This window comes from Collinsella sp. TF12-2AT, from assembly GCF_003436735.1.
GTDB lineage: Bacteria > Actinomycetota > Coriobacteriia > Coriobacteriales > Coriobacteriaceae > Collinsella.
In genome coordinates, this window is sequence record NZ_QSQK01000014.1 from 1,568 (window position 1) to 59,238 (window position 57,671).

46 protein-coding genes and 2 tRNA genes (1 of these 48 cut by a window edge) are annotated in these 57,671 nt (G+C 61.7%); 5 read left to right on the top strand and 43 right to left on the bottom strand.

Annotated elements, in window-relative coordinates; genetic code table 11:
- Positions 1 to 50: 50 nt before the first annotated feature.
- The 14 genes from DXD24_RS08715 to DXD24_RS08780 form a co-directional block, all read right to left on the bottom strand.
- The gene (locus tag DXD24_RS08715) at positions 51 to 422 is read right to left on the bottom strand and encodes a serine O-acetyltransferase (protein ID WP_117564570.1); all 372 of its coding nucleotides are present in this window, start codon (positions 420 to 422) and stop codon (positions 51 to 53) included.
- A gap of 152 nt (positions 423 to 574) precedes the next feature.
- Positions 575 to 1,615, bottom strand: coding sequence for an NAD-dependent epimerase/dehydratase family protein (locus DXD24_RS08720; protein ID WP_117564571.1), 1,041 nt, complete (start codon positions 1,613 to 1,615; stop codon positions 575 to 577).
- A 66-nt stretch (positions 1,616 to 1,681) separates the two neighbouring features.
- A complete protein-coding gene (locus tag DXD24_RS08725; RefSeq protein WP_117646549.1) occupies positions 1,682 to 3,148 on the bottom strand; it encodes a lipopolysaccharide biosynthesis protein in 1,467 nt (488 codons plus the stop codon).
- A gap of 84 nt (positions 3,149 to 3,232) precedes the next feature.
- Positions 3,233 to 4,180 carry an ATP-grasp fold amidoligase family protein gene (locus tag DXD24_RS08730; RefSeq protein ID WP_117564573.1) on the bottom strand — a complete coding sequence of 316 codons (948 nt, stop codon included), beginning with the start codon at positions 4,178 to 4,180 and terminating at the stop codon, positions 3,233 to 3,235.
- A gap of 143 nt (positions 4,181 to 4,323) precedes the next feature.
- Positions 4,324 to 5,412: an EpsG family protein gene (locus DXD24_RS08735; protein ID WP_117564574.1), complete on the bottom strand. Its 1,089-nt coding sequence runs from the start codon at positions 5,410 to 5,412 to the stop codon at positions 4,324 to 4,326.
- The gene (locus tag DXD24_RS08740) at positions 5,409 to 6,512 is read right to left on the bottom strand and encodes a glycosyltransferase family 1 protein (protein WP_117564575.1); all 1,104 of its coding nucleotides are present in this window, start codon (positions 6,510 to 6,512) and stop codon (positions 5,409 to 5,411) included. Before DXD24_RS08740 ends, DXD24_RS08735 begins: the two co-directional genes overlap by 4 nt.
- A complete protein-coding gene (locus DXD24_RS08745; RefSeq protein ID WP_117646550.1) occupies positions 6,509 to 7,459 on the bottom strand; it encodes a D-glucuronyl C5-epimerase family protein in 951 nt (316 codons plus the stop codon). The genes DXD24_RS08740 and DXD24_RS08745 overlap by 4 nt, the downstream gene beginning before the upstream one ends.
- Positions 7,456 to 8,748: a glycosyltransferase gene (locus tag DXD24_RS08750; protein WP_117638202.1), complete on the bottom strand. Its 1,293-nt coding sequence runs from the start codon at positions 8,746 to 8,748 to the stop codon at positions 7,456 to 7,458. The genes DXD24_RS08745 and DXD24_RS08750 overlap by 4 nt, the downstream gene beginning before the upstream one ends.
- 5 nt (positions 8,749 to 8,753) lie before the next feature.
- Complete coding sequence (locus DXD24_RS08755) at positions 8,754 to 10,025, bottom strand: nucleotide sugar dehydrogenase (RefSeq protein ID WP_267489784.1); 1,272 nt, start codon at positions 10,023 to 10,025, stop codon at positions 8,754 to 8,756.
- 43 nt (positions 10,026 to 10,068) lie between these two features.
- Positions 10,069 to 10,986, bottom strand: a complete 918-nt coding sequence (locus DXD24_RS08760; RefSeq protein ID WP_117564578.1) for a glycosyltransferase family 2 protein — start codon at positions 10,984 to 10,986, stop codon at positions 10,069 to 10,071.
- Positions 10,987 to 10,989: 3 nt separating this feature from the next.
- Entirely contained in the window at positions 10,990 to 11,790 is an 801-nt protein-coding gene (locus DXD24_RS08765) for a sugar transferase (protein ID WP_199407920.1), read from the bottom strand.
- An 87-nt stretch (positions 11,791 to 11,877) separates the two neighbouring features.
- Positions 11,878 to 12,468, bottom strand: coding sequence for a hypothetical protein (locus tag DXD24_RS08770; RefSeq protein ID WP_117564579.1), 591 nt, complete (start codon positions 12,466 to 12,468; stop codon positions 11,878 to 11,880).
- A 325-nt stretch (positions 12,469 to 12,793) separates the two neighbouring features.
- The gene (gene thrS / locus DXD24_RS08775) at positions 12,794 to 14,557 is read right to left on the bottom strand and encodes a threonine--tRNA ligase (protein ID WP_117564580.1); all 1,764 of its coding nucleotides are present in this window, start codon (positions 14,555 to 14,557) and stop codon (positions 12,794 to 12,796) included.
- A gap of 239 nt (positions 14,558 to 14,796) precedes the next feature.
- On the bottom strand, positions 14,797 to 15,228 hold the full coding sequence (locus DXD24_RS08780) for a zinc ribbon domain-containing protein (RefSeq protein WP_117646551.1): 432 nt from the start codon (positions 15,226 to 15,228) through the stop codon (positions 14,797 to 14,799).
- A 485-nt stretch (positions 15,229 to 15,713) separates the two neighbouring features.
- On the opposite strand from DXD24_RS08780, the gene DXD24_RS08785 reads away from it, so the two are divergent.
- The 4 genes from DXD24_RS08785 (at position 15,714) to DXD24_RS08800 (ending at position 20,150) form a co-directional block, all read left to right on the top strand.
- Positions 15,714 to 17,168, top strand: coding sequence for an NAD(P)/FAD-dependent oxidoreductase (locus tag DXD24_RS08785; RefSeq protein WP_117564581.1), 1,455 nt, complete (start codon positions 15,714 to 15,716; stop codon positions 17,166 to 17,168).
- A 1-nt stretch (position 17,169) separates the two neighbouring features.
- Positions 17,170 to 18,528, top strand: coding sequence for an NAD(P)/FAD-dependent oxidoreductase (locus DXD24_RS08790; protein ID WP_117564582.1), 1,359 nt, complete (start codon positions 17,170 to 17,172; stop codon positions 18,526 to 18,528).
- A 5-nt stretch (positions 18,529 to 18,533) separates the two neighbouring features.
- Positions 18,534 to 18,932, top strand: a complete 399-nt coding sequence (locus DXD24_RS08795; RefSeq protein ID WP_117564583.1) for a DUF1667 domain-containing protein — start codon at positions 18,534 to 18,536, stop codon at positions 18,930 to 18,932.
- A 129-nt stretch (positions 18,933 to 19,061) separates the two neighbouring features.
- Positions 19,062 to 20,150, top strand: coding sequence for a Xaa-Pro peptidase family protein (locus tag DXD24_RS08800; protein WP_199407921.1), 1,089 nt, complete (start codon positions 19,062 to 19,064; stop codon positions 20,148 to 20,150).
- A 350-nt stretch (positions 20,151 to 20,500) separates the two neighbouring features.
- Here the strand turns inward: DXD24_RS08800 and DXD24_RS08805 are convergent, their stop codons facing one another.
- From DXD24_RS08805 to DXD24_RS08940, 29 genes are all read right to left on the bottom strand, one after another.
- Positions 20,501 to 21,844 (bottom strand): folylpolyglutamate synthase/dihydrofolate synthase family protein, encoded by a 1,344-nt coding sequence (locus DXD24_RS08805; protein WP_117646552.1) that lies wholly within the window; start codon positions 21,842 to 21,844, stop codon positions 20,501 to 20,503.
- 246 nt (positions 21,845 to 22,090) lie between these two features.
- A complete protein-coding gene (locus DXD24_RS08810) occupies positions 22,091 to 24,787 on the bottom strand; it encodes a valine--tRNA ligase (RefSeq protein WP_117646553.1) in 2,697 nt (898 codons plus the stop codon).
- A gap of 284 nt (positions 24,788 to 25,071) precedes the next feature.
- Entirely contained in the window at positions 25,072 to 26,478 is a 1,407-nt protein-coding gene (gene clpX, locus DXD24_RS08815; RefSeq protein ID WP_117646554.1) for an ATP-dependent Clp protease ATP-binding subunit ClpX, read from the bottom strand.
- 1 nt (position 26,479) lies between these two features.
- On the bottom strand, positions 26,480 to 27,100 hold the full coding sequence (locus DXD24_RS08820) for an ATP-dependent Clp protease proteolytic subunit (protein ID WP_022095182.1): 621 nt from the start codon (positions 27,098 to 27,100) through the stop codon (positions 26,480 to 26,482).
- Between the two features lie 163 nt (positions 27,101 to 27,263).
- Positions 27,264 to 28,565 (bottom strand): trigger factor, encoded by a 1,302-nt coding sequence (tig, locus tag DXD24_RS08825; protein ID WP_231501567.1) that lies wholly within the window; start codon positions 28,563 to 28,565, stop codon positions 27,264 to 27,266.
- Positions 28,566 to 28,653: 88 nt separating this feature from the next.
- Positions 28,654 to 28,737: transfer RNA gene (locus tag DXD24_RS08830), tRNA-Leu, on the bottom strand.
- A gap of 140 nt (positions 28,738 to 28,877) precedes the next feature.
- Complete coding sequence (locus DXD24_RS08835; RefSeq protein ID WP_117646555.1) at positions 28,878 to 31,709, bottom strand: molybdopterin cofactor-binding domain-containing protein; 2,832 nt, start codon at positions 31,707 to 31,709, stop codon at positions 28,878 to 28,880.
- Complete coding sequence (locus DXD24_RS08840; protein WP_199407996.1) at positions 31,709 to 32,611, bottom strand: xanthine dehydrogenase family protein subunit M; 903 nt, start codon at positions 32,609 to 32,611, stop codon at positions 31,709 to 31,711. Before DXD24_RS08840 ends, DXD24_RS08835 begins: the two co-directional genes overlap by 1 nt.
- A gap of 132 nt (positions 32,612 to 32,743) precedes the next feature.
- Positions 32,744 to 34,099, bottom strand: coding sequence for an NADP-specific glutamate dehydrogenase (gdhA, locus tag DXD24_RS08845; RefSeq protein ID WP_117646557.1), 1,356 nt, complete (start codon positions 34,097 to 34,099; stop codon positions 32,744 to 32,746).
- Positions 34,100 to 34,354: 255 nt separating this feature from the next.
- A complete protein-coding gene (locus DXD24_RS08850; RefSeq protein ID WP_117564591.1) occupies positions 34,355 to 34,750 on the bottom strand; it encodes a DUF3343 domain-containing protein in 396 nt (131 codons plus the stop codon).
- A gap of 15 nt (positions 34,751 to 34,765) precedes the next feature.
- Complete coding sequence (locus DXD24_RS08855) at positions 34,766 to 35,398, bottom strand: molybdenum cofactor guanylyltransferase (RefSeq protein ID WP_158548955.1); 633 nt, start codon at positions 35,396 to 35,398, stop codon at positions 34,766 to 34,768.
- Between the two features lie 154 nt (positions 35,399 to 35,552).
- Positions 35,553 to 35,649, bottom strand: a tRNA-Sec gene (locus tag DXD24_RS10140).
- Positions 35,650 to 35,798: 149 nt separating this feature from the next.
- On the bottom strand, positions 35,799 to 37,766 hold the full coding sequence (gene selB / locus DXD24_RS08860; RefSeq protein ID WP_117564594.1) for a selenocysteine-specific translation elongation factor: 1,968 nt from the start codon (positions 37,764 to 37,766) through the stop codon (positions 35,799 to 35,801).
- Positions 37,763 to 39,220 carry an L-seryl-tRNA(Sec) selenium transferase gene (selA, locus tag DXD24_RS08865; protein ID WP_199407923.1) on the bottom strand — a complete coding sequence of 486 codons (1,458 nt, stop codon included), beginning with the start codon at positions 39,218 to 39,220 and terminating at the stop codon, positions 37,763 to 37,765. The genes selB and selA overlap by 4 nt, the downstream gene beginning before the upstream one ends.
- A 52-nt stretch (positions 39,221 to 39,272) precedes the next feature.
- Positions 39,273 to 41,390: a molybdopterin-dependent oxidoreductase gene (locus DXD24_RS08870; RefSeq protein ID WP_117564595.1), complete on the bottom strand. Its 2,118-nt coding sequence runs from the start codon at positions 41,388 to 41,390 to the stop codon at positions 39,273 to 39,275.
- A 121-nt stretch (positions 41,391 to 41,511) separates the two neighbouring features.
- Positions 41,512 to 42,351, bottom strand: coding sequence for a formate/nitrite transporter family protein (locus DXD24_RS08875; RefSeq protein ID WP_117564597.1), 840 nt, complete (start codon positions 42,349 to 42,351; stop codon positions 41,512 to 41,514).
- A gap of 39 nt (positions 42,352 to 42,390) precedes the next feature.
- A complete protein-coding gene (gene hycI / locus DXD24_RS08880; protein ID WP_055286177.1) occupies positions 42,391 to 42,894 on the bottom strand; it encodes a hydrogenase maturation peptidase HycI in 504 nt (167 codons plus the stop codon).
- Positions 42,894 to 43,475: a formate hydrogenlyase maturation HycH family protein gene (locus DXD24_RS08885; protein WP_117564599.1), complete on the bottom strand. Its 582-nt coding sequence runs from the start codon at positions 43,473 to 43,475 to the stop codon at positions 42,894 to 42,896. The genes hycI and DXD24_RS08885 overlap by 1 nt, the downstream gene beginning before the upstream one ends.
- Positions 43,476 to 44,258, bottom strand: coding sequence for an NADH-quinone oxidoreductase subunit B family protein (locus DXD24_RS08890; protein WP_022095195.1), 783 nt, complete (start codon positions 44,256 to 44,258; stop codon positions 43,476 to 43,478). It lies immediately after the preceding gene.
- Between the two features lie 2 nt (positions 44,259 to 44,260).
- Positions 44,261 to 44,977: a formate hydrogenlyase complex iron-sulfur subunit gene (locus tag DXD24_RS08895; RefSeq protein WP_117564601.1), complete on the bottom strand. Its 717-nt coding sequence runs from the start codon at positions 44,975 to 44,977 to the stop codon at positions 44,261 to 44,263.
- Position 44,978: 1 nt separating this feature from the next.
- Complete coding sequence (locus tag DXD24_RS08900; protein ID WP_117646558.1) at positions 44,979 to 46,751, bottom strand: NADH-quinone oxidoreductase subunit C; 1,773 nt, start codon at positions 46,749 to 46,751, stop codon at positions 44,979 to 44,981.
- A 4-nt stretch (positions 46,752 to 46,755) separates the two neighbouring features.
- On the bottom strand, positions 46,756 to 48,321 hold the full coding sequence (locus tag DXD24_RS08905) for a hydrogenase 4 subunit F (protein ID WP_099431575.1): 1,566 nt from the start codon (positions 48,319 to 48,321) through the stop codon (positions 46,756 to 46,758).
- A gap of 3 nt (positions 48,322 to 48,324) precedes the next feature.
- A complete protein-coding gene (gene hyfE, locus DXD24_RS08910; RefSeq protein WP_099431574.1) occupies positions 48,325 to 48,978 on the bottom strand; it encodes a hydrogenase 4 membrane subunit in 654 nt (217 codons plus the stop codon).
- A gap of 10 nt (positions 48,979 to 48,988) precedes the next feature.
- Complete coding sequence (locus DXD24_RS08915; RefSeq protein WP_006234112.1) at positions 48,989 to 50,446, bottom strand: hydrogenase 4 subunit D; 1,458 nt, start codon at positions 50,444 to 50,446, stop codon at positions 48,989 to 48,991.
- 16 nt (positions 50,447 to 50,462) lie between these two features.
- Positions 50,463 to 51,386 carry a respiratory chain complex I subunit 1 family protein gene (locus DXD24_RS08920; RefSeq protein ID WP_006234113.1) on the bottom strand — a complete coding sequence of 308 codons (924 nt, stop codon included), beginning with the start codon at positions 51,384 to 51,386 and terminating at the stop codon, positions 50,463 to 50,465.
- A 17-nt stretch (positions 51,387 to 51,403) separates the two neighbouring features.
- Complete coding sequence (gene hyfB / locus DXD24_RS08925) at positions 51,404 to 53,422, bottom strand: hydrogenase 4 subunit B (protein ID WP_117646559.1); 2,019 nt, start codon at positions 53,420 to 53,422, stop codon at positions 51,404 to 51,406.
- A complete protein-coding gene (locus DXD24_RS08930; protein ID WP_117564604.1) occupies positions 53,415 to 54,032 on the bottom strand; it encodes a 4Fe-4S dicluster domain-containing protein in 618 nt (205 codons plus the stop codon). The genes hyfB and DXD24_RS08930 overlap by 8 nt, the downstream gene beginning before the upstream one ends.
- Before the next feature lie 78 nt (positions 54,033 to 54,110).
- On the bottom strand, positions 54,111 to 56,333 hold the full coding sequence (gene fdhF / locus DXD24_RS08935; RefSeq protein WP_117564606.1) for a formate dehydrogenase subunit alpha: 2,223 nt from the start codon (positions 56,331 to 56,333) through the stop codon (positions 54,111 to 54,113).
- Positions 56,334 to 56,409: 76 nt separating this feature from the next.
- Positions 56,410 to 56,928 (bottom strand): 4Fe-4S dicluster domain-containing protein, encoded by a 519-nt coding sequence (locus tag DXD24_RS08940; RefSeq protein WP_022095206.1) that lies wholly within the window; start codon positions 56,926 to 56,928, stop codon positions 56,410 to 56,412.
- A 427-nt stretch (positions 56,929 to 57,355) separates the two neighbouring features.
- On the opposite strand from DXD24_RS08940, the gene DXD24_RS08945 reads away from it, so the two are divergent.
- On the top strand, positions 57,356 to 57,671 hold the 5' portion of the coding sequence (locus DXD24_RS08945; protein WP_117646560.1) for a type II toxin-antitoxin system RelB/DinJ family antitoxin. Its footprint extends 8 nt past the window's final position; only the first 316 of its 324 coding nucleotides appear in the window; it begins with the start codon at positions 57,356 to 57,358; the stop codon falls past the right edge of the window.

Below are 57,671 nucleotides of genomic sequence, written 5' to 3' on the forward strand. Positions count from 1 at the left end.
CCCCCCCCCCCCTCTATCCTGGATAAGACATGTAAAACCGATTTTATTATTCAGACCCTGTTGTTTATATATTCGTCTGTTGCCCCATCTCGAGAAATGATTTTGCATGGGTGCCCAATCACAATCGAATGGCTTGGTACGTCGCAGTTAACATAAGTGTTCGGTGCAACGAGAACGTCGTTGCCTAAACGAACGCCACCAACAATAGTTGAGTTGACACCAAGCCAAACGCAATCGCCAAGAACAGGCGCACCTTTTCGTTTGCCGCGGTTTTCCCGACCAATTGTCACACCTTTGTGCATATTGCAGTTGCGACCGATAACGGCATTCGGGTTTACCGTAATGCCAAAAGCGTGACCCAGATACAAGCCTTCGCCAATCGAGGTGGCAGGCGCGATCTCGAGACCATATTTGCAAGCCATCCTCTTTCGAAAAAGATGCCATAAAGGATTGTGCGAATTCTGGCACTTTCGAAGTAGCCAAACAAACCTCAAAGCATGGTTTGAGAGAATAGACCCCCCCCCCAAAGCGAATACGGTCACTGCTGTATACATTCGACATTGCTATCACCCAGCTAATTCCCGTAGAACTCGCGATACCACTTCGCGAATTCACGAAGACCGTCCTCGAGCGGCGTTGCGGGTTTGTAACCAAAATCGCGCTCCAAGGCGCCAGTATCCGCATAGGTTACAGGCACGTCACCAGGCTGCATAGGAACGAGCTGCTTATGCGCCTCGAAATCGTAATCGGCGGGGAGCACGCCCTCCTCAACCAGCACACGCTGCAGGGTGTCCACGAAGTCCAGCAGGTTCTCGGGATTCGAATTGCCGATGTTATACACGCGATGAGCGGCAATTGGCAAACCATCAGCACCGATCTTGACCTCAGGAGCGCCGTCCATGACCCTGCGCACGCCCTCCACAATATCGTCCACGTACGTAAAGTCGCGCTTACAATCGCCCATGTTGAAAATCTTAATCGTATCGCCACGACGCAACTTCTCGGTGAAGCCGAAGTACGCCATGTCGGGCCTTCCCATGGGCCCGTACACCGTAAAGAAGCGCAGACCCGTGGCCGGGATGGAGTAGAGCTTGGAGTAGGCCGCGGCCATGAGTTCATTGCTCTTCTTGGTGGCAGCATACAAACTCACGGGGGAGTCTACGCGGTCCTCCTCGCTGAAGGGAACCTTCTCGTTGCCGCCATAAACCGAACTCGAACTCGCGTACACCAGGTGCTTCACCGGGTGATGACGGCATCCTTCCAAAATGTTAAAGAATCCAATCAGGTTCGAGTCGATGTAAGCCCTCGGGTTCTCAATGGAATACCGCACACCCGCCTGGGCGGCCAAGTTCACCACAACGTCGAAGCCGTTCTCAGCGAACAGGCGCTCTATCAACGCGGCATCGCACAGGTCGCCGCGCACGAAGGCGAAACGCCCCGCCTTGTCCACCTCCGCCAGCATTCGCAGGCGAGCCTCCTTGATGCCAGGGTCGTAGTAGCTGTTCACGTTGTCCAGACCGATGATCGCGTCGTCGGTGGTTTCGAGCAGCCGCTTCACCAGAAACGCCCCGATGAAGCCGGCGGCGCCAGTGACGAGGACTTTTCTATCCTGCATATATACCCCACTCTTTCGTTTTAAGGAAGTCCCGAGATGGAACTCCCAACAAGTTAATTACAGACCTCAAAACGTTTTAAAGCCGCCGCCCTTGACCAGCTTCAGCAGCACCCTCCTACTCTTGGGCAAAGCAAAGCAAATCGCGAAATAGACAACGACGCACCCTACAATGTCCAACCCGACGCCAAGCCAGTTGCTAGATGCGAGTCCATACGTCACCCATGCAAATGCGCACATCATCGATGTGCAGAAAATGGGCTCCTTGAGCGACAACATAGTGCGCCCAAACGAAAGGCCAACCACGAAATATGTGACCACTTGGTTGATAGCAATCAAAAGGATTCTCAATCCCGCATCAGCCCACACGACGGCATCGAACCCTTGCATAGCCGCCACGGTCATAAGCGGCGTCATCAACACGAGGTACATCACCTGCACAAGCGTAGACACGCGCGGTTTACCAAGAGAGCGATACATCTCGCTGCTGTAGTATGAGAGCAGCACCATCGGCCCCTGCACCAGCCCATACAACCCGAACATGAGCGTCGCCTCGCCCCACTGATCGCCGAGCAACAGGGCCACCAAAGGCTCGCGGAATACGAAGATACCCGCAGACAACGGCAACAGGAACAATGCCACCATGAACTGGAAGCGTCGCAGATAAGCAACGTATTCTTCCCGATCAAACTGAAGGCGCGAAAGTGACGAGAACAAGATGGGCGTCGTAGCGTTCGTGATAATCCCGAAGCACCCGCTCACAAAGGTGACTGGCGTCTTGTAATATCCCAACTCAGCCGCACCCAGGAAATGCCCCACGATAAAGGTGCCCGCCCAAGAGGAAAGCCATATGGTGAACGACTCCAAAAGCGTCCATCCGCTGAATGAGAACATAGCCTTCAGCATGTTGAAGGAGTAGAAAAAACGCGGCTTCCACTCAGACAGCAGAGTCAGCCCCACTGCATTTACAATATTCGCCGCCAAAGTGCCAACGATAAGCGACCAGTAACCAAATCCCATAAACGCCAGTACAAGCGTCGAGCCGAAGTTAAGTAAGGTCGACGTCAGTCTCACCGGCATAAGCGACTTGAAATCGAGATTACGGTGGAACAACGCCATCTGAATGCTCGAAAACGACGTCAACGGGAGAGAGAGGCAGGCCACGGCCAAGGGAAAGCCCAGCGACGGATTGCCCACGAAGGTGGCCACCGGATCGTTGAATATGGCAATGAGACACCACAGGACCACCGATATGCCGAAGTTCGTCCAAAAGGCCACGCTAGCGTTGGCATGCAGGTCTTTTTTGTCTCGGAAGCTGTGTTGCACCAGGTACTTCTGGAACCCGGCGTCCGCGAACATGTCGGCAAAGCTCACTACCATGGTGACGGTCGCCACCATGCCAAACGCCTCTGGCGCCAGCAGCCTCGCTAAGACGAGCTGCGAGATAGGCGAGATGATTTTGGCGATAATCTCGGTTGCCAGAGACCACTTTGCCGCGCTTGCCGACCTCGCCCGGAGGTCTTTTGTGTCGGACATACTAAACCTCCATGAAGAAACGCCGGAGCGCGCTTACTGGCTGATTATCCATGCGCACGCACTGAATGCAGCTTTCGTTTGCCATCATTCCTCGTTTTCACGTTGGGGCAAAGAAACCATTTGCCCCAACGTCCTCTCCGCCTCAGCGGGGCTGAAAGGCGTAAACCCGCCCCACGGGTAGAAAGTCAGCTCGCCGACGAGAACGCGCCCCTTGCAGATGAAGAGGTCGACCCTCAAGAAAGGTACACCGTCACTCAGTTTCCTTGATAGCTCGAGCATCTCGCTGAGCTGCTCCGGGGCAGGGATCGTCTCTTCGGAACTCGCGTATCCCATCGCCAAAGGCAGCAGATTCCACTCAGTGTCGTAGAAATCGTTGTACCTCTTCTCAGAATCGTTCTTGTCCCCGTGACAATAAGAAATCAGCCGGGGTTCCCCGTCAAAGCAGAAGAAGTCGAACTCGTCGATGCCTTCCCAGTTATCGTCTTCATCACGGGCATTATCGCCCTCGCTCTCCAAGAACTCCTCGGCGAACACGACGGGCTTCACGTTCTTGTAAGGCCATTCCCTGCACCCGTAAAAATAATTCTGCTTCAAATGACCCCGAAAAAAGTCCTTGGCACTGTTGAGATCGAAGTGTCCCTTGTCAGTGCAGATGAGCACGCCGCCGCAGTCGTGGTTCGTTTTGAGTACGAACTTCTCCGGTAGCCCACTCACATCGATGTCATCAGCGGAATTCCAGGCGCCCAACGTCTTGACCACGTGCTCGGAGCCCACACGCGAGGCAATGAGGTCCTTAGCGCGGTACTTGTCGACCATGGTCGTGTACGCAGGGTTGTGATCGTTAAGCTTCAGCCACTGCATCTTCTCAGTGAAGGTCACCGGCGAGTCTATGCTAGGCCACATGCCCAACTTGGCGCGATGCATCAATCGAAGGTGCGTCCTGTCGGAAACCCATTTCGTTAGACCCTTCGACGTAAAGGCACAGTAGGCCATCCACGGGTCACTTAGGTATTTTTTAATTTTGCTTTCCATATATACAATTTCCTTAAGTCCGAGCTTAAACAAAGCGTTTTACTTTTTAATTCTCTGCGCTACACATGGAACAAGCCCTGGGCGTATGCAAACCACCAACGTAGACTTTGCTCGTATATGCCCGAAACGGTTTCGGGCACTATTTACCCCATCCAGACGAACGAATAAGACTCGATACCAAGCCCGGTATGAAGCAGATAGGCATAAAAGGCGTAGAAAAGGAACCAGACAACTAGAAAACAGCCAAGACAAAAACGGGCTTTTATTTTCCGAGCGTCCTTCACGAAGCCTCCGAAAATCACAGGGCCTAATACGGTGAAGTAATAGGCTATGCGGCCGGCGTTGGCAATCACATAAGAGGACGCCGAAGCCAAAATGCCTAAAGCGTAAAACACGAGCGGCATCCGGTTGGCTTTGAGCCGCGACGTTCCGTCGCTCTCAACCGGGGCAACATTCGCAGTTTCGCGGCTGACGAAATATGCGATCGCGAGGACGGTCGCCTGCGCAAAAACCATCAACCCGATGCTCGATTCGTTCACGGAGTAACGCGCATACCGGTCGACGAGCTTAGAGCCCGCATAAGCTGCCAGGAACAGCAGGGCAACCGATGCAAGCATCTTCGCGGCGAACTGCGATCGGCTCTTGCTTTTGTTGGAAAATAGGTAGTAGATGAGGAATAGGACCCCTATCAGGGCGGACGCGTGCAAAAGAGCGCCAACAGCCCACCAAGCGCAAAAAAGCAACGGCTTATTCTGTTCTAAAAACCTGGTTGCGTAGAAAACCAGCGAGACTGCAATCATCTGGCACGTCAGACACATAGACAGCGGGAACACCGTTGCCGTATAGACGAACATCGCAAACGAGAGCGATGCCGTTCGTCTAAAATCCCAAAGCCTGAAAGCAAAAAAGGCGTTGGTGATCAGCGACTCGACGACGAGCAAGAACGAGTAATTGTTACAGATATGGAGCACCGCACTTGTGAAGACACCGTACGGAACGCTGAACGTATGGTTCCACATCGTGGTCCCATACGCGTAGAAGTACTCGATTCCCTCTTTATAACCCAGGGTATCCTGCCCAACCGCATACGACCTCAAGCCCCCGATGGCGGTAAGAAGAACCACGGCAGCGACCAGCCCAGCCTTACTCTTGCCGTTTTCCGACATGCGCGCAAGCGCCGCTGAAAGCAAAACGACAAGAAAGTAGAAAAGCGATGTTTCGATAAAGTTCATCCGAATACCAGCCTCACGAAACCGGGAAGCTCCGAATTGATTTCATAGCCCGAGCCTTTCAAATCCCTCGCACTGGCGCTTGACCCTATGCGATCCGCGGAGAGCGCGGCGTCGGCCCATTCGTCCAGAGCGTCGCCCAGACTTTTGTAAACGACGTTCTCGCAAATGCCAACCTCCCGCGTGATGGAGTCGCTAATCACGCAAGGGAGTCCGTTTGCCTGCGCCTCGACGACGACGTTCGGCAGGCCTTCGTAGACAGAGGGGAAGATGAAGACGTCCATAGCCGAATAGAGACGGCGGACATCGCTCCTAACCCCGGCAAACACCACCCTATCGGTCAATCCGAGCTCGGCAACGCGCCTCTCAACGGCCGTGCGTGTCTCGCCTTTGCCGACGAGAATGAGGACGGCGTCTGGCCTTCTCCGGGCGATTTCAGCAAAAACATCGACAAGGAAGAGGTGGTTCTTCTGCTCACTGAACCTCCCGACGTGCCCGACGACATAGGACTCGGCAGGAACGCCCAGTTCGCGCTTAACATCGTCCCGTGTCGAAGCGTCATAGGCGTAGTCCTCGAGGTTGAGCGCGTTCTTCATGAGATGGAAACGCGGCCCCGATACCCCCGCCTTGCCGAACATGTAGACGCCCGCCTCGGTAGACGGGGCGGCGAAGTCGGTCGCCGCAACCCTGACAAGGGGCTTGAAAAGATTGTGCAGCAGGGTCTCCTTTTTGCTGTTCGAAACTGTACCCGTGTTGCTTGACCTGAATATGGTTCTGGACACGCCTCCGAATCTCATGGCGAGCAAATCAAGACAGGAAAGGCTGTGCTGAGACGACCTGACAGCACAGCAATAACCGCCGTCCCGGGCTATCTGCATGAGCCGCTTGAACGATGCGACCGGCCCGGCCTCGGTCTTCTTGACTGTGTGCACAATTCTGCCGCCCATCGACTCGATTTCGGCGTCGTAAAAGCCCGGCACGTCGGACGACACACAGAAGTCGAGCTGATAGCGCGACTTGTCCAAAGCCCGGTAATACTTCATGAATACCGTCTCGGCCCCGCCGGTGTCCATCGAGGTCACGATATAGAGGGCCTTCTTCATTGGACGATCACCGCATCGGATTTCTCGATCAGCTTCTGCAGCGCCTTTTTAGCAATCGCCTTCCTGCGGTTGGCCGGAGATTCCTGATAGCGCTCGTATACCTCGGCCTTCACCGCGAACCTTGCGTCGCCTGAAAGATCCGCCATTGCGCGGAGCTGCGCTATATGTAGATGATGGTAGGCGGGAGAGGCGATATGCTTTTCCATGTCGTAATAAGACCAGAAGCCGGCGTCGTAGTCATCCAAATGGCAAGCCAACGTCTCCGCAGAGTGCTTGAATGGCCCGGCGAAGCGCGCGTCGACCAACGATGCGTCATAGAGACCGAAAAGGCTAAACACCCAACCGTTCATGACACTGCGCCTGGGGCGTTGAGGGTACTCCTCCAGGAACAGTTCTCCCCCGTCATGCGACGACACGCCGCCATTGTCCATGTCGATAAGCATGAACTCGGCAGCTTTCAGCGCCGCAACTCTATAGCACTCGTCCCCGAAAGCCGCATGGGCCCTCAGCAGCATCGAGCACCCCTCGCCTTGGGCCATCGAGGAGACGGAGTACTTAGCGCTGCCTATCGGACCAAATGCGTCCCAAGAGCCGTCATCCCGCTGGGCGCCGATCGCCCAATCCGAGCATACCCTTAGTGCGTCGAGAAAGCGCTCAACTTCATCCGACCTGAGAATGCTCAAGTCGTAACAGCCCAAACCGTATTGGAAAATGGCGATGGGGAAATGCACCCGCGCCCCACCGGCGATGACGCTAACAGGGACACCGCCCTCGTCGAGCAGAGTACTGCCAGTGACCTTGCCGGTCAAATCGTTGTAGTACCCGGACAACTGTCCGACATTATAGGCCCTGCCCAAGCTCTGCTCTACGGCCACAGCCGTCTTGCCAGTGAGCATTTTGCTCCACCTTTTGAGCATGGTCATCTTCTGCGCAATCTGGCCCATCATTCACCTTCGTTTCTGTAATCGACTCCGAGCGAGCGCACAAGCCCCTCCACGTTGGCCTCCAAACGGAAGTCCCTCTCCCAAACGGCCCTTGCAGCGCGCCTCATAGAAGACCCTTCGGCCTTGCCCAAAAAGACGAATCGCTTTATGGCCGCGGCGACATCTTCCGGTCCACAGTCACTAGGTAGGAGAAAGCCGTTGACGCCATCGCTTACTATCTCGTGGGTTCCGCCAACGTCCGTGGCGATGACGGGAATGCCGAATCCGCAGGCCTCCATGATCGAAAGCGGCAGGCCCTCGCTTGACGAGACGTTCACGAAGACGTCGAAATGCTTCGCTGCGTACTCCCCCAAAAGCGCGTCGTTCGGCAAAGCCCCCGCGAACTTCGCGGTGGAGTGCGTCAGCAACGAGCAGGCGGCCCTCGCCTCCTCGAGCTGTGGGCCGTCGCCGTAATGGGTCCATTCGACGCGAAGCCCTTCGGCATCAAGAAGGGTGACAGCCTTAGCAAGAAGAGGCACGCGCTTAACGTCGACAATACGCGAGCACGAGACGACCCGCAACGGGCAGGTCAACGGCTCGCCGGACTTGTCTGGCATCTCCCGCGTTCCGAGATAGGAGGTCGTCACCTTGCCCTCATGGCCCGGCCAGTTCGCGTTTATGTATTCCTCCCCGTCTTTCGAGCAGGGAAGCACTCCGGAAAGCTTGGATAGGAGGTATCCCCGGAAGGGCAAATAATGCACATCGGTACGATCTGCATACAGATCGTACCCATGTGCACGCGCAACGGCGCGTGCACATGGGTACGTGCCGGTCAGCCAAGCAGCGACCAAAGCGGTGTCGTAAAGCCAAAAGCTGTATATGTGCGTGGGCTCAAAGCCAAAGCGGACCAGTTCCTCCGCAAGCACGTCCGCCTTTGCCTTCGCCCTCGCGGCAAAGTAGCCCCGAAACACGCGCTTTCCGATTCCATGAACGGATTCTGTGGCATAGGCCTCACGAACGTCCGCACCGCCCAAAAGGGGAAACGCGATCCCTTTGACTGCAAGCAAAGCCTTGTCCTTGGAGGTATTACCGCAACCCAAGGCCAGGGGCGTCACATTGCCCGGCAGCGCGCAGGTGGGCGCGTCACCCGGCTGCGCCTCGGTCCCCACGGCGAGCACCTCGTCGAAATAGGTCGAAAGAACGCCTATCTCGTTCTCGAGATAGGACTCAGCGGCGACCTCGCCGCGGTTAAAGGGGAACCTCCTCGTCAGAAGGAGCAGCCGTCTCTTTTTTTTATCAGCAGTAATCGCCACAAATACTAATCCCTCTTGAATAGGTCGCGGGTATACACCTTGCCGGCAACATCGGCCAGATCGTCGCTCCACCGGTTGGCAATGATCACGTCGCACTCGGCCTTGAACCTCTCAAGGTCATGCGTCACCTCGGAACCGAAGAATTCCGGCGCGTCCAGCGTTGGCTCGTAGACAACGACCGGCACTCCCTTGGCCTTCACGCGCTTCATAACGCCCTGGATGGAACTGGCGCGGAAATTGTCGGAGTTCGACTTCATGGTCAGGCGGTACACGCCCGCCACGGGCTTCTCCTTGCCTTCGTATACCTTGTCCCACAGCAGTTGCAGTACCTCGTCTGCAATGTAGTCCTTGCGAGTGCGGTTGGCATCGACGATGGCCTCGATAAGGTTCTGAGGCACGTCCTTATAGTTGGCCAGCAACTGCTTGGTGTCCTTGGGCAGGCAGTAGCCGCCGTAGCCGAAGGAGGGGTTGTTGTAGTGGGAGCCAATGCGGGGCTCTAGGCACACGCCATCGATGACGTCCTTGGTGTTGAGTCCCCTCATCTCGCAGTAAGTGTCCAGCTCATTGAAGTACGCCACGCGAAGTGCCAGGTAGGTGTTGGCGAACAGCTTCACGGCCTCCGCCTCGGTGGTACCAAGAACGAGCTGCGGGATGCCCGTCGTGCCATCAGGGTTGGTGCGCTCAAGCTCGGCGGGGCCGACGCCTTGGGCGAGCAGCCCAGCAAACGTCTTTGCGGCCTTCACAGCTTCCTCGTCGTCCTTGGGCGCGCCCACAACGATGCGGCTAGGGTGCAAATTATCGTAGAGCGCCTTGCTCTCTCGAAGGAACTCGGGACTGAAGATGATGCGGCTGTCGCCAAGCGTCTCGCGAAGCGACGAAGTGTAACCCACAGGGATGGTCGACTTGATGACAATCCAGGCCGTCGGGTTCACCGAGCGGATTGCCGAAATTGCGGCTTCAACAGACGAGGTGTCGAAAAAGTTGCGGTCCGAGTCGTAGTTCGTTGGCGTGGCCACGATGGCGAAATCCGCGCCTGTATAGGCCTCGGCGACGTCCACGGTTGCATGCAGGTCGAGCTTCCTCGTGCCCGCCTTAGCCTCGGCCAGGAAGAGCTCAATCTCGTCGTCCTGGATGGGCGACTGAAAAGCGTTAATCTTCTCTACCTTCTCAGAGACGATGTCGAGCGCGCGCACCTCGTTGTGCTGCGAGAGCAGAACGGCCAACGAGAGCCCCACATAGCCGGTGCCGGCGACTGCTATCTTCATTTTTTCGGACATATCATTCAACCTTTCGTTAAGAGCAGGCACACATATGAAATAGTTAGGATTTCGCCTTGCCGAAGAACTTCAGCGCCTCAGAGACGCAGGCGGCGGGCGATGAGGCAATGGCCTTTAAGGCGTAAATCACAGCCTGGCCTGGCTGGTTGCTGCGCTTCATAGCGAAGGCGAGCACGGCGTTGTGGCGAAATTCGATGTAGCGCACATCCTTCTTGCTGAGGCGCGGGTAGTAGCCGCGCACCACCTCGTGCCTTGCGACCTCGCCGTTTACCTTGTTCTTGCCAAGCGAGAGCCTCTCGCCGGAATGGAGGTACTGCCTCACGTGCACCTCGGGCATGTAGCCCATGTGGGCGCCAGCCTCTATGCAGCGCAGCATCAGCCACCAGTCTTGGCCGGTCGCCACCTCGCCGAAACCCTCAGTGCGGTCGAACAGGTCGCGCCTGAGCATATAGATGGCCGTTGGGCTTATCGGCGTTAGGAGGTGCGCGCGCAGCAGACCCTCGGTGGAGAAGTCCTCGCAATGGTCGAGCCTGCGGTGCTCCACAAGCCGGCCACGTTCGTCATACCACGAGACATCCTGCCAGCTCATGTCGAGGGAGTTTTCCTGCATGAAGGCGACCTGGGTGGACACCTTGTCAGGCAGGAACTCGTCGTCATCGTCGAGGAACGTGAGGTACTCGCCCGTCGCCTGGCGGCAGGCGTAGTTGCGCGCCGCCCCGCCGCCGGTCTGGCCGGAGGTGTGCAGCAGCCTAAAGTGCGGAAGGCTCGCGGCATAGGGGGCGACCGCCGCGTCAGTCTCGGCGCTTTCCGGCCACTCCGGCCGATTGTCGCTCACTACAATCAGTTCGATGTTCTCCGCGCCGTAGTCCTGCGCGGCGATTGAGTCCAGGGCCACGCGAATCCTGTCAGAGCGCTTGTAGGTCGGCACCACGATCGAGACGAGGGGTTTGTCAGCACTCATGCGCTACCTCCCCGTCTTCTTCTTGCCGAACATGACGCCAAAGGTCTTGAAGAAGACCTTCCAGTCTGCCTTGAGGCTGGCACCCTTCGCGTAGGCAAGCTCGAACTCCTGGCGCAGGCCGTTCTCGAAGGTCGCGAGGTTGCGCGGGCCCGACTGCCAGGCACCGGTAATGCCCTGCGGGACGGCAAGCACCTGCACCTGTTGCTCGTGCGTAAAGTTCCCGAGCTCCTCGTAGGTGATGGCGCGAGGGCCGATGACGGAGAGCTGGCCCGCGAGCACGTTGAAGAACTGGGGCAGCTCGTCCAGGGAAGTCTTGCGCAGGACGCGGCCTAGCTTGGTGATGCGGGGATCGTTTGTGACCTTCCGCTCGCGGTGCCACTCCTCGATCTGCTCGGGGCTGAGGTACTTCTCCACGTCGTTGGCGTCGGCGACCATGGAGCGGAACTTGAGCACGCGGATGGGGCGACCGAAGCGCCCCGCGCGCTCGTGAGCGTAGATGGGTGCGCCCTTGGTATCGGCCGCAATGAACGCACAGAGCACCGCGCCAGGGATGAGCCCCACGACGCAGACGCACGCGCTGAACGCGATGTCGAAGGTGCGCTTGACGAAGCGGTAGCCAAGCGACCTCGTGTCGAGCGCGCGGGACTCTGCGGCAAACTCGGGCGAGCCTGGGAGGCTCATCGTGCCCGTGCTTGCAGCGGATCCGGCACCGGCGCCCGCCGCGCTCTCGCGCCGGTCCATGGCCTGAGCAATGAGCGCCGCGCCCACGGGCGCATTATCCTCTGTTACTTCTTTAGTAGTCACAATAAAAATTTCGTTCCTGTCCCCAGGAACCCCCCCCCCCAATCCACAAATTCAAAAACCAAATAAATTGCCGGCGTAACGTCTTCCTTACGTTTTGCTCGGCACGTCTAACGGAAGCAGCTCCCTAAATGCGGAGTCGCCTTCGCCCACGTCCACCAGGCACCAGCGCTTGTGACGGTCGATCTTTTTTACGTGGGCCTCTTGCCCCACAAGTGGGCCCTGCTCTATGTGCAGCACACCGTCTTCAATGCGCGCAACGCTGTTGCGCACCACGCCGTCGTCGTCGAGCACGCTGCGGTACCAGTCCCGCGCATCGTCCGGCATGGGCGCATAGGCCCGCTCCCTGCTGCCGGCGATGCGGCAGCCAAAGCTCAACTGAGCCAAAGCCCTATCGAGCGCTGCGGCATCGTGCGTGGCGACGAAGAAATATTCCTTGTACATGGGTTTGGTTTGGAGCGACCATGCGCCGTCCCGCTTAAACCAGAACTCCTTTTGCATCACAAAAGCGTCCTGCATAAGGTTGTGCGGGATAATGCAGCGGACCTTTTCGCAGATCTCGCGCTCTTTTCCATTGGGGGTGTGGACCAGATACCAGCGGACGCGGCCGTGCTGGCTGTTGGTGGTGGCGCCGTTAAATGCGCCCGGCAGCTGCTCTTGGCGCCGTGCCGTCTGTTCCATGTTCTCGCCCCCTCTTTTTGGCTTTGCGATGCACGCAAATGCAGGGGCGTTTAGAACAGGCTTCTCGCTCGCAGCTAGGCGCAGTCGCAAAAGTACAGGTTTATATAGAGGGTATGGAGATGTACCTACTAGCAGTACATTTTGCGTAATCTGGGCAAACGCTGATTAATTGCTCGTATAATGTCGTCTCTCGAAAGATACAAAAACCTGTACCTTTTTGTGCAACAAAAAAAGCCGCTCAACCAGCGGCTTTTCTTATTTCGGCATGAAAAAGGCGACCGCCCTGTGTAGACGGTCGCCTTTGTTAATTGTTGTGAAGTTTGCCTTAGGCGCGAGTCTTGATCTCCTCGAGCACCTTCGCAACAAACTCGTCAACGCTCATCTGAACGGTCTCGTTGGAGCGATCGCGGACGGAGATGTTGCCGGCCTCGACCTCCTTCTCGCCCAGAATGAGCATGTAGGGCACGCGGTCGATGCTGCGGGCCTCGCGGATCTTGTAGCCGATCTTCTCGTCGCGGTCGTCGCAGACCACGCGAATGCCGGCCTCCTCCAGCTTGGCACACACCTCGTGGGCGTAGTCGCGGCTCTTCTCGGAGACAGGAAGCGCTTTGACCTGCACGGGAGCCAGCCAGGTGGGGAACTTGCCCGCAAAGTGCTCAATCAGAATACCAATGAAGCGCTCGATGGAGCCAAAGCATACGCGGTGCAGCATGATGGGGCGCTTCTTGGTGCCGTCGGCGTCCACGTACTCAAGATCAAAGTTGAGCGGCATCTGGAAGTCGAGCTGGACGGTGCCGCACTGCCAGGTACGTCCGAGCGAGTCCTCCAGGTGGAAGTCGATCTTGGGGCCGTAGAAGGCGCCATCGCCCTCGTTGACCTCGTAGTCCATGCCCAGCTTCTCCAGAGCGGTGCGCAGGCCCTCCTCAGCGCGTGCCCAGTCCTCGTCGGAACCCATGGAGTCCTCGGGGCGGGTGGAAAGCTCAACATGATACTTAAAGCCAAACTTTTGGTACACGGAGTCGATGAGGTTGACCACGCCCACGATCTCGTCGGTCAGCTGGTCGGGACGCACAAACAGGTGGGCGTCGTCCTGGTTAAAGCAGCGCACGCGGAACAGGCCATGCAGGGCGCCGCGCAGCTCGTGGCGGTGCACCAGGCCAATCTCGCCGGCGCGGATGGGCAGCTCGCGGTAGGAGTGCGGCTTGGAGGCGTACACCAGCACGCCGCCCGGGCAGTTCATGGGCTTAATGCAGTACTCTTCGTCGTCGATGACAGTGGAGTACATGTTGTCCTTGTAGTGGTCCCAGTGGCCCGAGGTCTTCCACAGCTGCTTGTTCATGATAAGCGGCGTGGAGATCTCCACGTAGCCGGCCTTGTGGTGGATCTCGCGCCAGTAGTCCAGCAGCGTGTTCTTAAGGATCATGCCGTTAGGCAGGAAGAACGGGAAGCCGGGGGCCTCGTCGCGCATCATAAAGAGGTCCATCTCGCGGCCGATCTTGCGGTGGTCGCGCTTCTTGGCCTCCTCCAGCATGTGCATGTGCTCGTCGAGCTCTTCCTTGGTGGCAAAGGCGACGCCGTTGATGCGGGTGAGCATCTTGTTGTCCTTGTCGCCCTTCCAGTAAGCGCCCGAGACGCCGGTAAGCTTAAAGGCCTTCAGCGCCTTGGTGTAGCAGATATGGGGGCCGACGCACATGTCGATGTAGTCGCCCTGCTGGTAGAAGGTGATACGGGCGTCGTCGTCCAGGTCGCCGATGTGCTCGACCTTGTACTTCTCGCCGCGCTCCTCCATAAGGGCGATGGCCTCGGCGCGGGGCTTCTCAAAGACGGTGAACTTGAGGTTCTCCTTGACGATCTTTTTCATCTCGGCCTCGATCGCGGGGAAGTCGTCCTCGCTGATCTTGACGCCCTCGGGCAGGTCGACGTCGTAGTAAAAACCGTTGTCGGTCGCGGGACCGTAGGCAAAATCGGCCTGGGGGTACAGGCGCTTGATGGCCTGCGCCATGATGTGCGCGGCGGAGTGGCGGATGACGTGCGTGACCTCGTCCTGCGGGAGCTCGGCCACCGAACCGTCATTGTAGAGTGCCTTCATGGGTATGTTTTCTCCTCTCGGATGCCTGATGCAAGTGCGTGCGATGCGCTCGGCGTTTTTGACTTGCATCATTATAGGCAGGTTGCCTTGGTATACAAGCGCCCGCCGCACCTTAATGGCACGGCGGGCGATTTTCTACGCATGCTTCATCGTGTGGGGCGGCGCGGGGCGCGTGGCGGCCGTGGGATGCGCGGGGTGCGAGGAGCCCGTGGCTTACGGCCGGCCCGGCGATGGATGCGTTACTGGATGCGAGTTCGGCAGTAGGGGCAGACCTTCCAGTGCGCATCGAGCGGGCGATGGCAGCTGGGGCAGACGTTGCGAACCTGAGTGTCGCACACCGGGCAGACGACAAAGTCCTTCTCGATGGGGGCGCCGCACTGCGGGCAGGTGCCGTACTGGGCAAGCTGGCGTTCGCGCAGGGCCATATCCAGCTCCTGCTCCTCGCGGTCGGACGCGTAGGAGTGCGGGCGCAGGACCAGGTAGGCGATGAGGCCTACAAACGGGATGAGGGCAATGATGCCCCATGCCACGAGGGCGCTGGCGCCGCGGCGGCGGGCATCGATGAACACATAGACGACCGACAGCACATACAGGGCGATGATAAAGCCAACGAAGGCATAGACGACGCCCATAAGCTGCGGCGACATGAGCTCGGAGATGTACTTGGACATTACGGGTACCTTTCGGATTATTTACAGTCCAGTCAAGTTTACCACGGGGTTTGTTTATATGGGACTACGGCTGGGTACGGGGCTGGCGCGGACACAAACATCTCAATCTGTAACAGGTGGGAGCGGAATCCGGGTCTAGACGTTACAGATCGAGACACAGGGGTCCCTCCCAGACTTCAATCTCGATCTGTAACATCTTGGGCCCCAAAACCCCTCTTACTGTTACAGATCGAGACATTCAAAATCCGCCTGAAGGTTTGTCTCGATCTGTAACATCTAGAACCCAAATCATCAGCTAACTGTTACAGATCGAGACGAAAGGTTGCCGTAGTTGTCGGCGGACGAGGTTGTCGACGTTGCCGCGTCTCCCCTCTTCTGCCGTTGGCGGGTGTTGCGGGGCTGTTCACCGCATTGCCGCCGCGCTGGGGGTGTGCAGACCGTAGGATAGTCTTATTGACAGCCTGTCAACTCGTCTGGGAGGCACCGTGGCAGAAACGTTTGATATCGCAATTGTGGGCGCGGGCATCACCGGATGCGCCATCGCGCGGCAGCTCGCGCGATTTGAACTGTCCATTTGCGTAGTCGAGGCGGCGAACGATATTGCGCTGGGTGCGTCGAAGGCCAACGGCGGCCTGGTGCACGCCGGCTACGATCCGGCGCCGGGAACCGTAAAGGCACAGGTCAATGCCCGTGGCTGTGAGCTGTATGGTACCTGGGCCCAGGAGCTGGACTTTCTGTTCTGCCGCACCGGGTCGATGGTTTTGGGCTTTAACGACGAGGACCGCACGCATCTGGAGCAGCTGCGGTGCAACGGCCATGTCAACGGTGTTCCCGAGCTGTCGATCGTCGGACCCGACCGCATCCACGAATTAGAGCCGCGTGCCAGTGCCGATGCAACGTGCGCGTTGTGGTGCCCCTCGACTGGGTTTGTCGACCCGTTTGAGGTTGCCATCGCCGCGCTGGAGAACGCCGTGGCCAACGGGGTGACGTTTATGCGGTCCGCGCCGGTGGAAGCGATTGAAGTCGCGGACTCGGGCGACGACGCGCGCTTTACGCTGGCGACCCCCGCTGGCAATGTGCGCTGCCGCTACCTGATCAACGCCGCGGGCAACGGCGCCGCCGACATCTCGCATATGGCGGGGGCCGAAGAGTTTCAGATGGTCTGGCGCCAGGGCAACATCGTGGTGCTGGACAAGGAGCCGCGCACGCTCATGCCGCTCTACCCCGTGCCGACGCCGGTGTCGAAGGGCGTTATCGTGACGGGCACCGTACATGGCAACACCGTGATTACCGCGACGGCTGCCGTGCGCGAGCCGGGCGACACTCAGACCTATGCGAGCGATGTGAACGCGCTGCTGACCGGCGCGCACAAGCTAGTGCCCGATCTGGATACGCGACGTGTGGTGCGCGCATTTGCCGGCGGGCGTCCGGTCATTCAGGGAACGAACGACTTCTTTATTGGACAGTCGGCCGTGGTGCCGGGGCTGTTCCAGGCGGCGGGCATTCAGTCGCCGGGCGTGGCAAGCGCGCCGGCCATTGCCGAGCGCATGGAGCTTGTGATGCGTGAAGCGGGCGTGGAGCTGCACGAGCGGGCGGACTGGAACCCAATTCGCCGCGCGCCGGACGACTTTGACCGCGCACCGCTGGCGCGCAAGGAGGAGCTGATCGAGTCCGATCCCGCGTGGGGACAGATTGTCTGCCGCTGCGAGACGGTGCCCGAGGCCGAAATCGTGGCGGCGATTCGACGCCATCCGGGCGCGGTTTCGGTCGAGGGCGTCAAGCGCCGCTGCCGTGCCGGCATGGGTCGGTGCCAAAGTGGCTTTTGCCAGAGCCGTGTGGTGGCGATTCTCGCCCGAGAGCTGGACTGCGACCCCAGCGAGGTATTACTGGAGGACGCCGGATCTTGGCTGGTTGAGGGACCGCTGAAGGGGGTGCGTTAGGATGGCGAAATTCAAATCGAGCGCGATTGATTGCGGCGTCGTAGAAGCCGTACAAACGCAAGCCTTCGACGTGGTCGTTATCGGCGGCGGCCCCGCCGGCATGGCGGCCGCACTGGCCGCGCATAAGGCCGGAGCGCGCGTGGCCATCGTGGAGCGCGAGCAGCACCTGGGCGGCATCCTCCGCCAATGCATCCACCCCGGCTTTGGCCTGTCGCACTTTAAACAGGAGCTCACTGGTCCCGAGTACGCGCAGCGCTTTATCGACCAGGTGCACGCAACCGACATTGCGCTGTTCCTGAACAGCATGGTAATTGGGGTAGATTCAGGCGAGCCTACAGAAGACACCGCGGTCCATACCGTCACGCTCATGAGCCCCGCCGGCATGCTGCAGCTCACCGGGCGCGCGGTCGTCCTTGCCATGGGATGCCGCGAGCGCACTCGCAGCGAGATCAAGATCCCCGGCAGCCGTCCCGCCGGCGTGTTTACGGCCGGCCTGGCGCAGCGATACATCAATATCGAAAACCTCAAGCCCGGCTCGCGTGCCGTCATTTTGGGCTCGGGTGACATCGGGCTCATCATGGCACGCCGCTGCACGCTCGAGGGGATTTCGGTCGAGGGCGTGTACGAGCTTATGCCGTACGCCAACGGACTGCGTCGCAATGTCAAGAACTGCCTGGACGACTTTGGCATTCCGCTGCACCTGTCCGCCACCGTCACGCGCGTGATCGGGCACGACCGTGTGGAAGCCGTCGAGGTAAGCCAGGTCGACGAGCACCTGGCGCCCATTCCGGGGACCGAGCGCATTGTTCCGTGCGACACGCTGCTGCTTTCGGTGGGATTGATTCCCGAGAACGAGCTTTCGGTTGCCGCGGGCGTGGAGCTTGACCCGCACACGCGCGGCGCCGTGGTGGACCAGAGTCTGCAGACGGGCGTGCCGGGCATCTTTGCCTGCGGCAACGTGCTGCACGTGCACGATCTGGCCGACAACGTGACGACCGAGTCCGAGAGGGCTGGCGCAGCTGCAGCGGCGTACGTGCTGGGTGGCGGAGCCGAGACGGACGCGGTCGCGGACACGGGCTGCGAGCTCACGGTCTTCCCTGCCGGCATTGCGGGATACGCGCTGCCGGGACGCATTACGGCCGTGGCGCTCACCAAGCTCAACTTCCGCGTGCGGCGGCCAGTCGATACCGCCCGCGTGAGAATCTTGGCCGACGGCGAGGAACTGTTCGCCGGCAAGGTCCGCGCGTTTAAGCCGAGCGTTATGGAGAGCTTCCCGCTGCCTGCGAAGGTCATCAAACAAGCGCTCGACCTGGGTGCCAGCAAGATTGTCCTATCCGTCGATCCCATCGAGGAGGCGTAACCAAGATGAGCGATAACGTGATCGAAACGCTGCAGTTCAACTGCACCACCTGCCCATCCGAGTGCCTCCTGACCGTAGAGATGGAGCGCGACGCAAATGGCGCCGTGGTGGAAGTTCGCTCCGTGACCGGCAACAACTGCCCGCGCGGCGATACGTTCGCACATCAGGAGCTCACCTGCCCCATGCGCGTGCTCACGACGACCGTGGCCGTCTCCGGCGGCGACGAAGCCCTGCTCCCCGTGCGCACGGCCGAAGCCATCCCGCTGGCACTCCACGCCCAAGCCATGGACCTCATCCGCGGCGTGGTCGTCGAGGCCCCCATCCGCATGGGCGACGTCGTGCTGGAAGATCTTCTCGGCACCAACATTGACCTAGTCGCCAGCATGAACATCGATCCAACCTAAGCAGCTAATTTGGGACGGGGCTCTTTTAGCTGCTTTTGCAAGGAGTGTCCCCAGGTGCCGGCATAAAAGGAACGTCCCTATGTGCCGGGCTTGGGATACCATGGTGGCAGCCTAGCGAAAGGATGTTTCATGGCACATGTCGATGACCAGCGCATGGCGCGCGTGCTCGATGCGCTCGAGGATCAGCACCCCGGTGCGCAGCTGCTCGTGAATGACCCGTGGTCGATCTATTACCTGACCGGCTTTTATGCCGATATGTTCGAGCGTTTTTGCGGCGTGCTGCTCGTGCGCGATGCCGAGCCGGTGATCCTGGTCAACGCACTGCATCAACTGCCCGAGTACGACAATGCCCGCGTCGCCTATCACACCGATACCGATGTCGTGGCCGACGCCATCGCTCGCGAGGTCGATCCGACCAAACCGCTCGGCATCGACACCGTCATGCGCTCCGGCTTTTTGATGCCGCTCATGGAGCGCCACGCCGCAAGCGAGTTTTTCCTGGGTGACTTTGCCGTCACCGCCGCACGCACCCACAAGGATGCCACCGAGCAGGAGCTCATGCGTGCGTCCTCGACCGCTAACGACGCTGTAATGGCCGATGCTATTAAGCTTGTCCACGAGGGCGTGACGGAACGCGAGATTGCCGACCAGATGCTCGGCCTGTATCGCAAGCACGGCTGCGAGGGCTTTAGCTTTCCGCCCATCGTGAGCTTTGGCGCCAACGCCGGCGACCCGCATCACGAACCCGACGACACTGTGCTCAAGCGCGGCGACGTGGTGCTGTTCGACATTGGCGGACGCCGCTGCAACTATTGCTCGGACATGACGCGCACGTTCTTTTGGGGCGAGCCGGACGAGGAGACGGCACGCATCTACGACATCGTGCGCCGCGCCAACGAGGCCGCCGAAGCGCTCATCGCACCGGGCGTGCGCATGTGCGACCTGGACCGCGCCGCACGCGATGTGATTGAAGACGCGGGCTACGGCGAATACTTTACGCATCGCCTGGGTCACTCGATCGGCCTGCAGGACCACGAGCCGGGCGACGTCTCGCTCGTCAACGAGCAGGTCGTAGAGCCGGGCATGACGTTCTCCATCGAACCGGGCATCTACCTCCCCGACCGCACCGGCGTCCGCATCGAGGACCTGGCCCTGGTGACCGAGAACGGCGTCGAGATTCTCAACGCCTACCCCCACGATCCGGTCCGCCTAGACTAGGCAATGTGTCAAAGGGAGAGCCCCTTTGACACATCTTACAAACGCCGCGCCACGAAAACGGCCTATCTACTACGTTTAACCCGCATGAGTCGACCATGCGGGTCTTTTTTGAAAAATGGCGAGCCATCTACCTGCGGTTTTGATTTCGCAATTCTCTGTATGGTCGAGGGTTACCGGTCAAACGTAGTAAATAGGGCCATTTCGTGGCGAGCAAGTCAACTCGAGGCGCAGGGCAGCCAAAAAGCCCCGTCCCAAATTGACTGCTTTTGAGTTGCGGTGATATACGGACTGTTTGAGGCTTCTGGCTTGTAAAACAGTCCGTATTTCACCGCAACTGATGAGGGGATGGGTTAACGGAGCAGCCCCGCTACTTCGCCGGCTAGGGTGATGGTACCGGCTGCTACGAAGGGCTCGCCCGCGGCATCGAAGGCAGCGAGGGCCTCGGACACGCTCGGATACACGCCCGCGAGCTTGTCGGCGTCCACAAGTGCGGCAAGCTCCTCTGCCGACAGGGCGCGGTCGGAATCGGTCTGGGTCACAACCACGCGCGGGAAGGCCGGGATCAGTACGTCAACGATACCCGCCACGTCCTTGTCGGCCAGCGCAGCGCACAGCAGCGTGGGGCGATTCTCTACGCACGGATCGATCTCGTCCAGCGCGCTCACAAAGTTCTCGCAGCTCTGAGGGTTATGGCAGGCGTCGATCAGCTTGAGCGGATCAGTTCCCAGCACATCAAATCGGCCCGGCGTGGGGCAGCCCACAAGCGACACATCGAGCTTGTCATGATCGAGCTCGCGAGCCAGATACCCCTCGCACAGCATAATCGCGCACGCAGCATTCTGCGGCTGATACGCCGGCTTAACCATACTCGACGTATAGATGGCACGCGGTGTAGTACAGCTAAACTCCACGGTATCGCCTACATGCGCCGGTACCTTGGTCGTGGAATGGCTCACAACCAGCGGCACCACACCGCACTCGCGGCAGCGCGTATCCATTACGCGCTGAACGCTCGGCTCATGCGTGCCCTCGCCCAAAACAACCAATCGCCCAGGCTTAATAACCGCAGCCTTCTCCCCCGCAATGGCCTCGAGCGTATCGCCCAAAATACGTGTGTGATCGAGCCCAATACCCGTAATGGCGACGGCCACGGGATCAGTCGCACTCGTAGCATCCCAGCGTCCGCCCATGCCAACCTCAAGCACGGCAACATCCACGCGAGCCTCGGCAAACACCACAAGTGCAGCAGCCGTCAAAAGGTCAAACGGCGTGATGGTATAGGCACGCTCCCCCGCCGCCACACGACGGGCATTCACTCGATGCCCCGCCTCAACAGCGGCCGAAACGCCACGGGCGAATGCCTCATCGCTCACGACGCATCCATCGACTTCCATGCGCTCGGGATAGCGTACCAGCTGTGGCGACGTATACAGCGCGGTCTTGAGCCTCTCACCACGAAGAATGGCAGCCGAAAAACGCGTGGTCGAAGTCTTGCCATTGGTACCGGCAACCTGAATGCAATCGAAATACTCATCCGGACGTCCCAGCTCATCGAGCATATCGACAACCGTCTCGAGCAGAGGACCAGCATCCCCAGAAATCCGCCCCGTATCAGCAGCAAGCCCAACAACCTCATCAAACGAAAGCAAATCAAACTCAAAAGGAACGGTATACAAGCCGGAACGCTTAGGCATTTTTAGAACCGCCATTCATAGAAAAATAAAACAGTATAGGTTGAGGATAGTCAGCGAAAACGCCTCTGATGAGCCAAGGTGCCGTGAAACAAGGGCGCATAGGGCTTATGCCCATGCGCCCGAAGTTGAACGGCAGATTGGCCATCAGAGGCGTTTGCAGCGTCGAGTCAGCCGCCGTTCGTTAGAACGGCGGAATAGGTGTCCGCAGTAGCGAGCAATGCCCCAAACCGCGTCCCCCAGTAACGCCTACGAGAAGTCAGCAACCTGCGAGGTCAGCGCCGCAAGGATCTCCTTGAGCTCAGCTGCACGGTCCCTCTTCTTCTGGACCACCGCGGGCGCGGCCTTGGCCACAAAGCCCTCGTTGGCAAGCGTCTTCTCGCAGCCGGCGAGCTCCTTCTGGGCCGCGGCGATCTCCTTCTCCAGGCGCGCCTTCTCGGCGGAAAGGTCAACCTTGCCCTCGAGCACCACAAAGACCTCGACGCCGCTGTCGACCACGGCGATGCTCGCTGCCGGCTTCTCGACGTCGGTACCCATAACCAGCGAGGCAGTGTTCGCCAGCGGCTCGATGGTCGAGCGCAGGCTCTCGAGCTTCTCGATGTCCTCGGCGCCGGCGCGCACGACCACGTCGAGCTCGGCCTTGGGGCTCAAGCGATAACGCGAACGCGTGGCGCGAGCGGCAGACACGGCGGTACGGCACAGCTCAAACGCGCGCTCGGCGTCCTCGTCAACATACTTGGCGTAGTCGGCGGGCTCGGGCCACTTGGCGATCATGAGCGCCTCGGCGCGATTCACGTTGCCCTCGGCGTCCAGATCGAGCACGCTCGCCGGCATGTTGTCCCAGATCTCCTCGGTGACAAACGGCATGAGCGGGTGCATCAGGCGAATGGAAGTGTCGAGCACAAAGATCAGGTTGCGCTGAGCCTGCAGACGGTCCTCGCCCTTCAGGCGGGCCTTGGTGACCTCGACGTACCAGTCGCAGACCTCGTTCCAGAAGAACTGCTGCACGCCGCGGGCCATGTCGCCAAAGGTGTAGTTCTCGATGCCCTCGGTGACCATCTTCACGGCCTTGGCCAGGCGGCTGAACATCCAGGCGTCGGCCGGCGTCTCCACGACGGGCTCGCCGGGCGTGTAGCCCTCCATGTTCATAAGCAGGAAGCGGCTGGCGTTCCAGATCTTGGTCACAAAGCTCTTTGCCTGGTCGGTACGCGGGCTGTCGATGAGCTTCTTGGTCTTCTTGTCGATGTTCGCGTCGAACTTAACATCCTGGTTGTTGGTACACAGCGTGAGCAGGTTGTAGCGCATGGCGTCGGCGCCGTACATGCCAATGAGGTCCATGGGGTCAACACCGTTGCCTTTGGACTTGGACATGCGGCTGCCGTCCTTGGCCAGGATCGTCGGGTAGATGACGACGTCCTTAAACGGCACCTCATCCAGGAAGTACAGCGAGCTCATGACCATGCGGGCGACCCACAGCGCGATGATGTCGCGTGCGGTGACGAGCGCCGTCGTGGGATGATGGCCCTCGAGCAGCTCCGGCTTTTGCGGCCAGCCCTGCGTGGCGAAGGTCCACAGCTGCGAGCTGAACCAGGTGTCCAGCACGTTCTCGTCCTGATGGACGTGATGGCCGCCGCACTTGGGGCACACGTCGGTGTCCTCGGTAAGGGCGTCCTCCCAGCCGCAGTCCTCGCAGTAGAACACGGGGATGCGGTGGCCCCACCACAGCTGGCGGCTGATGCACCAGTCCTTGAGGTTCTCCATCCAGGTGGTGTAGGTCTGCGTCCAGCGCGCGGGGTGGAAGGTGACCTTGCCGGAGTTAACGGCGTCGAGTGCCGGCCCCTTGAGCTTGTCGACGGCCACAAACCACTGCTCGGACAGCCACGGCTCCAGCGCGGAGTCGCAACGGTAGCAGTGCATGACGGAGTGGTCGAGCTCTTCGACGTGGTCGAGCAGGTCGTGCTCCTCGAACCACTTGATGACCGCCTCGCGGCACTCGTCGCGGTTCATGCCGGTGAACTCGCCATAGCCCTCGACGACCACAGCGTGCTCGTCGAAGATGTTGATCTGCGGCAGATCGTGGGCCTGACCCATGGCGTAATCGTTGGGGTCGTGGGCCGGGGTAACCTTGACAAAGCCGGAACCGAAGTTGGCGTCGACATGCCAATCCTCAAAGATGGGGATCTCGCGGTCGACGATGGGGAGCATGACGGTCTTACCCACAAAGGCGGCCTTCTCGGGGTCCTTCGGGGAGACGGCAACGCCCGTGTCGCCGAGCATGGTCTCGGGGCGCGTGGTGGCGACGACGATGTAGTCCTGGCCGTTGACCAGCTCGGTCAGCGGGTAGCGCAGGTGCCACAGGTGGCCCTTCTCGTCCTTATACTCGGCCTCGTCGTCCGAGATGGCGGTGGTGCAGTTGGGGCACCAGTTGACGATACGCTTGCCACGGTAGATCAGGCCGTCGTGGTACCAGTCGCAGAAGACCTTACGCACGGCCTGGGCGTAATCCTCGTCCATGGTGAAGCGCTCGTTGTCGAAGTCGACGGAGCAGCCCATGCGCTTGATCTGCTCGACGATGATGCCGCCGTACTCGTGGGTCCAGTCCCAGCAGGCGTCAACAAACTTGTCGCGACCGATCTCCAGGCGGCTGATACCCTCGCTCTTGAGCTTCTTGTCGACCTTGGTCTGCGTGGCGATACCGGCGTGATCGGTGCCCAGCACCCAGCGCGTGGACTTGCCGCGCATGCGGGCCATACGGACGATGGCGTCCTGGATGGAGTCATCGGTGGCATGGCCCATGTGGAGCTTGCCAGTCACGTTGGGAGGCGGAATGGTGACGGTGCAGTCGCCCACGCCCTCACGGCGCTTGTAGTAGCCGCCGTCGAGCCACTTCTGCAGGATCGCCGGCTCGTTGGTCGACGGATCGTAGTTCTTGGGCATCTCTTCCATATATCTCTCCCTGTCCCGCCGGCGTGTCCGCCTGCTTGGTTTTCGCTCGGTCAGGTCCTGGCTCGCACGAAGAGCACATTAAGTGCTCTTCGGCTCGTGCGGAATCTACGAAAACCAAGCAGGCGGACGCGCCTTAGGTATCGATTACTTCAGTCTGATATGACTTCACTGAGGCTTAAACAAACACACAGAATAACACAGGTAGTTGGGGTTATTGCGTATATATAAAATAGCCACCGACCGCGGATGGTCGGAGGCTATTTGCAAGCACGTTTTTGGCAGGTTTACCCGTAGATGCGCTGGGGTTGCTCTTCGCCTTTTACGGAGGCTTCGGTCACGACGACCTTGGCGACGCCCTCCTCGCTGGGGAGGTCGAACATCGTCTGCTGAAGCACGTCCTCGCAGATGGAACGCAGGCCGCGGGCGCCGGTCTTGCGGGCGAGCGCCATGCGGGCGATCTCGTGCAGGGCCGCGTCCTCAAATTCAAGATCGACATCCTCAAGCTGGAACATCTTGCGGTACTGGCGCACCACGGCGTTCTTGGGCTCGGTCAGAATCGACACCAGGTCGTCCTCGTCGAGCGCCTGCGTCTGGGTGACAACGGGCGTACGGCCCACGAACTCGGGGATCATGCCAAAGGCGTTGAGGTCCTGCGGGAGCACCTGACGCAGCAGGTCGTTCTCGTCGACCGAGGTGGGGCCGGCGATCTCGGAGTTAAAGCCCACGCCCTTGTTGCCCACGCGATCGGCGATGATCTTGTCCAGACCCACAAAGGCACCGCCGCAGATAAACAGGATGTTAGTCGTGTCGATCTGCAGCAGCTCCTGCTGGGGATGCTTGCGGCCACCGGTAGGCGGAACGCTGGCCACCGTGCCCTCAAGAATCTTAAGCAGCGCCTGCTGAACACCCTCGCCCGAGACATCACGGGTAATGGAGAGGTTCTCGGCCTTGCGGGCGATCTTGTCAATCTCGTCCACGTAGATAATGCCCACCTGAGCGCGCTCAATGTCGCCATCGGCAGCATTGATGAGCTTGAGCAGGATGTTCTCCACGTCCTCGCCAACGTAACCAGCCTCGGTGAGCGCGGTGGCATCGGCGATGGCAAACGGCACCTCGAGGATGCGCGCGAGCGTCTGGGCCAACAGGGTCTTGCCGGTACCGGTGGGACCGAGCAGCAGGATGTTGGACTTGGCGAGCTCCACCTCGTCCATGTCATCGTCAAGCTGCGAGTCCAAACCGTCGTCAAAGGCCGAAAGCGCAGCACCGCCCTCGATGACGCGGCGGTAATGGTTGTACACGGCAACCGACATGGCGCGCTTGGCGTCCTCTTGGCCCATGACATAAGCCGAAAGCTCGTCATAGATCTCGTGCGGCGTCGGCACGTGCGTGATGACCTGGCGGTCGTCCTCGAGCTCAAAGCCCTCGGCCTCGGGGTCCACGGCGGGCTGCCCAGCAGCCTGGCCGTGATCGTTGAGGAAGCCCGGCAGCTTGCCGTTGCGGGCAGCGTCCATAAAGTCCGAAGCCAGCGACTCCTCCAAGATCTCAGAGCAAGCGGCGACGCACTCGTCACAGATAAAGATGTTGGTCGGACCCTTTACGAGGCGACGGACCTGCCCCTGCTCTTTTCCGCAGAAGGAGCAGCGGATGGGGTTGCCATTCTCGTCAAAGTTGTCCTGCATGTTTCCTGCCATCCTAGGCGTCCTTCGCGGCGAGATCGCGCGAGGTGACGATACGATCGATCAGGCCGTAGTCGAGGGCCTCGGCAGCGGTCAGGTAGTTGTCTCGCTCGGTATCGGCCTGGACCTTCTCGATGGGCTGGCCCGAGGCATCGGACAGGATCTGATTGAGCTCGCGGCGGGTCTTCTTGATCTCCTCGGCAACGATCTCGATCTCGGTCTGCTGGCCCTGGGCACCGCCGCTGGGCTGGTGAATCATGACCTTGGAGTGCGGCAGGCAGAAGCGCTTGCCCTTGGCGCCAGCCGAAAGCAGCACGGCGGCCATGGACGCAGCCATACCGACGCAGATGGTGGAGACCTGCGGCTTGATAAAGTTCATGGTGTCAAGAATCGCCAGGCCGGAGTAAACCTCGCCGCCGGGCGAATTGATGTAGAGCGAGATATCCTTCTCGGCATCCTGGCTCTCAAGATGCAGCAGCTGGGCAACGACCAGGTTGGCGCTGACGGAGTTGATCTCCTCGCCCAAGAAGATGATGCGGTCGTTGAGCAGGCGCGAATAGATATCGTAGCTGCGCTCGCCGCGCGGCGTCTGCTCGATAACGTATGGCACGAGGGCGGAATCGAACTTAGCGATCATACGCATCTCCATTTCTCTCTTGCGGACCAAATTGGTTCTAGATAAACGTACGGTGCCCGCATGCTATGCATTGGCTGGCACCGTACGAAGCAACCGGATAACCGGTGTATAACTTTACCCCATCACAGGCGCACGCATGCGCTCGCGGGCAAGGTGGCGAGAATTACTCGGCGTCCTTGGCGGTCTCGTCGACCTCGGTCACCTTGGCGTTCTCGACCAGGTGGTCGACGGCCTTGGAGCGACGGATGGACTCACGGACGGCAGGCATGCGACCATCGGCGATGAACTCGGCCTTGGAAGCCTCGACGTCCTTGACGCCGGCCTTCTCGAACTCGGCGTTGATGTCGTCCTCGGTGACCTCAATCTTGAGCTCACGGGCGAGGGCGTCGAGCGCCAGGGACTCACGGGCAACGTCGTTGGCCTGCTTGTGCAGGTCGCCGATGAACTGCTCCATGGTCAGGCCGGAAGCGGGCAGCCAGGTGTCCAGCGTCATGCCGCGGGCAGCGAGGTTGGACAGGAAGTTCTGGCCAAGCTCCTCAAAGACGGACTGCTCGTAGTCGGCATCCATCTCGTCGAGCTGCAGGCGCTCGGCGAGAGCGGAGACGCAACGGTTCTCCTTCTCGGCCGGGAGGCGGGAAGCCTTGTCCTGCTCGATCTCGATCTTGATGGCGTCGCGCATAGCGTCGATGCTGTCGAAGCCAAAGTCGGACTTGACGAGCTCGTCGGTGAGCTCGGGGGTGTTGCGGACCTTGATGCCCTTGACGGTGACCTCGACGGTGTGGGTCTCGGCCTCCTCGCCCTCCTCGGCCTCGTCGGTCCAGGTGACGGACTTGACGTCGTCAACGTTGGCGCCGATCAGAGCCTCGTTGAACTCGGCGGGGTTGCTGTCGCTACCGGCGATGAGCATACGGCCCTCGGCGGCAAAGTTGTCGGCGTTCTCGACGGCCTTGAGGTCGACGGTAACGTAGTCCTCGGACTCGACAGCGCGGCCCTCGACGTCCTCGAAGGTGGCACGGTAGTTGAGGAGCATCTCGACCTGGTTGTTGATCTCGGACTCGGTGACCTCCGCAGGGGGCATCTCGATCTCGACAGCGTCGAAGGAGGAGAGCTCAGCGGCGGGACGCAGGGAGAACTCGACGGTGTAGGTGTAGTCCTCGTGATCCTTGGCGAGGTCGAGCTCCTTGTAGTCACCGCTCTTGGTGGGGACGATGTCCAGCTCGTTGAGGACGGCGGGCTCGTTGGCGGCGATCAGGTCGTTGGTGGCCTGAGCGAGGGTAGCCTCGGCGCCAAGAGCGGAATCGATGACCGGACGGGGAGCCTTGCCGGCACGGAAGCCCGGGAAGCGGTACTTCTTGGCGGTGTCCTTGTAGGCCTTCTTGATCGCGGCGTCGACGTCGGCGGCCGGGATGGTGACCGTAGCGGTGAGCTTGGCGTCCTTGACGTCAGAAGCGGTGATGTTCAACACGTTCCTCCTCATACTGCCCAGCTTATCTGAGGTGCTGGTACCTTTATGCAACAAAGAGTCGCGACGGCCGAAGCCGACGCAGATGCGTTGGTGCGGGCGAAAGGACTCGAACCTTCACGGGAATCCCACCAGAACCTAAATCTGGCGCGTCTACCAATTCCGCCACGCCCGCATGAGCGCACAGACTAGGAATGATAGCAGATACGAACGACAAGCGCACGCACACGTTTTACAGGCTCACGACCTCACCACGAGTGCGAAAGGCGGGGCGAGTTGCCCCGCCCCGCCCATTACGACTTGTTCGCCGACCCGCTACTCCCCCAGCAGGGCCTTCTCGGGCGTGATCGGCAGCGAGCGCACCTGGTGGCCGGTGGCGTGTGCCACGGCCGAGGCCACGGCGGCGAGCGGCGTGTTGATGACGACCTCGCCGATCGACTTGGCGCCAAACGGGCCCGTAGGCTCGTAGCTCGGCTCAAAGGCCACGCGAATACTGCCGATATCCAGGCGCGTGGGCAGCTTGTAGCTCATAAAGTTGCCGGTGCGCAGGCGGCCGCGGTCGTCGTGCTCGACAATCTCGTAGAGCGCGTGGCCGATGCCCTGGGCAATGCCGCCCTCGGCCTGGACGCGCGCGAGCGCCTCGTTGATCACGGTGCCGCAGTCGACGGCCGCCGCATAGTCCACCACAGTCACCTTGCCGGTGGCCTTGTCGACCTCGACCTCGGCAATGCCGGCCATAAACGGCGGAGGCGAAACGGGCAGGCAGGCAGAGGCATGCGAGGTCAGCGCGTCGCCTCCCGCGATGTTCTTGACGCACAGGTTGGCAAAGTCACGCAGCGTGAGGTAGCGGTTCTGCTCGCGCGCGGCACGCTCGTCGGACAGGCGCACGTACTGGCCATCAAAGACCACGTCGGCGGCGTCCACGTCCCACATCTGGGCGGCCTTAGCGCAGATCTTCTCGCGCAGCTCGGTCGCGGCGTTCTTGGCTGCCAGGCCCGTCACGTACGTACCCGAGCTCGCGTACGAGCCGGCATCGAACGGCGACACGTCGGTGTCCACGCCGCGCACCACAATGAGCGAGCTCTCCACGCCCAGCTCCTCGGCGGCAATCTGCGCCAGGATCGTGTCGACGCCCATGCCGTTATCGGTGGCGCCGGTGCCGATGGAAATGAAGCCGTCCTCTTCCAGGCGCATGTCGATGCCGGCGATATCCACGTTGGAAATGCCCGAGCCCTGCATGGTGAGCGCACAGCCCAGAGCACGCACGCGGTCGCCCAGGTCGACGGCCAGCGGCTTGTCGCGCCAACCGATCATGTCCATCGCGCGCAGCAGGCAGCGGTCGAGTGCGCAGGCGTTGAGCTTTTCGTTGTAGTACTGCGGCATGATCTCGCCCTCGCGCACGATGTTCTTAAGGCGCAGGTCGGCGGGGTCCATGTGCAGCATGTCAGCGAGCTCGTTGACGGCACTCTCCACGGCAAACTGGCCCTGGGTGGCACCGTAGCCGCGATACGCGCCGCCGCGGTTGGTATTGGTGTAGACAGCGTCCCAGCTAAAGCGGCTCGCCTTTACATGGTTGTAAATCGGCAGGCTCTTGTGGCCCGAAAGGCCGATCGTCGTGGTGGCGTGCTCGCCGTACGCTCCGGCGTTGGACAGCGTGTGCAGGTCGATGGCCGTGATGGTGCCGTCGTTCATGGCGCCCAGCTTAACGGTCATCTGCATCTGGTGGCGCGAGTTGCCCGCAGTGATGGTCTCCTCGCGGGTGTAGCAGCAGTAGCTCGGACGGCCAGTCTGCTGGGTGACGAACGCCACGAAGATCTCGCAGCAGCCCGTCTGCTTGGAGCCAAAGCCGCCGCCGATGCGCGGCTTAATGACCTGCACCTGCGACTGCGGAATGTCGAGCGACTGCGCGACCATGCGGCGCACGTGGAAGGGCACCTGCGTAGAGGTGGTCACCGAGATGCGGCCGAACGCGTCGGTCGTCGCGAAGGCGCGGAAGGTCTCCATGGGCGCGGTCTGCGTGGCCTGGCTGGTGTAGGTGCGCTCAAAGACGATGTCGCTCTGGGCGAAGGCCTCGTCCAGATCGCCGTAATCACTGGTACCGCTGCACACCAGGTTGCGCGGGACGTCGCCGCCCTGCGGGAACATAAAGGTCACGTCGCCCTCGGGGTGGACCACGATGTCGTTATCGAGTGCCTGGGTAAAGTCGAGCAGCGGCTCGAGCACCTCGTAGTCGACCTTGATGAGCTTGAGCGCCTTGTCGGCGGCCTCCTCGGTTTCGGCGGCAACGATCGCCACCTCCTCGTTTTGGTAACGGACGAGGTTCTCGAGGATCAAGCGGTCGTAGGGACTCGGCTGCGGATAGCTCTGACCGGCGATGGTAAAGCGGCGCTTGGGCACATCCTCATAGGTGTAAACGCCCACCACGCCGGGCACCTTCAGGGCGCGCGACGTATCAATGGAGCGGATCTTGGCGCGGGCATAGGGGCTGCGCTTGAGTTTGACGATGAGCGCGCCGGCGGGCACCATATCGCCCGTGTAGACGGGACGACCCTCGAGCAGCGCCTTCGAGTCCTTCTTGGGCTGCTTGTGGGTAATCTGCTTGTAGACGACACCGTCGGAGCTCGTGTCGTTGACCGGCAGCTTGGGCATCTCAAAGCCCACCTGCACGCCGGACTCGTTGAGGAAGCGGACGATGGCGCGCAGCTGACTCTCGTAGCCGCTGCAGCGGCAGAGGTTGCCGGCCAGCTGGCGCGAGAGCTCCTCGCGCGTGGCGACGAGGCTCGGGTCCTCCTTGGCGGCGCGGGCGAGCGCCAACACGTTCATGATGAGGCCGGGGGCGCAAAAACCGCACTGCTCGGCGCCTTCGGCAGCCATCGCACGGGCAAGCGCCTCGGACTCGGCCTTGAGGCCCTCGAGCGTGGTGACGGTGTGGCCCTCTACACGGGCGGCGGGAACCGAGCAGCTCAGCACCGGGTCGCCGTCGAGCCACACCGTGCACAGACCGCAGTTGGTGGTCTCGCAGGCGCAGCGCACCGACGCGCAGCCCTGCTCACGCAAAAGCGCAAAGAGCATGGTGTCGGGGGCAATCTGAACCTTGACCTTGCGGCCGTTGAGCGTAAAGGAAAGATCGATGAGTTTGGCAGCCATTAGCGCACCTCGCTAGAATCGACGCCGGGCACGCGGCGGCAGGAATACTCGTCCGTGGCAAACTTAGGAATCTGCACGCCCTCGAGCTCGCGGGCAAGCGCGGCCGAAAGCTCGATGCCGGCGGCGCGGCGAACGGCCTGCACGGCAAGCGGCGCCGAGATGCGGCGGCGGTAGTCGGCCGAGCCCCACATATTGGTGCCATAGCTCAGCGCGCGCACGGACGCAGCCAGGGCGCGCAGCTCGTCCTCGGAAGGCTGCTCGTTGGTGAGACCACACGCCTCGCCCTGCAGCAGGGTTGCGCGCAGCGGGCGGGCGCCCACGGTGACGTGCCAGGTGTTGTCCCACCAGGCGGCGGTGACGTTGAGCGAGGGGAAGTCGGTCGCGGCCTTGCGCACGGCCTCGTAGCTTACGCGGTACTCGTGCTTAACGACCACGACGCGCTCAATCACGTCGCGCACGTAGCCCATATCCACGAACTCGGCAAGCGGTACGCGGCCGGCGCCCGTCAGCTCAACATAGGAATCGAGCGCCAGGAAAGCCGAGAGCACGTCCGAGAAGCCAAAGCGGCCGTAGATGCTGCCGCCCACCGTGGCGGTATTGCGCAGCTGCACGCCCACGATATCGTGGACGGCAAACTCAAAGACATTGTTGACGAGCGCGTTGAGCTCGGCATGGCGCTCGAGCTGGCGTAGGGTGCACATGGCACCGATGCGAAACTCGGTCTCGGTCTCCTCGATCTGATCGAGTCCGCAGGCCGAAAGGTCAATCGCCGTCGCCACGCGACGCGAACCCAGGCGCATCCAGATGCCGCCGCCCACAATCTTGTTGTTGCGGTTCTTCTGTAAGAGCTCATAGGCTTCGGCCGCGTTTCCAACACGGACGTAGGTACCGAACTTGAGCACGTTCTCCCCCATCTCTTTACTTGTCCAGTACCCCTAAGTGTACCAAACGAGGGCGCACGGCCCTCACCACCATAGAAAAAGGCTCCCAGCACAAATGCTGGGAGCCTCATCAGGTGCTATGTCGAGCTGGGCTTAGCAGACGCCCTGAGCGAGCATGGCGTCGGCGACCTTCAGGAAGCCGGCGATGTTGGCGCCCATGACAAAGTTGCCCTCCTGGCCGTACTCCTTGGCGGTGTCGTCCACGTTGTGGAACATGCCGCGCATGAGCTGCTCGAGCTTGCCGTCGACCTCCTCGAAGGTCCAGGACAGGTGCTCGGCGTTCTGGCTCATCTCCAGGCCGGACACGAGCACGCCGCCGGCGTTGGCAGCCTTACCGGGCATAAAGGCGACGCCGTTCTCTTGGAAGTAGGTCGTGGCCTCGATGGTCGTGGGCATGTTCGCGCCCTCGCCGACCACCTTGCAGCCGTTGGCGACGAGCGCCTGGGCGTCCTCGAGCAGCAGCGTGTTCTCGCGGGCGCAGGGCAGGGCGATGTCGCAGGGCAGCTGCCACACGCCGCGGCCGTCGCCCTCGTGCCACACGGCACCGGGCTTCTCGTCAACGTACATGGCGAGCGTGACGCCCTTGTCGTGGCCGGAGCGCTTCTGGTTGTAGACGTGCTCGAGCACGGAGTAGTCGATGCCGTCGGGATCCTCGACCCAGCCGTGGGTGTCGGAGCAGGCCAGCACCTTGCCGCCGAGCTGCGCGACCTTCTGGACGGCGTAGATAGCGACGTTGCCGGAGCCGTGAACGACGACGTTCTTGCCCTCGAAGGAGTCGCCGCGGCTCTTGAGGTACTCGTCCACAAAGTAGACCAGGCCGTAGCCGGTGGCCTCGGTACGGGCGAGCGAGCCGCCAAAGGAGAGGCCCTTGCCGGTGAGGACGCCGGTCCACTCGTTGGTCAGGCGCTTGTACTGACCGAACATGTAGGCAACCTCGCGGCCGCCAACGCCCAGGTCGCCGGCGGGAACGTCGGTGTTGGGGCCGATGTGGCGATAGAGCTCGGTCATGAAGGACTGGCAGAAGTGCATGATCTCGTTGTTGGACTTGCCCTTGGGGTCAAAGTCGGAGCCGCCCTTGCCGCCGCCCATGGGAAGGGTGGTCAGGCTGTTCTTGAGGATCTGCTCCAGGCCCAGGAACTTAAGCATGCCCAGGGTGACCGTCGGGTTAAAGCGCAGGCCGCCCTTGTAGGGTCCAATGGCAGAGTTGAACTCGACGCGGTAGCCGCGGTTGACCTGAACCTTGCCCTGGTCGTCGACCCAGGGGACACGGAACATAACGATGCGCTCGGGCTCGACGAGGCGCTCAAGCAGGGCGGCCTCCTCGTACTCGGGGTGGGCGTCGAGCGCCGGCTGGATGGTGCCGAGGATCTCGGTCGCGGCCTGGATGAACTCAGGCTGCTCGGGATAGCGGGCCTTGAGCTCGTCGAGAACTTTCTGCGTGTAGCTCATGCTTCCTCCAATGATGGGAAACGAAAATGTCGGTCGCGGCACCCTATGCGCCGCGAGCTTTATCGAGTATGGATAATATCGCACTGTTGCAGCAAAGTTTCGCATAAGCCGACGAGCAGATGTTTCGTTTTGATTACGATGCAGGTAGAAGCGTTTTTGAGCACCTGACGAGCAACTCGCGTGTTTCGAAGCTGTTTCCCGCACGTTTCAAAACCACCACAAAGGGGACAGGCACCTTTGTGGTGGTGTTGACGGCTAGAGGACGAGCTGATGGTAGTCGGCTGGGGTTATGCGGCCCTCGGTGGCGGCGCGGAAGGCGGCGAGCGCATCGCCCGAGAACGGCATGACCCAGCACAGCCCGCAGCCGGCGGTAATGGAGCCCGGCAGCGGCATGATGCGCCCGGGCACACCGGCGGCAAGGCAAAGCTGCTCGCATTCCATCACATCGAAGGTGCTGTCGAACGACACGATGATCTTGCGTTCGTGGTCGAGGGCATCACCGGACGGGCCTTCGCGGTGTGCCTCACGATACGCCGCGGCAGCCGCTTCCTCTTCCGCGGTATGTCCACAGCCACCACATCCGCAGGTACAGGGTTCGGACCCATCGCAAGTGCAGGGCTCTCCCGTGTCGGGACAAATATCGTGAGACATGGCAACTCCAATCGTCTAGGCGAGTAACTCGGCCGCCGCAAACTCTTCGGGCGTATTGACGTTCTCGAAGCAGAGCGTCGAGCCCGCGGACTTAACGATCTGCGGCTCATCCATATAACCGGCCTGAACGCGATTGATCAGGCAGCGAATGCGCTGGCGGTCGCAGGCAAGCAGCTCGTGGGCAATCGGCGCACACGCGTCGCAGCGCCAGACGGCGCAAAGCGGCTCAATCCCCCGCTCCTCGCGCGGCACGCACACATCGAGCGCCTCGGCCTCAACACGATCGGCAAGCGCGCCGATCAGTTCCGGCGAGACAAACGGCATGTCGCAGGCGACGATCGCCACGAGCGGCAATCGGGCCGCGGCCAACGAGCTCGCGATGCCGCGCATGGCACCGGCGGGACCGTCGACGTCCATCACCACGCGGGGGCGCAGGCCATCAAACATAAGCTCCTCAAGATAGGCAAGCTCGCTGGGACGCGAAGTCGTCACAACCAACTCGCCGGCAATTGGCGCCAGCCGACCCAGCACGCGCTCGATGAGCGGCTCGCCGCAAAACGCCATGCGAGCCTTATCGCAGCCCATGCGCGACGACAACCCGCCCGCTTGAACGACACAAGAAAGATCGGCCCGTCTTACGGTAGTCATACGGCAAAACACCTCCATCGGCATGCTCGAAACCCGGTGCACGAAGCTAAATACAGCCGCCGAAATAACGGCGCTTCGAAAAGCTCGTGCAAAAACAAAACAGCGCCTTTGCGGCACGCAGCAAGACCGCGAGCACAAAAGCGCTGGTAGCGTATGGCGGGAACGTATGTGAATCGAACACATCCAAGACGTTTTGCACGCCTCGCAACGGTTTTGAGGACCGCGGAGCCCACCGGAGCCCATCCGTTCCCAAGTGCGGGCGTATTTTACCAAACCGAACAGGCCCCATCCCATAAAGACGAGCAAGAAGTTGCGGTGGAATAGTTCCTGTTTTTGCTGCCAAAGCCCCCAACTAGGAACTATTTCACCGCAACTGAGGAGACGGGGGCGGGTGACCGGCCTAGCGTAGGGACCTCAGGCCGCCGGCTTCCTTATCGAGCACCGTAAAGCGCACGGCATCCAGGTGTTCCAAGATGCTGATGGCACGCTTGCGCGACACGCCCAGGGCCTCGCGCAGCACGCTCGTGGTGGCAGCGCCACCGGCGTCGGCAATGGCGGAAGCGACGAGCTCACGCGCGCGGGCCTCAGCGGCAGCAGACAGGGCAACGTCGCGCTCAACCTTCACGATGGAGCGGTTGAGTGAAAGCTCACGCAGGGCGCGCGTCATGGTGTCGCGATCGAGCTGCAACTGCTCGCCCACCTCGGGCAACGTCGGTGCGTCGAGGCCAGCTTCGTCCAGCATGGAAACGATGCGCTCGCAAGCCTCGTGCACCACGCGCGCCGCAGCGGCGGCCGAATGCGGGTCGAACACCTCGGCACCCTCGGCGGCGCACGCGCCACGCGAGCAGCCCTCGGCAATCAGAGCCGCGGCAACGCATTCATCAGCGGAAGGCCACGCAGCATGGGCAACGGCGCCGGGCGTAAAGCCCGTCTCCTTGGGAGCCGCGGCATGCATGGCCGACAAGGTCGCTGCCAGTGCATCCATCGCGGCGTCGAGCACCACGGCGTCCGCCAAGTAGTCCGAATCACCCGCGGCAAGTTTGCGAACGGAGCCCTGCGCCACCAACCCGCGCAGTGCGGCATCGACCTCGCCGACAGCAAGATCCAAAGCCTCGGCAACATCAACAGCCGTAACCGGCAGCGTCTGCAGCGCCAGCCAAGCGCCCACACCGCCCGCAATATCGCCGGGCTCGAGCGCCGCATACAGCGTACGCTCCCCTTCGGCAAGCTCGCGCGAGCGACGGCAGCGCGAAAGCAGCACGCGCCCGCCGCCAATAAGCATCACGGGCGAATAGGACAGCACCACGGCATGGTCCCCGGCACGTAGCGGCAGCGAGTTTTCCAAGCGCACCTGAACAATACGGGTCTCGCCCACCGCCATGGGGGCCTCGCCCTCCATGAACATGATGCGACCGACAACCTCGGCCGTACCCGCCATCACATGCACGCGCGCGCCCGACTCGAGCACGCGCGGCTTGGCACCCTCGCGGCCCAGGTAAGTGAACACCATCATAAAGCGCATCGTCTGGCCAAAGCGACCCTGCACGCCGAGCATCTCTCCGCGATCGAGCGCGGCGACGGCATCGCCCACCAAGTTGAGCGCCACACGCTGACCGGGCAATGCCCGCGGCGTATCGCCATGCACCTGAATCCCGCGCACGCGACAGACCGTACGCGACGGCAGCGCGACGAGCTCATCGCCCACCGCAACCGGCGCATCGTGCAACGTTCCCGTCACCACGGTACCGGCGCCCTTGATCGTAAAGCAGCGGTCGATGGGCAGACGCGGTGCGGCATCGGTGGGCTCGGCACGGGCACGGCAGGCACCCCAGCAAGCGGCAACCTGCTCGTCGAGCGCAGCCAGCAGGTCATCGATTCCCGCACCGGTCTTGGACGACACGGGCACGATCGGCACGCCCGAAAACACGGTGTCCGACAAAAAATCATCGACATCGAGCTCGGCAAGCTCAGTCATCTCGGCGTCGGCCAGGTCGCACATCGTCAGCGCGACCACCATGTGTGTGACGCCCAGCAGCTCCAGCACATGCACGTGCTCGCGGGTCTGCGGCATCACGCCCTCGACGGCCGAAACCACCAGCACGGCCACGTCGATACCCGTGGCGCCCTGCACCATGGCACGCAAGTAATGCGCATGGCCCGGCACATCGACCAGGCCAACGATCTTGCCACTCGGCAGCGCCAGCTCACCAAAGCCAAGCTCAACGGTCATGCCGCGACGACGTTCAACTTCCAGGCGGTCGGGGTTTTTACCCGTCAGCGCCTCGATGAGCGCCGACTTACCGTGATCAACATGTCCCGCCGTACCTACGATAACGGGACACTCCACCAGTGCTTGAACCTCACTCATCGAGCAATCGCCTTCTCAACGCACGCGACGAGCGTCGATGCCGCCGTCTCGATATCGCGGTCGCCCACGAGCGTGCGCACATCAAACAGAATGCGGTCGTGCGAGGCGCGCGTGACGACCGGCGTATCGAAGTCTTGAACGAGCGAGCGTTTGAGTGCGTCGACGGACAGGCGCTCGTCAACAAGACGCACGGCAACGCACATTGTGGGCAACTCCACGGTAGGCAGCGAGCCGCCACCGGGGGCCGACGATTCCTCGACGATTTCCACCTGCACGGCACACGGGCAGCCAGCCTTATCGAGCCCGGCGACCATACGATCGCGCAGCTTGCGGGCACGTCGTTCCAAATGGGCCTGCGGCAGCGTGAGCATGCTGAGCACCGGAATATCGCGATGGGCCACGTCGGCGCCGTCCATGTAGATGCGCAGTGTGGCCTCGAGCGCCGTGAGCGCCAACTTGCCCGGACGCAGAGCGCGCATGAGCGGATGTGCGCCGCAGGCCTGGACCAGATCGCGACGGCCCATGATAATGCCCGCCTGTGCGGCACCGAGCAGCTTATCGCCCGAGCACGACACCACATCGAGCCCCGCCGAAACCGAAGCCGGCGTGGGTTCCTCGCCGCCGCGCACCAAGATGTCATCGGGCAGCAGCGCGCCCGAACCCTGGTCCTCGTAGAACAGCAGGCCATGCTTGTGAGCAAGCGCCGCAAGCTCCCGAGAACCCACCTCCTCGTGGAAACCCTCGATGCGATAGTTAGAAGGATGGACCTTAAGGATCATCGCCGTATCGGGCGTGATGGCACGCTCGTAGTCGACCAGATGCGTGCGGTTGGTGGCCCCGACCTCGACGAGCTTGGCACCCGAGGCCTCCATGACGTCGGGGATACGGAAGCTGCCGCCGATCTCAACAAGCTCGCCACGGCTGACTATGACCTCTTTGCCCGCGGCATGGGTTGCCAGCACCAGCAGCACCGCAGCGGCGTTGTTGTTGACCACGAGCGCGTCCTCGGCACCGGTGAGCGAGCGGATCAGTTGCGCGGCGTGCTCCTTGCGCGACCCGCGCGAACAGGTGTCGACGCTGTACTCGAGCGTGCTATACCCGCGCGCAACCTCGGCCACGGCCTTTGCCGCCGACTCCGCAAGCGGGGCACGGCCCAGATTGGTATGGATGACCACACCCGTGGCGTTGACGGCGGGACGCAGGCTCGGCAGCGCGGAGCGATGCGCACGCCACTCGATGGCCGAGGCCAGTTCGCGCTTGGAACGCGGGGCGGCACCGGCGCGAATCGCGGCGCGCTCCTCGTCGAGCTCGGCCGTCACGGCAGCATGGACCACCGCGTCGCAGGTCTCCCCCGCCGCCTTCACCACCGGCCACTCGGCAAGCAGCTCGTTGACGGAAGAAATGGCGCGCAGGCGGGCGCGCACCTCATCGGACATGTTCTGGCTATCGCTCATGTGCGGCCTTTCAAAAGAAACGTGGATCAGTCAAATACATCAGCTGAGTCAATTACTCGTCATTATCCTCGCGCGCCGCGATCTTTTCCACGCGAACGGCGTTTTCCTGGGTGAGCGCAGCACCCGTCAACGGGTCCCAACGTAACGGCGTATGGTCGAGCGGGCCCACGCCCAAGGCTTGAGCGCCACCGGCATCGGCACCAAACGAACGCCCACCGGGGGCGGCCGAGGTGAAGATGCACGCCGGATGCAGATACGGCGTCGTCTCCACGCGCACGCGGTCGCGGCCCATATCGCTCACGAGTTCGACGATCTCGCCGTCGGCGATGCCCATGTGCGCGGCAGCATCGGCATTCATCTGCACGGCATCCAGGTCCGACCCAGCCTCGGCGGCACCTTGGGCTGCAAGCCTTCGCGAGGTATGCGACTCAAAGGGACGGTTGCCGCTAATGAGGCGAAACATCCCCGGGCCCGGCTCCACCATGGGGGCGATCCAGTTGGGTACACGACCCAGGCCAGCTCGTTCCCATACGTCGCTTGCCAGCGCAATTTTGCCGCCATCCAAGGGAATCGCCGGCTCGCCCGTACGCGACGGCAACGCAACACCCGTGTCGGCCCAGCCGCGCTCCTTGAGCTCGTCCAGATCGATCCCAAAAGGCGCCACCTGGGCAGCCGCCAGGTCGTCAGACGTAAACCGGAAGTACTCGCCAGCCCCACACGCCTGCGCCAGACCGGCAAAAATCTCCCGACCGGGACGTGTGTCGTCATGCTGCACAGGCAGCACGGCGTTGCGGTAGAACACCCGCGAATCGTTGGCACCCACGACTGTGCCCACACCGCGGTCGGCCTCCAGATACGTCACATCGGGCAGCACGAAGTCAGAAGCGCGCGCTGTCTCGGACCAGCGGATATCAATCGTCACGAGCAAGTCGAGCTGCTGCAAAATACCCAACCACGCTCCGGCGTTGCCATAGCCTGCCCCGGGATTGCTAGCATAGACGATGAGCCCACGCAAATCGCCGGCCAGTATCGACTGACCGATGGTCGTGCACAGGCCGCGCACCGGATCGACCAGTGGATAGCGCTCGGACCCCAGCTTGGGCCCGCGAGGCACCGGCGGCATCGCAAAGCGTGCGGGATCGAGGTCGCCCAACACAAGCGGTGTGGACGGGTTGAGGGCACCGCCCGCGTGTCCGATGCAGCCCAGCAGCACATCGACCAAGCAGATAGCGCGCGCGGTCTGAGTGCTATTGGCATACGCGATACCGATGCCGCCATGAAAGCCCGCATCCACCACAGCGGCAGGCGCGGCGGCAGCGAGATCGCGCGCCGTGGCGACAATCTCTGCGGCCGGCACGTCGCACATCGACTCGGCCCACTCGGGCGTCCAAGCACGGGCCGCCTGCGCCAGCTCATCAAAGCCTGTGGTATAGCGGGCAACAAACTCGTGATCGTACAGGCCCTCGGCAATCAAGACATGGGCAATGCCCAGCAGCAAGGCCAGGTCGCAGCCCGGGCGCACGCGCAGCCAGCGGTCGGCAAGCGCAGCCGAGCCGCTGCGCCGGGGGTCGACAACGATGATCTTCGCCCCGCGCCGGCGTGCATCGTTGAGCGCATCAACGGACCCCATCGTCGACGAATCGACAATGGAACGCCCCAGATACATGATGCAATCGGTATGTGCCAGGTCGGAGGCGGGGCTGTAGCCTAGGCTGTGCTCCCAACCGGTAAGTCGGCTTACCTCGCAGGCACCGTCGGCACCATACACGTTGGGCGAGCCCAGCGCATGCATAAGGCGATATGCCCAGTAGCGGTCGAACGAGGGCACGCCGAGCGTCATGCCCAGCGCACGGGGGCCACGTTCGTCAACAATCCCCAAAAGACGCTCGGCAATCTGGGCAAACGCTTCGTCCCACGAAATCGCATCGAACCCCGAGCCATCAGCTCGTCGGCGCATGGGGTGCACGATGCGGTCGCGCTCGTCAAACGGCATTGTCAGGCGATGCCGTCCGCGGGCGCACAGGGCACGCGCAGCGCACGGGTGCCCCGGCACCGGCAACTCGGCCACCACGCAGCCGTCCTCAACGCGTGCCGCAAAGGCGCAATCGGCATAGCATCCCCCGCATGTGGTCACCACGGCGCGACCGTCACGCTCCACAGCAGATGCCATCTCGATTACCCCTTTCACCAGCCAAACACAACAGGTCAACAGCCCAGCAACGAGCCCAGACCAAAAAAGCCTCCCGCACGGCAACGCCCCGCGGGAGGCCCGACGTCAAACAGACGGTACCTTACGCCTCGGACTTCTTGGCGTAGATAAACCAGTAGCCGAGCGCGACCAGAACCGCGCCGCCCACGATGTTGCCCAGCGTGGCGGCGGACAGGTTAAACGCAATGCCCGCAGCGTTGAGCGCATCGGCGCCGGCGACGTCAGCACCATAGCCGCACGCGTGCATCACGGCACCCATGGGCAAAAAGTACATGTTGGCAACGCAGTGCTCAAAACCGCAGGCCACAAAGGCGGCGATGGGCAGCAGAATGCCCACGACCTTATCGACCACGGTCTTGCCGGCGGTACCGATCCACACGGCCAGGCACACAAAGATATTGCACAGGATACCGCGGAAGAAGATCGTCACCCAGTCGATCGTCACCTTGCCGGCGGCGACGCTCACCATGGAGTTGGCGACCGCCTCGCCATTGAGCTTGTAAATGCCGGCCATGTACACAAAAAAGACGATGAACAGAGCGCCGACAAAATTGCCGACCCACACGATGACCCAGGCCTTGAGCATCTGAGCCAAGGTGATCTTTTTGCTCTTGAGCGCGCAGACCATAAGCGAATTACCGGTAAACAGCTCGGCGCCGCACACCAGCACCAGCACCAGGCCCAGGCAAAAGCACAGGCCGCCCACGACGCGCTGAGCGCCCCAGCCGAGCGTGCTGTCGCTCAAAAACACCGTAAAGAACAGGCCGCCGAAGGCGATAAAAGCGCCGGCGAACATTGCCAACAGAAAGGCCTTAGCGACCGGCAGGTTAGCCTTGGTCACGCCGGCGGTCTCGGTCTTGGCCTCGATCGCGGCGGGCGCCAGGCAATCGGGAGCGGGGTACTCCACCTTGGAATCTGCCATGTCAATCACTTCTTTCCTAATCAGCAGGGACAAGCGCTCCTATTGCTCTTGCCCCAAGCGGACAAAGTGGGAAAAGTCGTTGGCGGCCACGGCGTCGTACACGGCGTCGACGGCGTCAAAGACTTCCGGGGACATGGGGTTGTAGAACTCCGTGTCGCCCGGCTGAATCCCGACGAAGACGATATCATCGCACGATTGCTCAATCTCTTCGATCAGAATCGACAAGGGAAGCGAATGCGTGGTGAACATCGACTTGCGGGCCACATCGCGTTTGTCGAGCAAACGGATGGACCCGACGGGCAGCGCCATGTCGGCGGCATCGACCAAGACCAGGCGCGGCGGACGCTCGCGCTTGACCTCGATGATGTCGTCTTCGGGCGTTTGGCCGCCGTCGATGGTGTACCAACCGGCAATGGGCGCGTCCTCCATCTTTTTGGAGAGCACGGGGCCGGCGGCATCGTCGGCACGCAGCACACTTCCCGCCGTGAGCACGATACCCGCAAACGGGGCGCCGTTCACACGTCCATCCACAACGCGACCCATTACTGCAACCTCCCCGTCAGATACACGCCCGAAACATCGCGCACGCGCTCAACCAGATCGCGGAACTTCATTAAGAACGCGACCTGCTGGGCATGAAGGCCAAAGTCGTCGTCGAACACCGAGATGCCGGCTTTGGCCGACCCGCGAAAACCGCGCTCATCGAGCAGCGCATCGCAGGCCTCGAGCAGCGACGGCACCGCCGCCTTGTCGAGCTGGCACTCGCCAAAGGAGCGGATGGCCTCAAACTTGGTTTTGGCCTCCCCCTCCGGCAGCGCGTCGACGAGCGAATAGAAGACGTTTACCGGCACCGACAGGCGCGGCTCAAAGCAGTCGAGCACGCCGGTGTGGTGGCCCACGGCGAGCGTGTAGTACAGCACGTCGCAGGCCTCCTGGGGAACGTCTTCCTCGGTCTCCACAAACTTACGCGTGAGCTCGTAAAAGACCACCTGGTCGGGCGCATGGCCCAGGCAGGGGTCGGCGACGCCCTCGGCAGCCTCGTCGCTTGCGCGCGAGGCATCGCCAAAAGAGCCGCCGAGCATACCGGGGCCCGCAAAGTAACCAGAGCGGTCCGTAAGCTCCATCTAGCGACCTCCGGCCAGCACCAGATCCTGCAGCGCCGAGTACACCTCGACGCGGCGAGGATCGTCCTGCTTGTCGATAAGCAGCGCCATGGCACCGCGGATATCGCCCTTGGGTGCACCCTCGAGCGTATCCATAAACTCGTTCGCCAGGTCGCGGCCGTAACGGTAGCCGCTCATGGCGCGAGCCTCGCGCTCAATGGCAACACGCAACTTGTACGGCACGCCGGGGTGCAGGATATCGGCCTGCTCGCCGGCGGCCTCCACCGTGGTCTCGGCATGGAGCTTTTGGTCCAGCAGACCGAGCGCCATGGCAAAGCCGTAGATGGTCTGCGCGGGGCTGGGCGGGCAGCCGGGGATGTAGACATCGACCGGCAGAATCTTGTCCGTGCCGCCCCAGACGCAGTAGTTGTCGTAGAAGATGCCACCGGTGCAGCCGCACGCGCCATAGGACACCACGATCTTGGGATCGGGTGCGGCCTCAAAGGCGCGCAGGGCCGGCATGCGCATGGCACGCGTCACGGCACCGGTGTACAGCAGCACATCGGCATGACGGGGCGAGGGCACGACCTTGATGCCAAAGCGCTCGACGTCGAAGACGGGCGTGATGGAACCGAAGATCTCGATCTCGCAGCCGTTGCAGCCGCCGCAGTCAACACGGTAGACGTACACCGAGCGCTTGATCTTCTTAAGAAGGGTCGCCTTGGCCTTCTCGATGCTCTCGTCGAGCTCGATCTTGGTCGGGCGGTACTGGAGCCGCTCGGGCAAAAGCGTGGGTTCGGCCATGGTTACTCCTCCTTCGTTTCAAAATCCATGATGATACCCTCGACCGGCGCAGGACCGGCGGGAATCTCGGGCGCATCGGGGTTGAGCTCGCGGTCGATATACTCCGGGTTCACGCCGTGGCCGCCCAGATACTCCATGCCGGGGCCCTGGGGCTCACCGGACGCAAGCGTCTCGTTGGCAGCCATGCCACGCGCGTTGCCGGTCTTTACGGCCGAGGCGGCGCGCAGGGCGTCGAGCTCGCGCTTGCACTCCTGGCACATACCGACAGTACGGGCAGCCTGGATGGCCTCCATGCCGCCGGCCTTTTGCAGCAGGCGCTTGGCGTAGTCGATCTCCTTGTGCGGAGCAAACGGCTTGCCGCAACGCGAGCAGTGCTCGAGCGTATAGACGCTCTTGCTGGTGAGGTCGTCCTTGCTCATAACAGCCAGCTCAAACTCCTCGGTGAGCTTGACGGCCTCCATGGGGCAGGCTTCCTCGCAGCGGCCGCAAAAGATGCAGCGACCGTAGTCGATCGACCAGGTGATGGTATCGGCCGCAAGGTCGGTGTCCATGCGAATGGCATCGGCCGGGCACGCCACGCCGCAGGCACCGCAGGCGATGCAGAGCTCCGCGTTGTGCTCGGGCTTGCCGCGCATGTCCTTGTTGGTGGGGAACGGCGCAAACGGGTACTTGACCGTCGCGTCGCCGGCCTTGGCGTTAACCTTCCAAAGCTTCAGCATATTAGAGCGCCTCCTCATCGAGCGGAGCGGCCATGGTGCCCTCGCCCGCAAGCGGCGACTTGTCGCGCCAGACGTTCTCGAACTGCTCCTTGTCGAGCACATGGTCGCGCTTGGCGGCGACGTCGGTCACCGTCACGCGGTCGGTGCAGGAGTAGCACGGGTCGAGCGAGCCGACGATCAGCGCCGCATCGCCCACGGTGTTGCCGCGGAACATGTAGCGCAGGACCGGCCAGTTGCTGTACGTGGCGGCCTTGGCGCGCCAGCGGTAACACTTCTGGTTGTTGCCGAGCATGGCCCAGTGCACGTCCTCGCCGCGCGGCGCCTCGGTGGCGCCGATGGCGTACTTGTGCGGGGTGTACTCCCAATCCGTGGTGAGGATGGGGCCCGACGGGCAGTTCTCGAGCATGGTCTCGATCATGTCGATCGAATCGTAGACCTCCTGGATGCGAACGGCGGTACGGCCGAAGGCATCGCAGGTGTCGGCCGTGGCGGCGTGCATCTTTTGGACGTCCGAATCGGCGTAGCCGTCGAAGGGATGGTCAAAACGCACGTCGCGGGCATAGCCCGAGCCACGCATGAGCGGGCCGACCGGCGAGAAGTCGCGTGCGATCTTGCGGTCCAAGATGCCAATGCCACTCGTACGCTCAATAAAGTTGGGCGTGGAGAGCAAGACGTCGACGAGCTCCTGAACCTCGGAGCGCAGCTGGTGGATGGTCGTGAGCGTGGAAAGCTTCTGCTCGGCCAGGATGTCGCGACGCACGCCGCCGATCACGTTGAGACCGTAGGTCTTACGGTGACCGGAGAGCTTCTCGGCCAGGTCCATGGACTTCTCGCGGACGCGGAAGAACTGCTGGAAGCCGGAGTCGAAGCCCATGTAGTGCGATGCGAGACCAATGTTGAGCAGATGCGAGTGCAGGCGCTCGACCTCGAGCATGATAGCGCGGATGTACTGGGCGCGTGGCGGGACATGGATGCCCTGGGCGCGCTCGACGGCCTCGGCATAGGCCACCGAGTGGGCGCAGCCGCAGATGCCGCAGATGCGGTCGGCGAGGAACGTCACGGCGTCATAGTTCAGGCGCGTCTCGGCGACCTTCTCCATGCCGCGGTGCACGTAGAACAGACGGTAGTCGGCGTCCACGATCGTCTCGCCCTCAACGAACAGGCGGAAGTGGCCGGGCTCGTCAGAGGTAATGTGCAACGGGCCAATGGGGACGAGTGTGGTCTCCTTGCCCTTGGTATCGGCCAAGAACTCGTAGTTTTCCATGTCACTCGCGGGAGCGGGACGGAAGCGGTAGTCCATGGAGTCCTTGCGCAGCGGGTACAGGCCGCTGGGCCAGTCATCAGGCAGCACCAGGCGACGACGATCGGGCAGACCCTCGGGGATCAGGCCGAACATGTCGCGAAGCTCGCGCTCGCCCCACACGCAGGCGGGGACGAACGGCGTCACGGACGGGAACGTCATCTTGGCGGGATCGACCTCGGTGCGCACGGTCACCCAGCCGGGGTCCTCCCCCTCCATGGAGATGACGTAGTACACGGCGTAGCGACCGCACAGGCTGCGCTCGTCGTTGCCGATGATCACGGGAATCCAGCCGTAACGCTCGTAATACAGGTAGTGGACGGCCTCGGGCAGCTTGTCCTGCTTGACGGTGATCGTCATCTGGTCCTCGCACTGCCATTCGACCTTCTCGATAGCGCCCGGCACTGCAGCGCGCAGGGCCTCGACGTGGCTTTCGCAGCGACGAGCGTAGTCCTTCTTTTCAGGTTCTGCCATGGTGCTAATTCACCTCACTTGTCTTGGTCTGGGAACTGAACACCATGCGGTAGAGAGGGGCCTCGTGGAGCTCTTCGACGCTCTGGTTCAAAACGACGGACGTTGCATCCTCGACGCCGCTCGTGATGGCGACCGGGGTGGCGATACCGAACCACATGACCACGATCGCGAGGGCGATCTCGGGGATGATCATGAGGGCGGGCACCTCGTGGCGCTTCATGCCCTCGGGCGCCTTGCCGAAGATGGACTTGAGCGCGATGCCGGTAAGGGCGAAGTACACGCCGGTGAGGCCGATGGCCACGAGCACGACCACCCAGATGGGACCGGACTGAACGCCGGCCACGAAGGTGAGGAACTCGGAGATGAACAGGGCGAACGGCGGGAAGGCGGCGAGCGCGAGCAGGGCGATGATGGTGAGCGCTGCCGTGACGGGAGCGATCTCGACGACGCCCTTGATCTTGTTCAGGTCGCGGGTGTGGTAGATGTGCTGGATGTTACCGGCCATGCAGAAGGCGAGCGCCTTCGTGAAGCCGTGGAAGATGCAGTGCAGCAGGCAGGCGGCGATACCGAGCGGGCCACCGATACCCAGGCACAGCGCGACCACGCCGACGTTGTCGACGGAGGAGTACGCGAAGCGGCGCTTGATATCGTCCTGCTTGAAGATGCACAGGGCAGCCACCAGGATGGACAGCGTGCCCAGGATGAGCAGGAGCGTTCGCGGATAGGTGTCGCCCACCGTGATGATGGACAGGGAGTAGAAGCGGATGATCACCAGCATGGCGCACTTGAGCAGCACGCCCGAGAGCAGCGCGGAGACCGGGCTCGGAGCCTGGGAGTGCGCGTCGGGCAGCCAGGTGTGCATGGGGAACAGGCCCGCCTTGGTGCCGAAGCCGATGACAATGAACGCGAACGCGAGGCGCACGAGCATCGGGTCGAACTGGTCGGCGTAGGGCATGATGGAGGTGAGGAAGGCGGCCTCATGCGCGTTGGGCATGATATCGGCGGCGTTCGCGTAGATGAGCAGCGTGCCGAACAGGCCGAAGGCCACACCGGCGGTGCAGACCATCGCGTACTTCCAAGACGCCTCGAGCGCCTGCTTGTTCTTGTAGATGCCCACGAGGAACACGGTCGACAGCGTAGTGGCCTCGACCGCCGCCCAGGTGAGGATGATGTTGTTGGACAGGCAGGCGAGCAGCATCGTGAAGACGAACAGGCTGAACAGCGCGTAGTACTGCTTGGTGCGCTCGGCCGGCATGGTCTTCTCCTCGATATCGATCTTGATATAGGAGATGGAGTACACGCCGGTGATGAACCCGATGATGCCTACCAGAAGGACGAAGATCGACGAGAGCGAATCGAGATGGAGCCACAGGCCCAAAGCGTCGATATTCTGCCCGCTCGAGAGCATGGTTCCCGCGGTGACGACCGAAAGGACAAGGGTCGCCGCGACGGAGATGGTGTTGAGCCCCGCGAAGACGTTGTAGGACGTCGTCTTGGGGAGCGCAGCCATAATCAGGGAGAACACGAGAGGACAAGCGAGCAGGGCGACCGTCAGCATTGAAACATCCATGGCCTACCCTTTCAATTCGGTCAGGTCGTGGGAGTCGAGCGACTTGGTGTCGTTCCAAATCCTCACGACGACGGCGGACATGATGATGACGGCGAAGATGGCGTCGGTGGCGATGCCGATCTCGATGATCTCGGGGGCCGTGGGCGCGAGCAGAGCGAGCGTCACGTGGCTACCGTTCTCCATAAGGCAGTACCCGAAGATCTGCTTGAGGATGTTGCGCTGGGAGATGATGCACGTGAGGCCGACGAAGAAGTGCGCGAAGCTGATGGCGAGGGCCGGAGTGGCCACCTCGGCGGTGGGCAGGCTCAGGCGCGTGACCACCGCGAAGCAGACGGCCACCTCCAGACCGGTGAGGATGATGGTCCAGGCCGGCTTGATGGAGGAGGTCAGCGTGCTATCGGCAGGCGAACCCATCTTCTTGTAGGCACGGTTGAGAATGAACGGAACGAGGATCACCTTGGTGACGAAGGCCGACGCGGCCCACATGAGAAGCTCGGTGGCACCGGTGGTGAGGCCCAGGGTGAGCAGCACGCCCACCAGGACAACCGACTGGATCGCGTACCACTTGATGGCGGACGGGATGGTCTTCGAGACGACCACCATGGTGGAGGTCACGATCAGAAGACCGCCCAGGATATTGACTAACGAATAACCCATGTCCTACCTCCTAACCCATCCAACTAGAGGACAGAGGACCGGCGACGACGACCATGATCATGAGGACGACGAACACGAACGCCATGGCGCGCGGAAGGGGCTGGCCGGCGGCCACGGTCTCGCTCGGCTCACCGGGCAGGACCTTACCCATCCAACGCAGGAACCATGCGAAGGTGGCGACGGTCTCGACGACCATGACGCACACGAGGACAAAGATGACCGTGTTGGTAGCACCAACCGCGAAGCCACCGGAAATGATCTGGAACTTGGAAAAGAACGTGCTCATGGGGGGCACGCCGGCGATAGCGGTCGCGGCGACCGCAAAGCCCACGCCCGTGACCGGGTACTTCTTCATGAGGCCCTGGATCTTGGGCAGCATACGGGTTCCCAGCGTGAAGCTGAGAGAGCCAGCGATGAGGAAGAACAGGGTCTTGGTGAACGCGTGGTTGAAGATGTGCTCGACGGCGCCGTTAAACGCCATCTGGCTTCCGAACACGGAGAGGCCCAGGCCAAAGAACACGTAGGCGAGCTGCGCGATCGTCGAGAAGGCGAGCAGGCGCTTCATATCCTTCTGGGGCAGGTACATGAGGAAGCCGAAGAGCATGGTCACGACGGCGTCGATGATGGCGACCCAACCGACGATCTCGGGGATATCGCCGGCGCTCGCAAGAGCGCGGGCGAACACGCACACGCCGACCTTAACCATGGACGCGCCATGAAGGTAGGCGGAAACGGGCGTGGGGGCCTCCATTGCGGAGGGCAGCCACATGTAGAGCGGGAACTGGGCGGACTTGGCCCAAGCAGCGAACAGGATGAGCAGCAGCACGACGGTCTTCATACCGGAATCGAGCTGGGAGATCGCGCTCAGCGCGAACGTGCCGGTTCCGGCGAACAGGAAGGCCGCGCCGATGTAGAGTCCCAGAGCGCCGATATGGGTGATGATGAGCGCCTTCATACCGGCCTTCTTGGCCGTGGGCGTCATGTAGTAGCTGATGAGGCCCCAGGAGCACACACCGGTGATCTCGAAGAAAACGAGCTGGCCGACGATGGTGGAGCTGTAGGCGAGACCGGCCATGGCGCCGATGAACGTGGAGAAGTACACGTAGAAGCGACGACGGGGCGCGTCGGGATGCTCCTTATTCTTATCGCTCATGTACGGGAACGAATAGATGACGACGAGCAGGCCGATAGCGACGAACGCGGGTGCGAGCAGCGTGCTCATCCGGTCGAATATGAAGCCCATGACCAAGGTCTGGCCCATACTCGCCCAGGTTACATCGACCGCGTTCATGCCGTTTCCGGCAAACGTCGCGGCCAAGCCAACGGAAGCGACCGTGGCGATGCCGCCGGCAAAGGCGCAGATCCATTTAGCGTAGGGACGCGGCAGCATGACGATGAGCAGGGAGCCCAGCATGGGGACGGCGATCGCCACCATGGCAAAGAGGGACAAGCTCGATTCGATTGACATAGTTTCTCCCTTCTCCCTACACGCCTACGACGACGAAGACGAACGCGAGGACCGCGATGCCGACGACGGCCCAGGTCTGGTTACCGAGCACCTTGAAGCGCGAACGGGAAACGGAGTTCTCGAGCACGCCGCAGACGACGAAATCGACCAGGCACTTGACGAGGAAGACGACGGCGCCCACGAGAGCGGTGACGCCGATGGTCGCGGGCTCTCCCCAGGGGATGAAGATGGAGGTGAACCAAGCGACGACCACGACCTGCTTCATGCCCATGGCGAGCTTCATCATGGCCAGGGACGGGCCGGAGAGCTCGGCGAGCGGGCCCTCCTGGAGCTCCTGCTCGGCTTCGGCCTGATCGAACGGAAGCTTGCCGAGCTCCATGTAACAGGCGGCCGCGAAGGCGACGCCGGCGAGGATAACGGCGACGACGCTCGAGACGTTGCCCGTAACGATGTGCTGACCCATGGTCGCAATGTCCGTGGAGCCGCACACGATGGCGACGGTGAACAGCGCGATGAGCATGGACGGCTCGATGAGCACGCTCATGAGGAGCTCGCGGATACCGCCGAAGCCCGCGTAGGCGTTGGAGGAATCCACGCCGGACAGCGCGAAGAAGAAGCGGGACAGCGCGAGCGCGTACATGATGGTGATGGCGTCACCAAAGACGGGCATGGGGCTCTGGAGCGTGAACATGGGCAGGCCCATGGCGAGCATAAACGACACCGCGAGGAACAGCGGCGGCATGATGCGCAGCACGAAGCTCGAGTCGGAACTCACGGACTCGGGACGCGCCATGAGCTTCGCGAGGTCCCGGTAATCCTGAAGGATGGACGGACCGCGGCGATTGTGCATCTTCGCGCGAATCACACGGGCGAGGCCGGAGAAGAAGGGCGCGACCAGCATGACCACGAGGCCCTGCGCCATCGCAAGAACGATGTTCATAATATCCTCTCCCCTCTCTAGACCATGACCACGGCGAGCACGAGGAAGACCACGAGCGCCGCGACGATGTAGCAGATGTATACGGAGTAGTTGCCGCCCTCGATCTTGGAGGCGAGGCCGGCCAGCTTGTCGGCACCCTCGCTCGGTGCATCGACCAGGAAACGGTCGGGCAGGGGCTCGACGCCCTGGGCGACACCGGTGAGCTTCTGGAACACGTGCGCGATGGACCAGCAGATCTTGGTGCATACCTCGCGCAGGGTGTAGAGCGGGCCCATGAAGAGTTCGACGTCGGACGCGAAGCTCGTGGCGACGACGGGCATGTGCTCGTTGGGCTCGTAGCCGCACGCCCAAGGGTCGGTCTTCTTAGCGGGGGCCTTGGCGCCGAGGCAGGACCTCAGCGCGAACGCGAGGTCGGTGAGGACCACGAGCGCGATGGCGATCGCGGGGGTGGAGGTGGCGGCACCGGAAATCTCGTTCACGAGAGACACGCCCGAGGTGGCTGTGACGGCGGAGCCGGCAAGCACGCTCTGGGCGACGTCGCCCAGAACCGGGGCGATGACCGGGGAGCCGATTCCCAGTACCACGCAGATGGCCGCGAGGAGCATCTGCGAGAACAACATCGGAGCCGGGGACTCCTTGGCGTTCGCGGCCTCCTGGGAACGAGGGCTGCTCGCGAACGAGACGCCGTAGGCCTTCACGAAGCACGTGACGGCCAGGGCACCGGTGATGGCGAGGGCGGCCGCGGAGGCGACGGCGAACACCATGACGACCGGGTCGGAGAGCGTCGAGATGTTGAACAGGGACTGGTAGGTGAACCACTCGGAAACGAAGCCGTTGAGCGGCGGGATGGCCGAGATGGCAAGGGCACCGATGAGGAAGCAGACGGCCGTGACCGGCATGCGGCGGAACAGACCGCCCATCTTCTCCATGTTGCGCGTACCCGTGGCATAGAGCAGGGAGCCCGCGCCGAGGAACAGCTCGCCCTTGAACATGGCGTGGTTGAGCGTGTGGTAGAGGGCGGCCATGAGCGCGATCGTCGCGATGACGTCGTTGCCCAGGGCGTGCGCCGTCATGGACGCGCCGACACCGAGCAAGATGATGCCGATGTTCTCGACGGAGTGATAGGCAAGCAGGCGCTTGATGTCGTGCTCGTGGAGGGCGTAGACGACACCCAGGACCGACGAGATGGATCCGAAGACCAGGACCATGAGGCCCCACCAGAGCTGGACGCCCGAACCCGCGAGCAGGTCGAGACCGACCTTGAGGATTCCCAGGATGCCGATCTTGATCATGCCGCCGGACATGAGGGCGGACACGTTGGACGGCGCCTCGGGGTGCGCCTGGGGCAGCCAGGAGTGCAGCGGGATGATACCGGCCTTCGCGCCAAATCCGAAGAACGCGAGGACGAAGCACGCGGAGGAGACGGCGGGTCCAAAGTCATGCGTACGGAAATCACTGAAGCTGAAGGAACCGCCCACGCCGTTGGTCATGAGCAGGAAGCTCGCCATGATGAGAACGAAGCCCACGTGCGCGATGACGAAGTAGAGCCAACCGCCCCTAATGGAGTTCTTGTTCTCCTCGATAACGACAAGGAAGTAGCTCGTAAGGGACATGAGCTCAAAGGCGACCAGGAACCAGAACACGTTGTCGGCGGTGATGACGAGCATCATCGAGGCGACGAAGGTGTTCATAAAGAAGCCGGCGCGCCCGACCTTGCCCGGGTACTCGTCGAAGTAGGACAGACCGTAGATGAAGCCCGCACAGGCGAGAATCGAGATGAGGACCACGATCAGGCCCGCAAGGCCGTTGAGCAAGAGCTCGAGACGGGCGAACGGGAAGAAGAAGACCGTGTTGAGGGACGAAACGTCGCCAAGCACGGCCTCGAGGCCCGCGATGAACGAAAGCACCGCGGCGACGGCGCCGATAAGGCAGCCGGCGGTCTTGGCGGCATTATCGGCCTTGATCAGCAGAACCGAGGCGAGCGCACCGATGCACGAGACGGCAAGCGATGCGATAAACAGCGTCATGCTATCCATTGTTTACGCTCCCTTCTGCTTTCTCGGACAGGCCCTGGGCCACGGCGGTAACGTCGACAGTCGGGCCGTTTTCGATCGAGCGCAGGCGCTTGGCCTCGTCGAGCTCGCGATCGGCCGCGCCGCCCATGACGGTCAGCGCCTTGGTGGGGCACGCCGCCACACAATGCGGGCCGTCCGGATCGAAGGCGCACAGGTCGCACTTAACGGCGCAGGTGTACTGGCCAGGAGCCCACGTAAGCAGGCTGCTCAGGGACTTAGGATACGAAGGCGTCGGGTCGCACATGCCTGCGACACCGGCGATAGACGTGCCATCGGGATGGATGGCTCCGAAGGGGCACGCGATGGCGCACAGCCTGCACCCAATGCACTCCTGCTCCTTGACGTGGATGCGGTCGCCATCGTGCTCGATGGCATTCACCGGGCAAACCTCGGCGCAGGGGGCACCCTCGCAATGGTGGCAGGCAAGGGCGGCCGAAATACCGCCGGTCTTCACGAGCGCTAGGCGCGGCGTATCCTGAAGACCCTGCATCCGGTGGGCGTCGGCACAGGCGGACTGGCATGTTCCGCAGCCGATGCACCTCTCCGGGTTGATGTCGATGAAGCGGTTCATCCCCACTTCCTTTCAAAATAACGGGCCGGGCTCCCGAACGTACGGGACGCCCGACCCAAAAAGCCAACGAGAACGGGACTACACGATTTGATTCACGTGCGTCTCGTCGTCGAACTTGGCGGCGCCGGGCTCAACGTCCTGGGGAGCGGCGGCGTCCACCAGAGCCTGCTTGAGCTCGGTGTACTGACGCTCGACTTCGCCCTCGGCCCAAACCTGGTCGGCAATCGCGTCGACCTGGCAGGCGGAGAACTTGTCCTCGGGCGTATGCGAGACCGGGTCGACCTTGTGCATGGTCAGCTCGTTGCACTTGCCGATCCACCACTGGTAGGTCATATAGACCGTGCCCTTGTTGATACGGTCGCTCACGTCGGCGCGGCTGTATACCTGGCCGCGGCGGCTGTGAATCGAGACGATGTCGCCGTTCTTGATACCGCGCGCCTGGGCGTCCGCGGGATTCATGCGGACAAAGCCGGGCTCGTCGGCGAGCAGCGCCAGCGTCTTGCAGTTGCCAGTCATCGAGCGGCAGCTGTAGTGGCCGACCTCACGGACGGTGCACAGGATGAGCGGGTACTCATCGTCGGGAAGCTCGGAGGGCGCCTCCCAGTCGTGCGCCATCAGGTTGGCGTGGCCGTCCTTGGTGGTGAACTTGCCACCAGCGAACATGTCGGGCGTACCGTGGTCGTTCACATCGGTGCTCTTGACGGGCCACTGAGCGTAACCGCCCTCGGGAGCCATCTTCTCGTAGGTCGCGCCCACAAAGTTGGGGCACAGGCTAATGCACTCGTTCCAGATCTGCTCGGTGTTGTCGTAGTGCATGGGGTATCCCATACGCGTGGACAGGTCCGCGAAGATCTCCCAGTCGTGGCGGCACTCGCCCTTGGGCGGAACGGCCGCGTCAAAGTGCTGGAAGCTACGGTCGGATGCGGTAAAGACACCCTCGTGCTCGCCCCAAGAGGTGGCAGGCAGGATGACGTCGGCGAGCATGGTCGTCTGCGTCATAAAGATGTCCTGGCAAATGAACAGATCCAGCTCGGAGAGCGTCTTGCGCATACCGGCCGAATCGGGCTCGGTCTGTACCGGGTCCTCGCCGTAGTTGTAGAAGCAGTGCACCTTGCCCTCGTCGACCAGGTGGCCCAGGTCGGTGAGCTTATAGCCCTCCTCGAGCGGGAGCTTTTCCTCGGGCACGCCCCAAGCCTTGGCAAACTTGGCACGAACAGCCGGGTCGGTGACCTTCTGGTAGCCAGGGTACAGGTTGGGCAGCATGCCCATATCGCAGGAGCCCTGGACGTTGTTCTGACCGCGCACGGGCGCGAGGCCGGAATTGGGTTTGCCGATCTGGCCGGCAACGCAGGCGATGGAGGCGATGGTGTGCACCGTCTTCAGGTTCTGCTTCTGCTGGCATACGCCCATGCCCCAGCCAATGATGGCAGAAGGCTTCGCCGTGGCGTACATCTCGGCAGCTTGGTGGATCAACGCGGGCTCGACACCCGTGATGTCCTGTACGGATTCGGGAGTGTAGTTCTTGATGGTCTCCCACCACTCGTCAAAGCCGTTCGTGTGCTCGGCGACGAATTCCTTGTCGTAGAGGCCATCGTTGACCAAGCAGTTGGCAAAGGCGTTGAGGAACGCAACGTTGCAACCGTTCTTGATCGGAAGGTAGAGATCGGCGATACGCGCGGTTTCGATATGGCGCGGGTCGGCGACGATGATCTTGCAACCCTTTTCTTTGGCTCGCACGATACGCCTTGCGACGATGGGGTGCGAATCGGCAGGGTTATAGCCGAAGAGGAAAATGCAGCCCGCATCCTCCATACCGGGGATGGAGCATGACATGCAACCTGAACCAACCGTGTCCATCAGACCGAGGACAGTAGGGCCGTGTCAAGTACGGGCGCAGTTGTCCACGCTGTGGGTGCCGATGCACGCACGCGTAAACTTCTGCATGACGTAGTTCGCCTCATTGCCGCCGCCTCGCGAAGAGCCGGTAGTCATGACAGCGTTAGGACCATATTCGTCAATTATGGCCTGCATCTTAGATGCGGTGAAATCCAGTGCCTCGTCCCAGCTTACGCGCTCAAGATCCGCGCCCTTAGTGCGGCGGATCATCGGGTGCAGTACGCGAGGAGTCAAGATCTTGGTGTCGTTGATGAAGTCGTAGCCGCTCATGCCCTTAAGGCACAGCTCGCCCTGATTGGTGATGCCGTTGAGCGGTTCGGTGCCCACAACCTGGCCGTTTTGGACCAGGAGGTTAAACTGGCAACCGGCGCCGCAGTACGGGCAGATCACTTTATGCTTCTCCATGACACCCTCCTTCCTTTCTCTGCTACCGATTAATCGGTACGTATTTGACAATCGTTGGGCCTATATAGCCGCCCGCCTACGCCTCGTTTTCGATGGTGGCGCGGGCACGCTCGGCGGTCAGTTCCGCCAGGCGCTCCTCGTCTACCAGGGTGAGGCCCTTGGTCGGGCACGCCTCGGCACACGCCGGACCGCCGGGACGGTCCACGCACAGGTCGCACTTGAGCACGAAGCTCTTGGTCTGCGAACCCACGCGCACGTCGCCCATCAAGACGGGGACCTGCGTGGTCGCCACGCTCACGGCGCCAAAGGGACAAGCCATGACGCAGCTCTTGCAGCCGATGCAGTTGTCCTCGTTAACGCCGATGCGATGGTTCTTTGGATCAAAGAACAAGGCACCCGTGGGGCAGGCCTTGGCGCACGGGGCGTCCTCGCAGTGATGGCAAGCCACCGGTGCGGAGATCTCGTACGTACGCGTCACGCGCAGGCGCGGCGCGGCGATGTTACCGGGGATGTCGTGCGCCTCGATGCACGCCGCCATGCAGGTTTGGCACCCAATGCAGCGTGAGGAATCGGCTACGACTCGTTTATTGCCCATGTTGTTCACTCCCTCCTGAATCCCATGCCGGAGAGACCCTGTCGACGTTGTCCCAAGCCGCCCGTGGCCTGGCATCGGTGTATCGAATGCATGCGGCGAAACAGGCACTCGGTAGAATTTCTCCAACGGTATACAGGTTGAATATACGCAGTTGCAGGGGGTAAACTTGAGCGTAACCCCTGCAATACGTGTGTATTGCAGGGGTTTGGGCTGGTTAGGATTATTCTTGCTTAGATATAGAGATGAGTGTATTACACGCGTACGCCGCGAGAGATTTCGCGCTCTTCTTTTAAAGATGTACTACGCTTGTAGTAATGTTTACACCCATAAACTTGAGTGCAATAAAGTATTGGATATATGATTGCCAAGTATCGGCACGTGCCGTATTTGACCATCCATATTGCACGCTAATAAAGGGAGGCCAGCGATGTCATCGACTCAAAAAAGAGCCATCCTGCAGGTGCGCATCCGCGAAGATGACAAGCAGCATGCCGAGCGCCTCTACGACGCCATGGGCACCTCGCTCGCCGAGGCCGTCCGCCTATTTGTCGCGCAGAGCATTTTGATGCGCAAGCTCCCCTTTCAGCCAGTCGCCGTGCGCTCAAAGGACGGCACCGCCGCCTATGGATCGCTCAAAGCATATGGGGACCCCAATCGCCGCTTTGAGGAACGCAATGCCTGGATTGAATACCTTGCTACGGAAAGCGACGATTCGGTTTTGGGTCCCGAGGAAGTAGATATCC

Coding starts and splice junctions, on each gene's coding strand:
- hyfB (WP_117646559.1), bottom strand. CDS start 53,422: ATGGATAGCATGACGCTGTTTATCGCATCGCTTGCCGTCTCGTGCATC.
- hyfE (WP_099431574.1), bottom strand. CDS start 48,978: ATGGGTTATTCGTTAGTCAATATCCTGGGCGGTCTTCTGATCGTGACC.
- DXD24_RS08900 (WP_117646558.1), bottom strand. CDS start 46,751: ATGGCAGAACCTGAAAAGAAGGACTACGCTCGTCGCTGCGAAAGCCAC.
- DXD24_RS08735 (WP_117564574.1), bottom strand. CDS start 5,412: ATGAACTTTATCGAAACATCGCTTTTCTACTTTCTTGTCGTTTTGCTT.
- DXD24_RS08920 (WP_006234113.1), bottom strand. CDS start 51,386: ATGAACATCGTTCTTGCGATGGCGCAGGGCCTCGTGGTCATGCTGGTC.
- DXD24_RS08875 (WP_117564597.1), bottom strand. CDS start 42,351: ATGGCAGATTCCAAGGTGGAGTACCCCGCTCCCGATTGCCTGGCGCCC.
- DXD24_RS08870 (WP_117564595.1), bottom strand. CDS start 41,390: ATGGCATCTGCTGTGGAGCGTGACGGTCGCGCCGTGGTGACCACATGC.
- selA (WP_199407923.1), bottom strand. CDS start 39,220: ATGAGCGATAGCCAGAACATGTCCGATGAGGTGCGCGCCCGCCTGCGC.
- DXD24_RS08740 (WP_117564575.1), bottom strand. CDS start 6,512: ATGAAGAAGGCCCTCTATATCGTGACCTCGATGGACACCGGCGGGGCC.
- DXD24_RS08810 (WP_117646553.1), bottom strand. CDS start 24,787: ATGGAAGAGATGCCCAAGAACTACGATCCGTCGACCAACGAGCCGGCG.
- DXD24_RS08720 (WP_117564571.1), bottom strand. CDS start 1,615: ATGCAGGATAGAAAAGTCCTCGTCACTGGCGCCGCCGGCTTCATCGGG.
- DXD24_RS08905 (WP_099431575.1), bottom strand. CDS start 48,321: ATGGATGTTTCAATGCTGACGGTCGCCCTGCTCGCTTGTCCTCTCGTG.
- DXD24_RS08805 (WP_117646552.1), bottom strand. CDS start 21,844: ATGCCTAAGCGTTCCGGCTTGTATACCGTTCCTTTTGAGTTTGATTTG.
- clpX (WP_117646554.1), bottom strand. CDS start 26,478: ATGGCAGGAAACATGCAGGACAACTTTGACGAGAATGGCAACCCCATC.
- DXD24_RS08835 (WP_117646555.1), bottom strand. CDS start 31,709: ATGGCTGCCAAACTCATCGATCTTTCCTTTACGCTCAACGGCCGCAAG.
- DXD24_RS08820 (WP_022095182.1), bottom strand. CDS start 27,100: ATGATCGCTAAGTTCGATTCCGCCCTCGTGCCATACGTTATCGAGCAG.
- DXD24_RS08770 (WP_117564579.1), bottom strand. CDS start 12,468: ATGGAACAGACGGCACGGCGCCAAGAGCAGCTGCCGGGCGCATTTAAC.
- gdhA (WP_117646557.1), bottom strand. CDS start 34,099: ATGAGCTACACGCAGAAAGTTCTCGACGAGCTCAAGGCCCGCTATCCC.
- DXD24_RS08725 (WP_117646549.1), bottom strand. CDS start 3,148: ATGTCCGACACAAAAGACCTCCGGGCGAGGTCGGCAAGCGCGGCAAAG.
- DXD24_RS08780 (WP_117646551.1), bottom strand. CDS start 15,228: ATGTCCAAGTACATCTCCGAGCTCATGTCGCCGCAGCTTATGGGCGTC.
- DXD24_RS08755 (WP_267489784.1), bottom strand. CDS start 10,025: ATGTCCGAAAAAATGAAGATAGCAGTCGCCGGCACCGGCTATGTGGGG.
- selB (WP_117564594.1), bottom strand. CDS start 37,766: ATGAGTGAGGTTCAAGCACTGGTGGAGTGTCCCGTTATCGTAGGTACG.
- DXD24_RS08745 (WP_117646550.1), bottom strand. CDS start 7,459: ATGATGGGCCAGATTGCGCAGAAGATGACCATGCTCAAAAGGTGGAGC.
- DXD24_RS08715 (WP_117564570.1), bottom strand. CDS start 422: ATGGCTTGCAAATATGGTCTCGAGATCGCGCCTGCCACCTCGATTGGC.
- DXD24_RS08890 (WP_022095195.1), bottom strand. CDS start 44,258: ATGGCCGAACCCACGCTTTTGCCCGAGCGGCTCCAGTACCGCCCGACC.
- DXD24_RS08930 (WP_117564604.1), bottom strand. CDS start 54,032: ATGAACCGCTTCATCGACATCAACCCGGAGAGGTGCATCGGCTGCGGA.
- DXD24_RS08915 (WP_006234112.1), bottom strand. CDS start 50,446: ATGTCAATCGAATCGAGCTTGTCCCTCTTTGCCATGGTGGCGATCGCC.
- DXD24_RS08760 (WP_117564578.1), bottom strand. CDS start 10,986: ATGAGTGCTGACAAACCCCTCGTCTCGATCGTGGTGCCGACCTACAAG.
- DXD24_RS08855 (WP_158548955.1), bottom strand. CDS start 35,398: ATGACTACCGTAAGACGGGCCGATCTTTCTTGTGTCGTTCAAGCGGGC.
- hycI (WP_055286177.1), bottom strand. CDS start 42,894: ATGGGTCGCGTTGTGGATGGACGTGTGAACGGCGCCCCGTTTGCGGGT.
- DXD24_RS08790 (WP_117564582.1), top strand. CDS start 17,170: ATGGCGAAATTCAAATCGAGCGCGATTGATTGCGGCGTCGTAGAAGCC.
- DXD24_RS08885 (WP_117564599.1), bottom strand. CDS start 43,475: ATGGAGCTTACGGACCGCTCTGGTTACTTTGCGGGCCCCGGTATGCTC.
- DXD24_RS08895 (WP_117564601.1), bottom strand. CDS start 44,977: ATGCTGAAGCTTTGGAAGGTTAACGCCAAGGCCGGCGACGCGACGGTC.
- DXD24_RS08795 (WP_117564583.1), top strand. CDS start 18,534: ATGAGCGATAACGTGATCGAAACGCTGCAGTTCAACTGCACCACCTGC.
- DXD24_RS08940 (WP_022095206.1), bottom strand. CDS start 56,928: ATGGGCAATAAACGAGTCGTAGCCGATTCCTCACGCTGCATTGGGTGC.
- DXD24_RS08850 (WP_117564591.1), bottom strand. CDS start 34,750: ATGTCTCACGATATTTGTCCCGACACGGGAGAGCCCTGCACTTGCGAT.
- DXD24_RS08800 (WP_199407921.1), top strand. CDS start 19,062: ATGGCACATGTCGATGACCAGCGCATGGCGCGCGTGCTCGATGCGCTC.
- thrS (WP_117564580.1), bottom strand. CDS start 14,557: ATGAAGGCACTCTACAATGACGGTTCGGTGGCCGAGCTCCCGCAGGAC.
- DXD24_RS08730 (WP_117564573.1), bottom strand. CDS start 4,180: ATGGAAAGCAAAATTAAAAAATACCTAAGTGACCCGTGGATGGCCTAC.